Source organism: Sphingopyxis sp. QXT-31 (genome assembly GCF_001984035.1).
Lineage (GTDB): Bacteria > Pseudomonadota > Alphaproteobacteria > Sphingomonadales > Sphingomonadaceae > Sphingopyxis.
The window spans coordinates 668435-724799 of the sequence record NZ_CP019449.1; the positions used below are offsets into that span (position 1 = coordinate 668435).

51 protein-coding genes and 2 pseudogenes (2 of these 53 cut by a window edge) are annotated in these 56365 nt (G+C 64.4%); 21 read left to right on the top strand and 32 right to left on the bottom strand.

All coding sequences use genetic code 11. The annotated features are described in order from the left end of the window. From BWQ93_RS03365 to BWQ93_RS03395, 7 genes are all read right to left on the bottom strand, one after another. Positions 1-322: the beginning of a phytanoyl-CoA dioxygenase family protein gene (locus tag BWQ93_RS03365; RefSeq protein ID WP_077029281.1), read on the bottom strand. It extends 551 nt beyond the left edge of the window; the window shows 322 of its 873 coding nt (coding positions 1-322); it begins with the start codon at positions 320-322; the stop codon falls past the left edge of the window. Continuing rightward, positions 319-1137 (bottom strand): phytanoyl-CoA dioxygenase family protein, encoded by an 819-nt coding sequence (locus tag BWQ93_RS03370; protein ID WP_077029282.1) that lies wholly within the window; start codon positions 1135-1137, stop codon positions 319-321. The genes BWQ93_RS03365 and BWQ93_RS03370 overlap by 4 nt, the downstream gene beginning before the upstream one ends. Further along, positions 1134-1937 (bottom strand): phytanoyl-CoA dioxygenase family protein, encoded by an 804-nt coding sequence (locus BWQ93_RS03375; RefSeq protein WP_077029283.1) that lies wholly within the window; start codon positions 1935-1937, stop codon positions 1134-1136. Before BWQ93_RS03375 ends, BWQ93_RS03370 begins: the two co-directional genes overlap by 4 nt. A gap of 79 nt (positions 1938-2016) precedes the next feature. Further along, positions 2017-3393 (bottom strand): MFS transporter, encoded by a 1377-nt coding sequence (locus BWQ93_RS03380; RefSeq protein WP_077029284.1) that lies wholly within the window; start codon positions 3391-3393, stop codon positions 2017-2019. Beyond that, positions 3390-4937: a carboxylesterase/lipase family protein gene (locus BWQ93_RS03385; protein ID WP_232314723.1), complete on the bottom strand. Its 1548-nt coding sequence runs from the start codon at positions 4935-4937 to the stop codon at positions 3390-3392. The genes BWQ93_RS03380 and BWQ93_RS03385 overlap by 4 nt, the downstream gene beginning before the upstream one ends. After that, positions 4934-5827, bottom strand: coding sequence for a hypothetical protein (locus BWQ93_RS21055; RefSeq protein WP_077029286.1), 894 nt, complete (start codon positions 5825-5827; stop codon positions 4934-4936). Before BWQ93_RS21055 ends, BWQ93_RS03385 begins: the two co-directional genes overlap by 4 nt. A gap of 18 nt (positions 5828-5845) precedes the next feature. Next, complete coding sequence (locus BWQ93_RS03395) at positions 5846-8266, bottom strand: TonB-dependent receptor (RefSeq protein WP_077029287.1); 2421 nt, start codon at positions 8264-8266, stop codon at positions 5846-5848. Between BWQ93_RS03395 and BWQ93_RS03400 the strand changes: the two genes are divergently transcribed. The 4 genes and pseudogenes from BWQ93_RS03400 (at position 8178) to BWQ93_RS03415 (ending at position 14116) form a co-directional block, all read left to right on the top strand. After that, positions 8178-9152 carry a phytanoyl-CoA dioxygenase family protein gene (locus BWQ93_RS03400; RefSeq protein WP_083721113.1) on the top strand — a complete coding sequence of 325 codons (975 nt, stop codon included), beginning with the start codon at positions 8178-8180 and terminating at the stop codon, positions 9150-9152. The two genes, BWQ93_RS03395 and BWQ93_RS03400, sit on opposite strands and share 89 nt — an antisense overlap. Then, positions 9149-10351, top strand: coding sequence for a glycoside hydrolase family 1 protein (locus BWQ93_RS03405; protein WP_077029289.1), 1203 nt, complete (start codon positions 9149-9151; stop codon positions 10349-10351). Before BWQ93_RS03400 ends, BWQ93_RS03405 begins: the two co-directional genes overlap by 4 nt. Before the next feature lie 140 nt (positions 10352-10491). Then, positions 10492-11122 (top strand): annotated as a pseudogene (locus BWQ93_RS03410) (tyrosine-type recombinase/integrase). Positions 11123-11371: 249 nt separating this feature from the next. Then, positions 11372-14116: an ATP-binding protein gene (locus BWQ93_RS03415; protein WP_077029290.1), complete on the top strand. Its 2745-nt coding sequence runs from the start codon at positions 11372-11374 to the stop codon at positions 14114-14116. A gap of 32 nt (positions 14117-14148) precedes the next feature. Here the strand turns inward: BWQ93_RS03415 and BWQ93_RS03420 are convergent, their stop codons facing one another. The 7 genes from BWQ93_RS03420 to BWQ93_RS03450 all read right to left on the bottom strand — a co-directional run bounded on the left by BWQ93_RS03420 (position 14149) and on the right by BWQ93_RS03450 (position 20445). After that, positions 14149-16080, bottom strand: a complete 1932-nt coding sequence (locus BWQ93_RS03420) for an amidohydrolase (protein WP_077029291.1) — start codon at positions 16078-16080, stop codon at positions 14149-14151. Next, positions 16077-16325, bottom strand: coding sequence for a XapX domain-containing protein (locus BWQ93_RS03425; RefSeq protein WP_077032179.1), 249 nt, complete (start codon positions 16323-16325; stop codon positions 16077-16079). Before BWQ93_RS03425 ends, BWQ93_RS03420 begins: the two co-directional genes overlap by 4 nt. 111 nt (positions 16326-16436) lie before the next feature. Next, entirely contained in the window at positions 16437-16892 is a 456-nt protein-coding gene (locus BWQ93_RS03430; protein ID WP_335694463.1) for a pyridoxamine 5'-phosphate oxidase family protein, read from the bottom strand. A gap of 211 nt (positions 16893-17103) precedes the next feature. After that, positions 17104-17781: an isochorismatase family protein gene (locus BWQ93_RS03435; RefSeq protein ID WP_077029292.1), complete on the bottom strand. Its 678-nt coding sequence runs from the start codon at positions 17779-17781 to the stop codon at positions 17104-17106. Between the two features lie 3 nt (positions 17782-17784). Next, a complete protein-coding gene (locus BWQ93_RS21060) occupies positions 17785-18678 on the bottom strand; it encodes an alpha/beta fold hydrolase (RefSeq protein WP_077029293.1) in 894 nt (297 codons plus the stop codon). Positions 18679-18690: 12 nt separating this feature from the next. Then, on the bottom strand, positions 18691-19422 hold the full coding sequence (locus tag BWQ93_RS21065; protein ID WP_077029294.1) for an alpha/beta fold hydrolase: 732 nt from the start codon (positions 19420-19422) through the stop codon (positions 18691-18693). 51 nt (positions 19423-19473) lie between these two features. Further along, positions 19474-20445, bottom strand: a complete 972-nt coding sequence (locus BWQ93_RS03450; protein WP_077029295.1) for an alpha/beta fold hydrolase — start codon at positions 20443-20445, stop codon at positions 19474-19476. A 700-nt stretch (positions 20446-21145) separates the two neighbouring features. Here BWQ93_RS03450 and BWQ93_RS03455 point away from each other — a divergent pair. From BWQ93_RS03455 to BWQ93_RS03485, 7 genes are read left to right on the top strand one after another with little or no spacing between them, the layout of a single operon-like run. Next, entirely contained in the window at positions 21146-21910 is a 765-nt protein-coding gene (locus BWQ93_RS03455; RefSeq protein ID WP_077029296.1) for an SDR family NAD(P)-dependent oxidoreductase, read from the top strand. Positions 21911-21920: 10 nt separating this feature from the next. Then, a complete protein-coding gene (locus BWQ93_RS03460; protein WP_077029297.1) occupies positions 21921-22568 on the top strand; it encodes a glutathione S-transferase family protein in 648 nt (215 codons plus the stop codon). Continuing rightward, positions 22565-23545, top strand: a complete 981-nt coding sequence (locus tag BWQ93_RS03465) for a thiamine pyrophosphate-dependent dehydrogenase E1 component subunit alpha (protein WP_077029298.1) — start codon at positions 22565-22567, stop codon at positions 23543-23545. Before BWQ93_RS03460 ends, BWQ93_RS03465 begins: the two co-directional genes overlap by 4 nt. Further along, entirely contained in the window at positions 23542-24534 is a 993-nt protein-coding gene (locus tag BWQ93_RS03470; protein ID WP_077029299.1) for an alpha-ketoacid dehydrogenase subunit beta, read from the top strand. Before BWQ93_RS03465 ends, BWQ93_RS03470 begins: the two co-directional genes overlap by 4 nt. Positions 24535-24537: 3 nt before the next feature. After that, positions 24538-24768 (top strand): biotin/lipoyl-containing protein, encoded by a 231-nt coding sequence (locus BWQ93_RS03475; RefSeq protein WP_058814902.1) that lies wholly within the window; start codon positions 24538-24540, stop codon positions 24766-24768. Beyond that, positions 24765-25178: a nuclear transport factor 2 family protein gene (locus BWQ93_RS03480; protein WP_077029300.1), complete on the top strand. Its 414-nt coding sequence runs from the start codon at positions 24765-24767 to the stop codon at positions 25176-25178. The genes BWQ93_RS03475 and BWQ93_RS03480 overlap by 4 nt, the downstream gene beginning before the upstream one ends. Then, positions 25175-26077: an SDR family oxidoreductase gene (locus BWQ93_RS03485; RefSeq protein ID WP_077029301.1), complete on the top strand. Its 903-nt coding sequence runs from the start codon at positions 25175-25177 to the stop codon at positions 26075-26077. The genes BWQ93_RS03480 and BWQ93_RS03485 overlap by 4 nt, the downstream gene beginning before the upstream one ends. Here the strand turns inward: BWQ93_RS03485 and BWQ93_RS03490 are convergent. The 3 genes from BWQ93_RS03490 to BWQ93_RS03500 are packed head-to-tail and all read right to left on the bottom strand — an operon-like array spanning position 26074 to position 29545. Then, a complete protein-coding gene (locus tag BWQ93_RS03490; protein ID WP_077029302.1) occupies positions 26074-26871 on the bottom strand; it encodes a sugar phosphate isomerase/epimerase family protein in 798 nt (265 codons plus the stop codon). The two genes, BWQ93_RS03485 and BWQ93_RS03490, sit on opposite strands and share 4 nt — an antisense overlap. Further along, the gene (locus BWQ93_RS03495) at positions 26871-28298 is read right to left on the bottom strand and encodes an aromatic ring-hydroxylating oxygenase subunit alpha (RefSeq protein WP_077029303.1); all 1428 of its coding nucleotides are present in this window, start codon (positions 28296-28298) and stop codon (positions 26871-26873) included. Before BWQ93_RS03495 ends, BWQ93_RS03490 begins: the two co-directional genes overlap by 1 nt. A gap of 17 nt (positions 28299-28315) precedes the next feature. After that, a complete protein-coding gene (locus BWQ93_RS03500) occupies positions 28316-29545 on the bottom strand; it encodes an aromatic ring-hydroxylating oxygenase subunit alpha (protein WP_077029304.1) in 1230 nt (409 codons plus the stop codon). A 98-nt stretch (positions 29546-29643) separates the two neighbouring features. Between BWQ93_RS03500 and BWQ93_RS03505 the strand changes: the two genes are divergently transcribed. Continuing rightward, positions 29644-30180: a VOC family protein gene (locus BWQ93_RS03505; protein ID WP_077029305.1), complete on the top strand. Its 537-nt coding sequence runs from the start codon at positions 29644-29646 to the stop codon at positions 30178-30180. 124 nt (positions 30181-30304) lie between these two features. Here the strand turns inward: BWQ93_RS03505 and BWQ93_RS03510 are convergent, their stop codons facing one another. The 9 genes from BWQ93_RS03510 to BWQ93_RS03550 all read right to left on the bottom strand — a co-directional run bounded on the left by BWQ93_RS03510 (position 30305) and on the right by BWQ93_RS03550 (position 40224). Further along, the gene (locus BWQ93_RS03510) at positions 30305-31075 is read right to left on the bottom strand and encodes a helix-turn-helix transcriptional regulator (protein WP_077029306.1); all 771 of its coding nucleotides are present in this window, start codon (positions 31073-31075) and stop codon (positions 30305-30307) included. 92 nt (positions 31076-31167) lie between these two features. Continuing rightward, positions 31168-32376 (bottom strand): acyl-CoA dehydrogenase family protein, encoded by a 1209-nt coding sequence (locus tag BWQ93_RS03515; protein ID WP_077029307.1) that lies wholly within the window; start codon positions 32374-32376, stop codon positions 31168-31170. 7 nt (positions 32377-32383) lie between these two features. Continuing rightward, the gene (locus BWQ93_RS03520; protein ID WP_077029308.1) at positions 32384-33532 is read right to left on the bottom strand and encodes a thiolase family protein; all 1149 of its coding nucleotides are present in this window, start codon (positions 33530-33532) and stop codon (positions 32384-32386) included. Beyond that, positions 33529-33921 carry a Zn-ribbon domain-containing OB-fold protein gene (locus BWQ93_RS03525; protein ID WP_077032180.1) on the bottom strand — a complete coding sequence of 131 codons (393 nt, stop codon included), beginning with the start codon at positions 33919-33921 and terminating at the stop codon, positions 33529-33531. Before BWQ93_RS03525 ends, BWQ93_RS03520 begins: the two co-directional genes overlap by 4 nt. Further along, entirely contained in the window at positions 33918-34979 is a 1062-nt protein-coding gene (locus BWQ93_RS03530) for an acyl-CoA dehydrogenase family protein (protein ID WP_077029309.1), read from the bottom strand. The genes BWQ93_RS03525 and BWQ93_RS03530 overlap by 4 nt, the downstream gene beginning before the upstream one ends. After that, entirely contained in the window at positions 34976-36223 is a 1248-nt protein-coding gene (locus tag BWQ93_RS03535; protein WP_077029310.1) for a cytochrome P450, read from the bottom strand. Before BWQ93_RS03535 ends, BWQ93_RS03530 begins: the two co-directional genes overlap by 4 nt. A gap of 75 nt (positions 36224-36298) precedes the next feature. Then, positions 36299-37075 carry a ThuA domain-containing protein gene (locus BWQ93_RS03540; protein ID WP_077029311.1) on the bottom strand — a complete coding sequence of 259 codons (777 nt, stop codon included), beginning with the start codon at positions 37073-37075 and terminating at the stop codon, positions 36299-36301. After that, positions 37072-38088 carry an NADP-dependent oxidoreductase gene (locus BWQ93_RS03545; RefSeq protein WP_077029312.1) on the bottom strand — a complete coding sequence of 339 codons (1017 nt, stop codon included), beginning with the start codon at positions 38086-38088 and terminating at the stop codon, positions 37072-37074. Before BWQ93_RS03545 ends, BWQ93_RS03540 begins: the two co-directional genes overlap by 4 nt. 9 nt (positions 38089-38097) lie before the next feature. After that, positions 38098-40224, bottom strand: a complete 2127-nt coding sequence (locus BWQ93_RS03550; RefSeq protein WP_232314726.1) for a molybdopterin-containing oxidoreductase family protein — start codon at positions 40222-40224, stop codon at positions 38098-38100. A 116-nt stretch (positions 40225-40340) separates the two neighbouring features. On the opposite strand from BWQ93_RS03550, the gene BWQ93_RS03555 reads away from it, so the two are divergent. Further along, positions 40341-41339 (top strand): NADP-dependent oxidoreductase, encoded by a 999-nt coding sequence (locus BWQ93_RS03555; protein ID WP_077029314.1) that lies wholly within the window; start codon positions 40341-40343, stop codon positions 41337-41339. Positions 41340-41350: 11 nt separating this feature from the next. Continuing rightward, a complete protein-coding gene (locus tag BWQ93_RS03560) occupies positions 41351-42160 on the top strand; it encodes an SDR family NAD(P)-dependent oxidoreductase (protein ID WP_077032181.1) in 810 nt (269 codons plus the stop codon). 141 nt (positions 42161-42301) lie between these two features. Here the strand turns inward: BWQ93_RS03560 and BWQ93_RS03565 are convergent, their stop codons facing one another. The 5 genes from BWQ93_RS03565 to BWQ93_RS03585 all read right to left on the bottom strand — a co-directional run bounded on the left by BWQ93_RS03565 (position 42302) and on the right by BWQ93_RS03585 (position 49443). Beyond that, on the bottom strand, positions 42302-43882 hold the full coding sequence (locus BWQ93_RS03565; protein WP_077029315.1) for a fatty acid--CoA ligase: 1581 nt from the start codon (positions 43880-43882) through the stop codon (positions 42302-42304). Positions 43883-43895: 13 nt separating this feature from the next. Beyond that, the gene (locus BWQ93_RS03570; protein WP_077029316.1) at positions 43896-45353 is read right to left on the bottom strand and encodes a carotenoid oxygenase family protein; all 1458 of its coding nucleotides are present in this window, start codon (positions 45351-45353) and stop codon (positions 43896-43898) included. 118 nt (positions 45354-45471) lie between these two features. Then, a complete protein-coding gene (locus BWQ93_RS03575) occupies positions 45472-47844 on the bottom strand; it encodes a TonB-dependent receptor (RefSeq protein ID WP_077029317.1) in 2373 nt (790 codons plus the stop codon). Between the two features lie 139 nt (positions 47845-47983). Further along, entirely contained in the window at positions 47984-48697 is a 714-nt protein-coding gene (locus BWQ93_RS03580) for an SDR family NAD(P)-dependent oxidoreductase (RefSeq protein ID WP_077029318.1), read from the bottom strand. Beyond that, positions 48697-49443 carry a glucose 1-dehydrogenase gene (locus BWQ93_RS03585; protein ID WP_077029319.1) on the bottom strand — a complete coding sequence of 249 codons (747 nt, stop codon included), beginning with the start codon at positions 49441-49443 and terminating at the stop codon, positions 48697-48699. Before BWQ93_RS03585 ends, BWQ93_RS03580 begins: the two co-directional genes overlap by 1 nt. A 122-nt stretch (positions 49444-49565) precedes the next feature. Between BWQ93_RS03585 and BWQ93_RS03590 the strand changes: the two genes are divergently transcribed. Next, positions 49566-51203, top strand: coding sequence for a GMC family oxidoreductase (locus BWQ93_RS03590; protein WP_077029320.1), 1638 nt, complete (start codon positions 49566-49568; stop codon positions 51201-51203). A gap of 263 nt (positions 51204-51466) precedes the next feature. On the opposite strand, the gene BWQ93_RS03595 is transcribed toward BWQ93_RS03590, so the two are convergent. After that, a complete protein-coding gene (locus BWQ93_RS03595) occupies positions 51467-52234 on the bottom strand; it encodes a ThuA domain-containing protein (RefSeq protein WP_077029321.1) in 768 nt (255 codons plus the stop codon). Positions 52235-52359: 125 nt separating this feature from the next. Here BWQ93_RS03595 and BWQ93_RS03600 point away from each other — a divergent pair, with 125 nt between their 5' ends. The 6 genes and pseudogenes from BWQ93_RS03600 to BWQ93_RS03625 form a co-directional block, all read left to right on the top strand. Continuing rightward, positions 52360-53142 (top strand): SDR family NAD(P)-dependent oxidoreductase, encoded by a 783-nt coding sequence (locus BWQ93_RS03600; protein WP_077029322.1) that lies wholly within the window; start codon positions 52360-52362, stop codon positions 53140-53142. A 25-nt stretch (positions 53143-53167) separates the two neighbouring features. Beyond that, a complete protein-coding gene (locus BWQ93_RS03605) occupies positions 53168-54271 on the top strand; it encodes an NADH:flavin oxidoreductase/NADH oxidase (RefSeq protein WP_077029323.1) in 1104 nt (367 codons plus the stop codon). 270 nt (positions 54272-54541) lie between these two features. After that, positions 54542-55054: pseudogene (locus BWQ93_RS03610) on the top strand (CHASE3 domain-containing protein); the annotation flags it as partial. Positions 55055-55170: 116 nt separating this feature from the next. Then, the gene (locus BWQ93_RS03615; protein ID WP_077029325.1) at positions 55171-55755 is read left to right on the top strand and encodes a helix-turn-helix domain-containing protein; all 585 of its coding nucleotides are present in this window, start codon (positions 55171-55173) and stop codon (positions 55753-55755) included. Positions 55756-55790: 35 nt separating this feature from the next. Then, a complete protein-coding gene (locus tag BWQ93_RS03620; RefSeq protein WP_077029326.1) occupies positions 55791-56162 on the top strand; it encodes a hypothetical protein in 372 nt (123 codons plus the stop codon). A 45-nt stretch (positions 56163-56207) separates the two neighbouring features. Beyond that, positions 56208-56365, top strand: the 5' portion of a protein-coding gene (locus BWQ93_RS03625; protein WP_156878126.1) for a hypothetical protein. 280 nt of this gene lie beyond the right edge of the window; the window shows 158 of its 438 coding nt (coding positions 1-158); the start codon lies at positions 56208-56210; the stop codon falls past the right edge of the window.

A 56365-nucleotide genomic window follows, 5' to 3' on the forward strand; every position in this document is an offset into this window, starting at 1 on the left:
CCTTGTAGAGCGCCTGATCGTGCCACAGCCGCACCCGCTTCGCGCCGAGCAGCGCCGCGGTGACTTCGCCGACCGCTGGGTGGAAGGTGAGGGGGCGGACGCTGGGGAAATCCTCCCAGATATATTGGCACTGGAGGAAGCTCTGTTCATAGGGCGACTTCTCGTCGAGCGTGCGCGTGTCGTCCGCCTTGCGCGTCGCAACCGCTTCGTCGACCGCGGCGGCGTAGACGGCGAGATCGTCCGGCGGGATCACGCCGGGAACGTGGACAAAGCCGTCTCGCTGGAACGCCTCGGCGTAGTTTGCAAGCTGCGCGGGGGTCACGGCCGCTTCCCATCGGTCAGGATCGGGAACTGGCGGTCGGGGTCGGTCTGCGGCACGCGCTCGCCCTCCTTCGTCCACGCCTCGGCGCCATCGGGGGCATATTGCAGGATATAGGCCTTGCGCACCGTCCCTTCTTTCAGGTTCGGGCCGGTGCGATGGGGGGCGAGCGAGGAGAAAATGATGATGTCGCCGCGCTTTGCAGGCGCCGGCACAGCATTCTCGGCGTCCTCCAGACATTTGAGGCCGATCGGCGTCACCCAATGATCGAGTGTGCCGAGCTTGTGCAGTCCTGGCGCGATCCACGGGCAGCCATTTTCGACATCGACGTCGACGAGCGGAATCCAGAAGGTCAGATATTGCTGCGGCTCGATGAAGGTGTAGCCATTGTCCTGGTGCCAGGGAAATTCCTGCGGCTTGCCCGACTTTTTGTACACCGACTGGTCCCAATAGAGCCGCACGTCCGGCCCGATCAGGTCATGGCACACCTCGGCGATCACTTCGTGCGCGGCGAAGGATTTCAGGATCGGCGAGTGCTTGACGATATGGCCGGTGAAGGTGATCGCGTCAGCGGACGAAATGCCTTCGCGGCCTTCCTCCTTGGCGCGGATGGCAAGCTCATGCTGATGCTCGAGCGGATCGATCGCAGCCTCGACTGTATCGAGCTCGGCCTCGGTGAAGGCACCGCGCAGGATGAAATAGCCCTGTTCGTCGAACTGCCGCTTCTGCTCGGGCGAAACGCGGCGCAGGCCCGTGTCGGGCGCGTCGGTCCAGGTAAAATCCTTGTTCTGCGGGTGGATGCGATAGGGAGCGTTCATGCTGCTTCGGCCTCTTGACGGCGGATCGGGATCCAGCGGTTGACGGGGGCTAGCGAGGCGGCGGCCTCGTCGTTCACGGGCAGGGTGCCGGCGCGGCCATAATGATAGACCATCGCGGCGCGGCGCTCATCGGCGACATTGTCGGTCGACATGTGCATCAGGAAACTGTGAAAGAAGAGCACGTCGCCGGGCTCCATCAGCGCGGGTTCGCGCGCGCTGTCGTCTTCGCTGACGATTTCGGTATAGGCGCGGTTCGCGGCGGGGCGGCGATCGGGGACATGGTCGTGGATCGGGCCCTTATGCGACCCCGGCAGCACCCAAAGGCAACCGTTTTCGAGTGTCGCGCGGCTGAGCGCCAGCCAGACGCCGACCTGCGGCTGGCGGTCGAAACGGAAATAATAGCTGTCCTGATGCCAGGGCTGGCCGATGACGCCGGGGTTCTTGAAGATGAACTGGCTCTGGAAACAATCGATATCGGGGCCGAGCAATCCTTCGACGATGTCGGCGATGGCGTCGCTCTCGGCGATCTGCCGCGTCATGCCTTCGGTGTGACAGTTGAAAACCTTGGCGATCCGGTCTTCGGGGTTCACCGCGCTCGGGCTCGGCTCCTTTTCCGGAAAAATCGCATAGTCGGGGCCAGCCTGATAGATGGTCTCGCCCGGATGATCCTCGGGCGGATGTGCGCGAATGCGCGCAATTACCTCATCCTCGACCGCTTTCGCCTTCGCCGGATCGACAAGGCCACGGATCACGAAAAAACCCTGCTCGTTCCAGGCTTTCAGCCGTGCTTCGGCATTCATGACTCTCTCCTCTGGAGTCGCTATAATATATCGAATTATATCAAGAAAGCAATTTTAGATCTATTTTTGACAATGTGCTTCATTCGGCTGCGGCGGGTGCGGCACTTCCCGCGGCGCGTCTGTGCGCCAATTCCTCGACGATCGCTTCGTGCGTGCCTTTGCGGATCGGATAGAAGAGCATCGCCAAGCCGCCGAGGACGAAGCCAAGACCGGGAAGCCAGATCATGATGTCCTTGATCCCGGCAATCGTTTCCGGCGTCTGCGGCGCATTGGCGACATAGCCGACGCGTTCGAGCAGCCAGCCGAAAAGTCCCGCCCCGACGCCCAGCGCGACCTTGAGGAAGAACTGGAACAGTCCGAAGATAAAGCTTTCGGTGCGTTGACCTGTCTTCAACTCGCCATATTCGACCGTGTCGGGCAGCATCGACCAGAAGGTGAGCGCGAGCCCAAGCGTTCCGATACTCCACACAATAAGCCAGATCGTCGTCACCAGCGGCGTGTCGAAGTCGAAAGTCGCGAAGATCGCGAGCAACCCCATGCCGACTGCGGTACCCGCAAACCAGGCGTTGCGCTTGCCGATAAATTTTGTGACCCAGACCCACATCGGGATGGCAATCAGCCCCGATATCGACATGCCGATAAGCGCCGTCCGCGACGCAGGCTCGTCCTCCAGGACATATTTGAAATAATAGAGCACCGATTTGCCGAGGGCGACCGAGCAGACGAAGGCGGCAACGGTCGCGGCAATCAGTGCCCAGAAGGCGTTGTTGGGTGCTAGCGCGCGCCAATAGCCGCGCAGATCGAGCTTCGTTTCGTCCGCCTGGATTTCGGGTGGCTCTTTGGTGATGCGAAAGACGATCGGATAGATCGCCGTCGCAACCACGGCAAAAGCCGCTGCTGCCCAGGTGAACCCTGCTGTGGTTCCGCTGCCGCCGAAGCGTGTGACGAGCGGGAAAGTGAAATAGATGATCGTCAGCGCGGCGAGCATGCCGAAGATCATCCGCCAGCCCGCGATCGTCGAGCGCTCGTCGCTGCTGTCGGTGAGCCTTGCGTTCAGCGACGTATAGGGGATGGTGACGATCGTATAAGCGGTGCGGAAAACGACGTGCGTAAACAGCATCCATAGCACCAGCGCGGTTCCTTCGAAGAAGGGCGGGCGCCAATAGAGCAGTACGAAGGACAGGCCGAGCGGTATGCAGCCAAAGAGGATATAGGGACGATAGCGTCCCCAGCGACTGCGCGTGCGGTCGGCGATAGACCCCATGAACGGATCCTGCAGCGCGTCGATGATAGAGGCGACCATATAGATCAGCCCCGCCGTCCCCGCCGGGATGCCAACCGCGTCTGTGTAGAAGAACAGCAGGAAGATCGAAACGCTCTGCCAGTAAATATTGCTCGCATAGTCGCCGAGAGTGAAACCGATCTTCTTTGCGGTGCTCAGCCGGTGCTGGGTCATGGCGTGGTCTTCTCCTTGGCACGGCGCATCGTGGCGGCGCGTTCGACGGCGTCGAGGCGACCGGCATCACGTTTCTGTTCGATCGTTGCCGACCCCTCCCGGAACAGCAGCAGATTGTCGAAGCGGCCGAGCTGCGGCCAGTCGGGCAGGCCGCGACCGTTCGGATGACCGTGCTTCGCGAAATTCGTCCAGTAATCGCCCATTAGTTTGGACGCGGCGCGGTCCGAAGCGCCAGCGGCCGCGGGCAGGTTGCCGAACAGATAGGCGAGTTCGGAAGTGTGGGCGGCGCCCTTGCGTTTAGCGCGATCGGATTCGGCGACATGGTCGAACACGTAGAGCCAGGCGGGCGCGCCGTGCGCCTGCATCATCCGCGCAAAGCCGCGCGCGGCCTCGGTGAAGTAATAATGGTCGACCAGTTTCGCGGGTAGAGGATCGCCATAAACCTTGGTCAGTTCGGCGAGAGCCGCGGCATCATTCTGGCTTTTGAGATAGTCGATCATCACCGGCGCGAAGGTTTCCTCGCTGAGTTCGGCGCCGGTGGTGCCGATCAGAAAGGGGATTTTCGGCACCGCACCCGCGACGAAACGCTCGACCGGATCGGCGAGCACGCTCTTGCCGTCGATCACCGGGCCGGTGAAGCGGTCGGCCTGCAAATCCCAGAAGGCAAGCTGGCCCTGCACGGCGTCGGCGGACAGCGCGCGCAGCGCCGCCGCGTCGGGATTGGCTAACCCCGCCTTGGCCGCGAAGGCAATGCTGGCTTTCTCGGCCGAGATGCGCGCGGGGCGGTCGGTCGACAGCTGGGCATAGGGCTCACGATTGGCGCCCGACATCACAATCGCTTTGTGAAAGAGCCCGTGCGCCAGCGGTGACGCCATCAGGAAATCGACCGCCGCGCCGCCCGCGGATTCGCCGAAGATGGTGACATTGCCGGGGTCACCGCCGAAGGCATCGGCATTGGCGCGCACCCATTGCAGCGCCGCAATCATGTCCAGGAAGGCGAAGTTCGCATCCGGCTTGCCGCCCGCCTTGGCGGACAGCGCCGGATGCGCGAAGAAGCCGAAGCGGCCGAGCCGATAGTTGAAATTGACGACCACGACCCCGCGGCGCGCAAGGTTCGCGCCGTCGATCGTCGGCGATGCCGCCGATCCCGCGACGAACGCACCGCCATGGATATAGACCATGACCGGCAGTTTGCGCGCCTTGGCGGGACGCCAGACGTTGAGGAATAGGCAATCCTCGCTCATCGGCTGGGTCGATGGCGTCGCGTCGCCATCGAAGCGGACCTGCGGGCAGTCGGCGCCGAATGCGGTCGCGGGGCGAACGCCGGGCCATGCGGCCGCTGGGGCGGGCGGGCGCCATCGCTGTTCCCCAACCGGTGCTGCGACATAAGGGATGCCCGCAAAGCCTTCGACGCCGTCCTTGGCGCGGCCTTCGAGCGCCCCGGCGGGCAGGGTGACGACGACCGGCTCTCCGTCGATCGAGCGGGCAAGGGCAGGTTGCGACACCAGAGCAGTCAACATCAAAGCCAGCGCCGCGCGCATCATGCGGCGCAAAGCGCGGCTTCGGCCTCGGCGAAACATTGCCGCGCGACGTCGATCAGAAAGGCGGATTCGGTCCAGCGGTCGCTCTCCTCGCGCCATTCGCCATCGGGCCCCCGCACCATTTTCGGATAGAAGGCGCGCGCGGGCAACAGCTCGGGATGCACCGCGAAATAGTCGCCCGGTTTGGCGTCGCGCAGGAAGCCCGCGAAGCTCGCGGTCCATATACGGCGGTAATAATCGAGGTGGCGCGCCTCGGCCGGGTCGCTCGCGGTAATCTGGCCAAAGGCGTTCGACGACACGCGCAGGTGCATGAACCGCGTGCGTTCGAACACCGGGCGCATCGCGTCGAACTTCATCTCCATGTCGCCATAGGTCAACTCGTGGCCGATATACCAATGGCCGAAATCGCCGTTGAAGCGCAGCTCGGGCAGGTCGGCGATCAGGTCAAGCGTGCGGCGGATATCCTGCGTCATCGTCGCGCGGTGCGTTTCGAGATAGATCGGGTGGTCGAGCTCGGCCGAAATCGTCAACAGCGCCTCGGCAAGCCGCCGCATTTCGGCATTGTCCTCCAGCCCGGTGCCGAGCTGGACGGTCGAGCAGTCGCAGCCCGCGTCGCGCCACTTCGTGGCTTGGGTACGCATCTGATCGATATCGTCGAAAATCCGCATCATCCCGGTTGGGATCAACCCGGCTTCGATCGCCGCCTGGGGTTCCAATGTCTGGATCGCCTCGTAACCTGCGGCCTTGAGCGCGGCATAGATCGCCGTGCGGTCGCCGCGCGGGCCGACGGACCAGTCGGGCAGCTCGGCCGGCGTCAGAAAGCTGATACCGGCGAGCAGCCGCGGCGGCGAAGTGCCGCCGTCGGTCGTGTTGTCGGGGCTGAAATGAGTCATCGACTGCGCCGTCGGCCTTCAGAAGCTCGCGTCGAGCGTTAGCCCCCACACGCGATAGGAATCGATCGTGAGGAACTGGACGAACGCGCCGCCGACGGGCGCCGGACCGCCGGGAGTGGCCGGCGTGAAAGCGCCGTTGAAGCCCGCGAAACCGTCGAAGGTGGTGGTGATCGGATAGCGCTTGTCGAGGCAGTTACGGCAAAAGGCGGCGACGCCGAAGCGGCCTTCGCTGAAGCGCAATCCACCGCGCAATCCCAGCAGATAGCGCGACGGCGAGGTCGGGTTGCCGGGGCTGGAGCCGTAATTATACTTGTCCGAATAATCGAGATCGAACTGAGCGAAACCCTCGATAGTCTTGGTAATCTCGTGCTTATACTCGCCCGCAAAGGTCGCCTTCCAGCGCGGCGCGAAGGGCAGTTGCCGCAGCGCGGGACAGACGCCGCTCGGGTCGGTGGTGCAGGGCACCCGGAAGTCCTTGCCGTAGCTCGCCTCGTTGTAGATGATGCCGCCCGACAGGCTGAAATTGGGCGTCAGATTGCCGTAAAAAGATGCCTCAATCCCCTTGGTCGTGGTGCTGTCGGCGTTGCCCTGGATGAAGTTGATGACCACTTGCGGAGGCACCGGGGGGACATAGATCGTCGTCTGATAGCCGTCGAACTTGCTGTAGAAGGCACTGATGTTGAAGGCGAAGCGATTGAACAGGCGCGTCTTGATTCCGAGGTCGATCGAGTCGACATATTCGGGATCCACCTTGAGCGGCTGCTGCGCGAGGCTGGGGGTGTAAGTGACCGATTCGTTGAGGAACGGGCCTTTATAGCCACGCGCGTAGCGCGCGAAGAGCATCGTATCGGGGCTCAGCTCATAGGTTAGGCCGGCGGTCCCGCTGAAGCCGGTTTTCTCGACCCGGGCCGGTTCGGTGAGGCTGGTCCCCGCAGGACAGGGAAGCTGAGCTGCGCCGAGTTCTGCGAACGGCAGGCCGCCCGCGAGCGTGCAGCTGTTGACGGGCAGAACCGAGAAGAAGCCGGTGTCGCCGGTATAGATATAGGGACCGCCGACGGTGACCGAACGATCGAAGGAATTGAAACTATAGTCTTCCAGATCGTTGTGGGTCACCCGCCCGCCGATGAAGAGCTTGAGCGCGGGCGTCACCCGCCAATCCACCTGTCCAAACGCCGCATAATCGCGCTGGTCGATTATGAAGGTCGGATTGCGGCGGAACTCCAGTCCGCCGAGATTGAAGCCGAGCGTGCCGCTTTGATCGATCACGTCGAGCGTGTCGGTTCGCGCGTAATAGACGCCGGCAACGAAGCTCACCGCATTGTCCGTCGATGAGGCAATGCGCAGTTCCTGGCTCCAGGTTTTGGAGGTATAGGGCACCAGATTCCGGTCGAGCAGGTTTGCGGGCACGGTATCGGCAAATTCGCCGGCGAGGTCGGCGTCGATACCGAATTCGCCTTTGCGGGTCTTGCGCAGCGCGGTGATCGACGTGAGCGTCAACCCTTCGGCGAGTTCCCAGTCGATCGCGAGCGATCCGCCATAGTTTTCGCGGCCATAGGTATCGCCCTCGTCGACGCCCGCGACGCGCAGGCTGTCGCCACACGTCTTGTTGTTGCGGGGGCTGGCGACGATGCCGCAGGCCGCTAGCGTGGCCTCCAGCGCCGAACCCCTCGGCGCTTCGACCTGGACGCCGACGCCCGCGAAGTCGGCCGATCCATTGACGCCGTTGCTCGCCAGACGCTGATAATCGGCGGATAGATCAATGGTCAGCCGGTCGTTCGGCTGCCACCGGAACCGGGCGCGCACGCCGTCGTCGGTGTTGCGGTCCCATTCGTCATAGAACTCGTTGTAAACGACCTTCCCGGTACGGGTGTGGCGATAGCTAATACGCAGCGCCGCCGTGTCGCCCAGCGGCAGGTTCGCAATCGCATAGCCGTGGATATAATCGCGATTGCCTATGTTGAAATGGCCGATGACCTCGGTCTGACCCAGCTTGGGCGCCTTGGTCGTGACGTTGATCAGGCCCGCATTGGAATTTTTGCCGAACAATGTGCCCTGCGGCCCCGACAGAACTTCGACGGTTTCGACATCATAGAGCGCGTTGGTCAGTCCGCGGCCAAGCACCACGCCGTCCATCACGACCGATACCGATTGCTCGGCGGATCGTCCGAACCCGCGCGTTCCGATGCCGCGGACCTGGAACACTCCCTGATCGGTCGCGGTCAGCGCCGGCACCGCCCGGACAAGGTCGGTGGTGGTGGTGATATTCTGGATATCGAGCTGGTCCTGCGTCGCCACCGACACTGTGATCGGCACGTCCTGAACATCCTCTGCGCGCCGCTGCGCCGTGACGATGATGATGGACTTGTCGCTATCGCTGACTTCGGCTTGGCCCTGCGCGGCGACCGAAACCGGCGCCAGCGCGAGCAGCCCGAACGGCATCGCTACCGTGCATGCGAGATTTCTCCGCACCTTCCCCATTTCTGCTCTCCCAACAAATTTATCGTTATTTTTAATTGATGATAAATTCGATCTAATCTTGCATTTTGTCAATGGTTCAATTTATTCTATCTCGAGAGCCTGGGCATGGCGCCGCGGCATCGGGATCGAGGAAATGATGCAGCCGATCGACGTCGAGCGCTTCCGGCGCGATGGATTTCTGGCGATCCCACAGCTTGTCGGCGCCGCAACGGTTGCGGCGCTGGCGGACATTTATGATGCGATGCTGCGCGGCGAAATCGACTGCAGCGCGACCGACAATCCGCTGGGCATGACCACGCGGCAGATCATGCTTCCTTCCGCCTATCATCCCATCTTTCGCGACAATCCGGCGCTTGATGCGGCGCGGGACATTGCGCGGGACCTTCTTGGTGTCGCTGATCCCAAACCGGTGTTCGACATGTTGATATACAAAGAGCCAGGCCAGCTTGCGACGACCCCCTGGCATCAGGATTACAGCTATGCGCAGATGCCGCTAACCCCCGCCGGGACGCTCGTTCCGTCGGACGAATATGTGCAGTTCTGGGTCGCGCTCGACGATGTTGACGAGGAGAATGGCTGCATGCATTTCGTTCCCGGCGCCCATGATGCGCCGCTGCTCGATCATTATATCGCGGGCGGCGATGCCGATTACAGCCAGCGGCTGCTGGCGATCCGCGATCCGGAGGCGGCGCTCGATCTTACGAAGGCGGTGGCATGTCCGCTGAAGGCGGGCGGAGCCACGGTCCATAATTACGGAACACCCCATTTTACGTCGGGCAACCGGACGACGGCGCGGCCGCGCCGCGCCTATATCTTCAACTTCTCAACCCGTGATCGCGGCGCATGAGCCGCCTGCCGCCGCACTTTCTGTGGGGCGCTGCAACCGCCGCGCATCAGGTCGAGGGCAATAATGTCCATTCGGATTGCTGGGCCCTAGAACATGCTCGGCCGTCGCTTTTCGTTGAACCGTCGGGCGACGCCGCTGATCATTATCATCGTTACGCCGAGGATATCGGCATCGCCGCCGACCTTGGCTTCAATGCGTATCGCTTTTCGGTCGAATGGGCGCGGATTGAGCCCGAGCCGGGATTCGTGTCGCAGGCTGCGCTCGATCATTATCGGCGTGTTGTCGACGCCTGCCACGCACTCGGGATTGCGCCGGCGGTGACGCTGCATCATTTCACCCAGCCGCGCTGGATGGCGGCGCGCGGCGGGCTGACCTCGAACGAGTTTCCGGAACGCTTCGCCGAGCAGGCGGCGCGGGTGGTCGGCGCGCTCGACGGTCTTGCGCTCGTGTGCACGATCAACGAACTCAATCTGCCGGCGATCGCCGCACCCTATTTCCGCGCCCGCGCCAGCGCCGAGCAACGTGCGGCGGCCGAGCGCGCGCTCGGCGCGCCGCTCGATGCCTTTTTCCTGCACAGTCCCGAAGACGCGATCTTCGGCAACGGCCTGGCCGCGCATCGCGCCGCGCGGACGGCCATCCGCGCCGAACGTCCGGGCCTCGCGGTCGGGATGACGCTGGCCTTGTCCGAAGAACATGCCGACCCCGGGGGCGAAGCCTATCGGGACGCGCGGCGCGAGACCTATTATGCACCCTTTCTCGACGCCGCCGAGGCAGATGATTTCGTCGGTGTCCAGACCTATTCGCGCATGACCAGCCGGGCCGATGGCAGCGTTGGGGTGGCCCAGGGCGGAATAGCAACGACGATGGGTTGGGAGGACAGGCCCGAGGCTATCGGAGCGGTGTGCGAATGGATCGCGAGCCGCTGGGCGGTCCCGATCGTCGTCACGGAAAATGGCTATGTCGGCGAAGATGACGAGCGCCGCGCCGCATTCATCGCGAGCGCCCTTGCCGGCGTCCGCCGCGCCATGAATGGCGGCGCCGACGTGCGCGGCTATTTCTATTGGTCGCTGCTCGACAATTTCGAATGGATGCTCGGCTACGGCCAGCGCTTCGGTCTCGTCGCCGTCGAAGGTTCGGGAAAGAAACGGCGGATCAAGTCATCAGCGCGAGCTTTCGCCGACCTCAGCTCGATTTATTGACGGCAAGATCTGGCCTAAGCAGATCGCTCTCACTGGACCTTTTTATTTCGCTGATGATGGACCATTCGGTCCGGCGACGACCGCCTACCTGCGCACTCGATCGTTCATTGGAAGGCCATCGTGGCCACAGGAGAACGATCATGGGAAGGTCTGAATTCGACTATTCGTCGCCACGCCCCGCCTGGAATGCCGGCAGAAAGGTTGGGACAAAGCGTCCGTTGAAACCTCGACAGATATGGGCCATACGGTTTCATCTGGATCCGGGAGCATCGGCTTCGAGACCGGGCGCTGTTTGATCTTGCGATCGACAGCAAACTGCGGGGCTGCGATCTGGTGAAGATCAAGATCGGTGACCTGGTGACGGGTGGAGAGTTGCGAACGCGGGCAATCGTAATTCAGCAGAAGACGGGCCGACCAGTTCAATTCGAAATCATGTCGGACGCTCGCGGGAGCCTCTTGGCTTGGCTCGATCGTCGTGGCGGATCGATTGAGGACTATGCGTTTCCCAGCCGTATCGACCACTCTGCCCATATGAGCACGCGGCAATATGCGCGGCTTGTTGACGAGTGGGTCACCGCAGTTGGCCTTCGAAGTGAAGACTATGGAACACATTCGCTCCGAAGAACGAAGGCGTCGATTATCTACAAGGCGACCGGTAATTTGCGCGCCGTACAAATTCTTCTGGGGCACACCAAAATCGAAAACACGGTGCGGTACCTCGGCGTTGATGTGGAAGACGCGCTGACTTTGGCGGGAGGCGTCGAAGTCTAACCATCAGATCTCGGTATCCTTGGGAGCGAGCGCTCTGGCTCATCTTGGAACGTCCGCTCTCCTTGTTTGGTCGCCAGAAGCCGCCTGTCTGCAATCGGCCAGTTGCGCAAGCCACTGGATAGCATTTGGCACGGAAATCCCATTCATCCTCTTCCGGTGTGTTTGGGCGTCGGGTTTTGCGTCAGCACCGGCTTGTAATAGTCTGTTCGGCGCTTATCGTGCGCCGATTATCAGAGATCGAGGGGCGAAGTGTCGAGCAGAGATAGCCTTGGCTCTGACCAAGACGCATTCGTTTTTGGCGATTTCCGGTTGCTTCCGGGGCGACAGGCGTTGCTCCACAAAGGCCAACCCGTCTACCTCGGTGGACGAGCCTTCGATATTTTGACCCTGCTCGTAGCTCGGCCGGGTGAAGTCGTAAGCAAGAGCGAGCTCTTCGAGCATGTGTGGCCCGGCTACATCGTTCACGATCATAATCTGAAGGTCAACGTCGGCAGCCTCCGGCGTCATCTCGCTCAAGCCGATCCATCTACCGAATATATCGCGACCATCGCCGGACGCGGCTACAAGTTCGTCGCTGCCGTAGCTCGCGAAGGCGCAGCGCCGCGCGAAGTGCTTGTGACTGGTTCGCGACAATCTTCGGGCGGAGCTCGGTATAGCGGTCCGCCCAAAGTGCAAACCCTGCTGGGCCGTGATGACGCGATCGAGCAGATTTCGGCACAATTGCAGCAACCTGGTTATCTCACGATTGTCGGACCGGGTGGGGCCGGCAAGACGTCCCTCGCGGTCACCGTGGCTCGCCAAAGCGTAGAGGCCGATCGCGCGATTGCTTTTGTCGATCTTTCGACCGTCACCGATCCACGCTTCGCTGTCCCCGCCATTGCGTCGGCTCTCGGCGTATCGCTCGGCCTCGAAGACCCGATCGCTGGGGTCGTCGATCTGCTGCGCCAGCAAAGGCCGATACTGATCGTCGACAATTGCGAGCATGTTATGGCGACGGCGGCGACGATCGTTGAACGGGTTTCGGCGGAACTTCCCGACGCGCGCATCATCGCGACCAGCCGCGAACCGCTGCGGACCAGAAGCGAACGGATTCACTTCCTTTCAGGCCTCGCCTATCCCGTCGATGGAGGCTTGATCGGAGCCGAGGAAGCGCTGAAATTTCCTGCCGTCCAACTCTTTCTCTCCAAGGCGGAGAACGACGACCCCGCGTCGATCAGCGACGAGCATGCGCGCGATATCGTCGCGATCTGCACGCGCCTGGAAGGCTTGGCGCTGGCGATCGAACTGGCGGCGAGTACGGCCCGTGTTCTGGCCCCTTCCGCCTTGGCGCAGTTCTTCGAGGACGGCTTCGATGCCATGACCAGAGGGCCGAGGGACGCACCGTTGCGGCACCAGACGCTGGAAGCAACCCTCGACTGGAGCTATTGTTTGCTGCCCGATCACGAAGCGGTTCTGTTGGGGCTCCTGTCATTGTTTTCGGGCAAATTTTGCGCTGCCGATGCCGAGGCGCTTTACCCGGCTGGCGATCTGGATCCGCTGACCGGCCGCGATGCCCTCTCGCAGCTCGTTGCCAAATCGCTCGTAACCGCCGAACTTGAAGGTGGAGTGGTCCAATATCGGCTGGCCGAAAGTACCAAGACCTATGCCGCACGCCGTCTTTTCGGCGCCCCGCATCGAGAGGATGCGCGGCGACGGTTTGCGCTTCACGTGAAAGACAAGATGCTCGTGGCCGAGCGCGAATGGGCGTCGCAATCTTCGCGGGTGTGGCTGCAAAAATATCGTGGGCAGATCGACGATGTGCGCGCGGTCATCAGCTGGGCCTTTGATCCGTCCGGGGACGCGGCGCTCGGTGTCGAGTTGGTCGTCGCGGCATTGCCGCTTTGGCAGGAGCTTTCAGCTTTCAAGGAGCTGCTTGCCGCCGTCGAACAAGCCGATGCGGCCATCGCAGCGGTTCCCGGGCTCTCGCCGCTTTCCCGGGCGGAACTGTCCACCGCTCGGGCGTGGGCCATGACGCTTGCGCGCGCGATGCATCCGCAAGCGGGAACTGCCTGGCGCAAAAGCATTCAGGATGCCGAACGGACGGAGGACCGGGAATTTCAATTGCAGACGGTATGCGGACAGGCTGTCTATCTGACTTATTCGGGACGCCCACTCACGGCGCTGCGCAGCATGAAATCCTTTGCTGCAACCACGGGTATCGATTGGGATAGTGCCCCCGACGGCAAGCGATTTCTTGCGCACGCAGAGGTTTATGCCGGCCATTTCGACTCTGCCTCGGTTCGTCTGGAGGAGCTCACAACGCGATGGGGCGATCTGGATGAGGTAAAACGATTATCGCGCTTCCAGGTTGAGTTGCCGATTGCGATAGGCTTGTCGCATGGCTTTTTGCTTTGGCTTCAAGGCCAGTCCGATCGTGCCTCTGCGGTCGCGACGTGTGCTGTCGACCGCGCGGTCGATCTCGATCACATGATTTCTCTGGGCAATTCGATCTGCCTCGCCGCGCTCCCGATTGCCTATTTGAACGGCGACCTTGAGCGCGCTTCCTGCCTCCAACATCAGCTTGCCGATGTCAGCAGGCGAGAAGGTATCGGGATTTACGAAGCGACCAGCCGCTTTTTCGCCGGCGCCATTCAGGTGGCGAACGGTGCGGAGGCTGGATTTGCATTGATGGAACAGAGCATCTCCGATCTGACGCGGCAAAGGTGGCACACCCGGACTGCCTTTTACCGAAGCCTGCTCGCGGAAGCCTGGTCCCAAGCCGGCGATAGTGCGCGCGCGATAAGCTGCCTGCGGGCGGCTATGATCGAGCGCGATCTGCGCGAAGAGCGCTGGTGTCATCCTGAGCTCTTCCGCGTCGCGGGCGTCATCGCGGCCCGCAGCGGGGATGTCGACAGGGCGGCTCGCTATTTCCAGCAATCGCTGGCGCGAGCGGGATCCTTGGGTGGCGGCGCAGCGATCCGGCGAACCCAAGAATGTCAGGCTGTCTTCCTGTGATCCGGAACGCGCGGCTCTGAGATCAGGCGCGTTCAGACCGCCCAGCAGCCGCAGCCGAAGGCTCCCCAGAAGCTCTGGACGTCGGCGGCCGGCACGTTGGCGCCGAGAGCCGCGGCATGGTCGTGGCCATGGACGTTGCAGGCGCTGGCACAGCCGCAGGCGGCCGCCATCTTCTGCGCGCTCTCGGGCCGGCGATAATGGCCGCCGAAGGTCGCGACGGGCGACCAGTCGGGCATCGGCTTGGGCAGGGCGGGTGCGAGGGGGCCATAATCGCCCTCGCCATATACGACCTTGCCGCCGAGGATGGTCAGCACTGCGCGCAGATGCACGATCTCGCTTTCGGCGACGCCGAAATAATCGTCCGAGAGCAGCGCGACGTCGGCGAGCTGACCGGCCTTGATCTGGCCCTTCTTGCCCACCTCGTTCGAGAACCATGTGTTCTTTTCGGTCCAGAGGCGCAGCGCGGTTTCGCGGTCGAGCCGGTTGCGAACGGGATAGAGCGTTGTGCCGCCGAGCGTCTTGCCGGTGACGAGCCACGAGAGCGAGACCCACGGATTATAGCTCGCGACGCGCGTCGCGTCGGTCCCGGCGCCGACCGGGATGCCGGCCTCCATCATCCGCTTGATCGGCGGGGTCGCCTCTGCCGCCTTGGCGCCATAGCGTTCGATGAAATATTCGCCTTGGAACATCATTCGGTGCTGGAGTGCGATGCCGCCGCCGAGTGCTGCAATGCGATCGATATTGCGCTCGCTGATCGTCTCGGCATGGTCGAAGAACCAGTTGAGACCCTGAAGCGGGATGTCCCTGTTGACCTTTTCGAACACGTCGAGCGCGCGGCCGATCGTCTGGTCATAGGTCGCGTGGAGGCGCCACGGCCATTTACGTTCGGCGAGCAGGCGCACCACGGGCTCGAGGTCGCTTTCCATGTTCGCCGGCATGTCGGGCCGCTCGACGCGGAAATCCTCGAAATCCGCGGCCGAATAGACGAGCATCTCGCCCGCGCCATTGTGACGGTAGGTATCGTCGCCATCGCCAGGCTTTACTTGGCTAGACCAGGTCGCAAAATCCTTGAGCTCTTCTTTCGGCTTTTGCGTGAAGAGATTGTACGCGATGCGCAGCGTCATCTCGCCGTCCTTGTGCAGCTTTTCGATAATCTGGTAATCGTCGGGATAATTCTGGAAGCCGCCGCCCGCGTCGATCACGCTGGTGACGCCGAGCGAATTGAGCTCGCGCATGAAATGCTTCGTCGAATTGACCTGATAGTCCTCGGGCAGCTTCGGCCCCTTGGCCAGCGTCGCATAGAGGATCGTCGCGTTGGGCTGCGCGAGCAGCAGGCCCGTCGGGTTGCCGGCGGCGTCGCGGACGATTTCGCCGCCTGGCGGGTTCGGCGTGTCCTTGGTGTAGCCCACCGCTCGCAGCGCGGCGGCATTGAGGAGCGCGCGGTCATAGAGGTGCAGGATGAAGACTGGCGTCTCGGGCGCCGCGACGTTGATTTCGTCGAGCGTCGGCAGGCGCTTTTCGGCGAACTGATGCTCGGTGAAGCCGCCGACGACGCGTACCCATTGCGGCGACGGGGTGTTCGCCGCCTGGCGCTTCAGCATTGCCATCGCGTCGGCAAGGCTCGGCACGCCGTCCCAGCGCAGCTCCATGTTATAGTTCAGCCCGCCGCGGATGACGTGGATGTGGCTGTCGATCAGGCCCGGGATCAGGCGGCGGCCTTTGGCATCGATCACGGTCGCATCGGGACCGGCCGCGGCGCGAGCTGCCTGCTCGCTGCCGACACTCAGGAATTTGCCGCCGCCGATCGCGACCGCCTGCGCCTCGGGATTGGCCTTGTCGAGCGTGGTCACCTTGGCGTTGACGATGATCAGGTCCTTGGGGCTCATGGCGAAGCTTTCCGATGCAGAGAGAAGGGCGGTGGTGGCGGCGCCGGCGAGCGCCTGGCGGCGGGAGATCGGGTTCATGCGTCGCGCTCCTTAGCGGTCGGCGGCGTCCCCAATATCTGCGGGGCGCAATCCTGGTGGAAATATCGAACCAGTTCGGGCCTGTCGGCAAGCCTCTTGGCGAGAGGGACGATCTGCTCGCCGAGCAGGATTCCCGCGAGGCCGACGAGGGCGACGATCGGCGGGGCGGGAGAACGGACGCCGAGGACGCTGTAGACAAGGCCGGCGAGCAGTCCGGCGCCCAGCGAGATCAGGTAGATTTTCATGGCTTGATGCTCCTCAAGAGTCGCCGAGTAGCTCGGCAAAGCAAACGCTGGCGAGGGATTACGGCTGCGCTGAAGGTCTCGGCCTCTTGACTGGCGCTCTTCAATCGCTGGTCAGCACCCATAGCCTCTCGCGCAGCTCCGCGTTTTGCTGTTCCAGTGCGCCGATCCGGTCGTGAAGCGGCTGGACCGCAACAGCGACCTCCGGTTCGGAAAAGCGGGGAGTGATGGCTGGGAGCAGTTCCAGTCATAGGCTTCCAATGTGATGCGGAAGACCCGCTCGGGCACTGCGCGGTAGGACGCATCGCTCAGTCGGCCGGTTAGCTCATGATCCGCATCGAGCGCGGGCTTCTCAGCTTGGCCGTAAATTTTCAGACGCGCCCGATTGCGGTAATCGACGAGTATCAGGCATATCCGGTTGTTCGCCGTCAAATTACCGGTGCTGATATACTGCCGATTGCCTCGATAATCGAGAAAGGCGAGCGTGCGCTCATCGACCAGTTTCAGAAAACCGGCGGGGCCGCCGCGATGCTGGACATAGGGCCAGCCCGTCTCTGAAACCGAAGCCATGTAGAAGCTGTCCCGCTCAGCGATGAACGCCGCCTCCCGCGGCGTGAAGCGGTCGAACTCCCGGTGCCCCTTGAAGTCGGTCCAGAGTCTGTCCGCCCCATTTCGGCTTGCGCCCTGCGAACCGCTGGCGTCAGCGCGATATCCATGAAACCATAAGCCATATCGTGTCTCGCTGCCTTGCCCCGATCACAGGGCGCATTTCCGGATGGGATTAGCTCGCTTCTCTTACTGCCTGCTGCGCGCGCGCATAGCTCTCGGCGACCGCCGCATAGTTGGGCGCAACGAGGCCGTAGAGCTTGCCGAGCTCGGCCGCTTCGGGACGCGCCCAAGTGCGGTGCAGCTCCGAGAGCAGCGCATTGGTCGACGTCGGCTTGACCCCGCCCTGCACGAAGCGGGCAAGCGAAATTCGGGACACCATTTCGCTCGGATCGCCCGATGCATCGAGTACGGCATAGACGTCGTAGCCGGCGGCCCGAGCATCGAGAGCGGGGAACATCACGCAGACGCTCGTCCATACGCCCGCCATGATCAACGTCTTGCGTCCGGTCGAGCGGACCTCGGCAACGAAGTCATCATTGTCCCAAGCATTCACTTCGCCCTTGCGGGGAACATAAACGGCGTGCGGCGCATGTTCGTGGATTTCTGGCATCAGCGGACCGTTGGTCCCTGCGGGTTCAGAAGCGGTCGTGATGACCGGGATTTCGAGTAGCGCGGCGAGCTTGGCGATCATCTCGACATTCCGGCGCAGGTCGGCGACCGGGATGTCCTTGACGGTCTGTAACAGCCCCGACTGGTGATCGAGAAGCAGGATCAGCGCGTCGGACGGGTCGATCAATGTGGCGCCACCGCCTGAGGGCAGGACGCTCGATTTGGATTTGCTATTGTACATGGTTCATTCTCCTTCTTGAGTTGCAGTCAACGGGGCGAGGGTTCGCGAGAGAAAATCGCGCAGGATTGGGACGATTTCGTCCGCCTTCTCCTCAAGGGCGAAATGCCCGGTGTCGAAAAAGTGGAGTTCCGCCTCGGGAAGGTCGCGCAAATAGGCGTGCGCGCCGTCTGTCATGAAGATCGGATCATTTCTGCCCCAAAGGATCAGCGTCGGGGGACGATGTGCGCGAAAATATTGGTGAAATGCGGGATAGAGCGCGACATTGGTTTGATAGTCCCGGATGATGTCGAGCTGAATTTCGGTCGCGCCCGGTCGGTCGAGAAAATGCTGGTCGGTCAGCCAAGCCGCAGGATCGATCCGCTCCGGTTCCGAAGCGCCCGTGAGATATTGAACGCGCGTGCCATTGAGCGTCAAAAAGGGCCGCATCGCATCGCGGTTTGCCTGTGGATCGGCCCAATAAGCGCGAGTGGGGGCCCAGAAATCGCCCATGCCCTCTTCATAGGCATTGCCGTTCTGGACGATCAGGGCCGTGATGCGATCGGGATTGGCGACCGCCAGGCGAAAGCCGGTCGGCGCGCCATAATCCATGACATAGAGCGCGAAGCGCTCGATGCCGAGCTGGTCGAGAAAGCTCGCGACGATTTTCGAGAAGTTTTCAAAGCTGTAGTCGAAAGCTTCTGTCGGGGGCATCTCCGACAGGCCAAATCCGGGAAGGTCGGGCGCGATCACATGGAAGCGGTCGGCCAGTGCCGGAATGAGGTTCCGGTACATATGCGACGAGCTCGGGAAACCGTGAAGCAGGACGACCACCGGCGCGCCGCACTCGCCCGCCTCGCGGTAGAATATGTCCAGCCCAGCGACTTTGGCGGTGCGATGACAGGTGAGGGGGTACGTCATGGGGCCGTCTTCCTACGCCGCAGCGGCGGCAGTGGCCGCCGCGACGATAAAGGCGGCGACCTCGCGTGGATGCGACAGCATCACGGCATGGCTGCTGTCGATTTCCGAAAGCGTGGCGCCGGCGCGTCCGCCCATGCGTCGCTGTGCGCTCGGCGGCACCATCTTGTCAGCCGACGCGACCAGATAGAAGCTGGGCTTTGTCTTCCACGCCGCATTGGTGAGCCGTGCGGTTGCCGCGCCGAGCCCCCACGGCAATTGTGCGGCCGCCATGAAGCCCGTGGTCGCGGCATCGACGTCCGCAGCGAAGGCCGCGCCAAATCGGGCCGGATCGACGATGAGGTAACCGTCTTCGGTGGGGACGACGGGTGCCTTGGCCTCCCCAGGTTCGCCGGCGGCTTCGTTGAGCTCGGCCACCGATTCTCCGACATCGGGAACAAATGCCCCAATGTAGGCAAGTCCTTTGACCTTGCGATCGACACCGGCTTCGGAGATGACCGCTCCGCCGTAGCTGTGGCCGACCAGTAAAACCGATTGTCCAGCGTCCGAAATAAGCCGCTTCGTCGTCGCGACGTCGCCCTCGAGCGAGATCGTCGGGTGCTGGGCTACGAGTACTTCAAATCCGCGACCAACGAGGTCGTCATGAACCTGTCGCCATCCCGAGGCATCCACAAAGGCGCCGTGTACAAGGACGATCGAAAGGGTTGGCGCGCCAGCTTCGTGGGCGCCTGTGGCGGTAATGGTCATCTCATTTCCTTTCGGGGTGGTGCCGCGGGGCGAGGCCCCGCGGATGTCACGTCACTTGCAAATCTTGCGGTCGAGAAAGTCGCGAATGAGCGGCGCCATCACGTCGAGTCGGTCCTCCAGCGCGAAGTGGCCGCTGTCGAGGATATGCATCTCGGCGTCGGGCAGATCGCGCAGATAGGGGTGCGCGCCGGCTTCGGGAAAGATGACATCGTTTTTGCCCCAGACGATCAGCGTCGGCGGCTTTCGTTCGCGGAAGAAGGCCTGGAATTGCGGATAGAGCGGGACGTTGCTGCCGTAATCGCCGAGAAGATCGAGCTGGATGTCCTTGTTACCCGGCCGATCGAGCAGTGCCTGATCGTGAACCCAATTGTCCGGGCTGATCCGCGCGATGTCGCCCATACCGTCGGTGTACTGAAATTTGGTCGTCTCGAGCGTGAGGAGACCGGCGAGGGCTTCTCGGCGCTCTGGCGTCCTCTCGGCCCAGTAGGCCTTGATCGGATCCCAGAAGGCCGCGAGCCCCTCGGTATAGGCATTGCCGTTCTGGACGATCAGACTGTCGACCCGCTCCGGATGCTTGAGCGCGAGCCGGTATCCGATCGGGGCGCCATAATCCATGACGTACATGCTGTAGCGTGTTGCGCCGACCTGTTCGGTGAGCTTGTCGACGACGACGGTGAGGTTCGCGAAGGTGTAGGCGAATTTCTCGTGGTCGGGCGCGTCGCTCTGGCCGTAGCCCGGATAGTCCGGCGCGATGACGCGGTAGCGGTCGGCGAGCAGCGGAATGAGATTGCGGTACATGTGCGACGAAGTCGGGAAGCCGTGAAGCAGCAGGATGACAGGGGCGTCCTTTGGACCGGCTTCGCGATAGAATACCTTCACGCCGTCTATCTTTGCGCTCTTGTAGTGAATGACGGGTACCGCCTTCGCCGCAGACACGGGTTTTAGGGGCGTACATGCCGCATCGGCGGCGACCGGACTGATCGCGATGATCGCGGCCATGGCGGTAACGAGATGTGTCTTCATGATCCTTGCCTTTCGAATGGGGTGCAGATCGGTCAGCACCTTGCGAAAAGCGGGCTATCATCGGCCAGGACATCCACCGGGATAAATAAGGGTAAAAAGTTGAACACTCGGCTTTACCAGTCGCCGTCGGAGGATGGATCCTTTTTACAGCGGTCCCGGTTTGGGCGCGGGCAAATCGCAAGGGAGGCTATGCACATCTGTCCGCTTTCGCCGGTTCGACTTCCAAAAGCTGCCGGTCTGCAATCGGCCAATCGCAGCCAATCGCCAAGGAAGGTGCAGCGCGCGGTGATAGGAGGACGTTCATCGAAGCCGTCGCCACTCGCGGCGCGCAGGGGGCATTTTTGGGGGCATGTCTAAGAGGTTTATTGTCATATTATATATATCAAATATTTACCCATTAATTTCGGTTCCCGCTACCGCTCCAATTTCTCATCCCATGATATTCGTATTCGTCTGGATATGGTCCGGAAACTTAACGGGTGCGGTCTGATCATCCGCGCATTCCATACCGCGACCGGGGCGAACGGGCCGACCGCGATCCTCCCGCCATTACTACGTTTCCGTATGAACGATATCAGGTGGACCTTGGCGAGGCGCGATCGGATCTATCACCCAGATGTCGGTCGCTCCCATTTTTGCTGATGTCCCGGCGCCACCGGGCAAGATAGTCTCCTTCTCAAAATGACATGAGGAGGATGCGATGGATCTGGGTCTGGCCGGCAAGAAGGTGATCATCAACGGCGGCGCGCACGGGCTGGGGCTCGCCTCGCTCAAGATTTTCGCCGCCGAGGGCGCCGACGTCGCTTTCTTCTCGCGCGATGCCGACAAGGTCGCGGCCGCGGTGGCGGCGATCGATGCGGCGGGGCCTGGCAAGGTCTTTGGCGAACAGTTCGACATGACGGGCAACCCCGACGGCTATCGCGCCTGGCTCGAAAAGGCCCGCGATGCGCTCGGCGGCTGCGACATCTTCATCCACACCGCGAGCTCGTCGGGGCAGGGCGCGACCGGCGACTGGCAGCGCGGTCTCGACATGGACATCATGGGCGCGGTCCACGGCGTCGAGGTGCTGACCGAGGCGCTGGCGGCGTCGGGGTCGGGGTCGATCATCTTCATGTCGTCGACCGCGGCGGTCGAGACCTTCATCGTGCCGCAGGCGTTCAATGCGCTGAAGGCGGCGCTGATCACCTATGGATCGCAGCTGAGCCAGGCACTCGCGGCGCAGAATATCCGCGTCAACATCGTCTCGCCCGGCGCGATCTATTATCCCGGCGGCAATTGGGAGGTCATCAAGTCGGCCGTGCCGCCGCTCTACGAAGCCACGCTCGCGCAGATGCCGATGGGGCGTTTCGGCGAGCCCGAGGAAGTGGCGAAGGCGATCGTCTTCATGGCGTCGCCGGCCTGTCCGTACATGACCGGCGCGCATCTCGTCGTCGACGGCGGCTTCACCAAGCGCGTCCAGTTCTAGGCCCCGCGCGATGAAACTCTATCAGTCGCTCGGCCCCAATCCGCGCGTGGTGCTGATGTACCTCGCCGAGACCGGGGTCGCGGTCGATTGCCAGTTCGTCGACATCATGGCGGCCGAGAATCGTCAGCCCGAATTTTGCGCCAAAAGCCCGCTCGGGCACACACCGCTGCTCGAACTGGACGACGGTAGCTGCATCGCCGAAAGCATCGCGATCTGCGAATATCTCGATGAGACGCAGACCGCGCACGCCTTGTTCGGTGCGAGCGCGGAGGAACGGGCGCAAACGCGGATGCTGGTGCGGATCGTCGACCAGCTCGTCGTCGTGCCGATGACCGCGGGTTTTCGCGGCGCCGAGGGGCTGCCGATGTTCCAAAGCCGGCTGCTCTGCCTGCCCGATGCCGCCGCCGACCTGAAGCGGCTCGCCGCCGACGGGCTGGCGAAGGTCGATGGGATCGTCGGTGTGGGACCGTGGCTTGCGGGCGATCGCTTCAGCCTGGCCGACATCCTCCTCTTTTGCTTCGTCGAGTTCGGCGCGATGGTCGGCCAGCCGGCCGATCTCGCGCTCGCCAATCTGGCCGCCTGGCGGACACGCGTCGCCGCGCGACCCAGCGCTGCCGCCAGCGCCAACCCTCAACTGGGCATCGGAGAGCCTGCATGACTAAAGCGACGATCGACCGCGACAAGCTGCGCGACATCTACACCCGCACGATGCGCGTCGCGCGCGCCGACGAGAAGTTCCGCTCGCTGCTGATGACCGGCAAGCTCGCGGTCATCTATTACACCGTGCGCGGGCAGGAGCTGGTGTCGGCGGCGGCGATGGCGGCGCTCGAGCCGAGCGACTATCTGGTCACCACCTATCGCGGCCAGCACGACCAGATCGCCAAGGGCGTACCGCTCAATCCGCTGTTCGCGGAGATTGCGGGCAAGGTCGGCGGTACTTGCCGCGGCAAGGGCGGGTCGATGCACATCACACATCCCGAAACCGGGGTGATGGTGACCACCGGCGTCGTCGGATCGGGGCTGCCGATCGCCAACGGCCTCGCGCTCGCGTCGCAGAACCGCGGCGACGGCAAGGTGACGATGGTCTGCTTCGGCGACGGCGCGACCAATATCGGCGCCTTCCACGAGGCGATGAACATGGCGCAGCTGTGGAAGCTGCCTGTGATCTTCCTCTGCCAGAACAACCGCTATGGCGAGCACACCGCCTTTGCCGATCACACCAAGGTCGATTCGATCGTCACCCGCGCCAAGGCCTATGGAATGGCCGGCGTGCATGTCGACGGCAACGACGCCATCGCGATGTACAACACCACCAAGGCCGCGGTCGATCGCGCCCGCGCGGGCGAGGGGCCGACGCTGGTCGAGGCGATGTGCTACCGGATGCTCGGGCATTTCTTCGGCGCCGATTTCTCCTACATGCCGAAGGAGCATCTGGCCGAGATGGCGGCGGAGGATCCGCTGCCGCGGCTCCGCCAGCTGATGCTCGACCATCAGTTTACCGAGGCGGAGCTCGACGCAATCGTCGCCGACCTCGATGCCCAGATGGACGCTGCTGCCGAATTCGCCGCGAATAGTCCGCTGCCGGGGCCGGAGGAAATCCGCAAGGATGTCTTCGAAGAGGAGATCGCGGCATGAGCGCGCAGATCACGATGACGCAGGCGATCAACCGCGCGATCGACGAGGCGATGGCCGAAGATGAAGGCGTGATCTTGCTGGGCGAGGATGTTGCCGCGAAGCAGGGCGGCGGGGTATTCAAAATCTCGGCGGGGTTGACCGAAAAATATGGCGAGCACCGCGTCCGCGCGACGCCGATTTCGGAGCAGGCGATCGTCGGCGCGTGCGTCGGCGCCGCGCTCGCGGGCTTCCGCCCTATTGCCGAGATCATGCTGATGAACTTCGTGACCGTCGCGATGGACCAGATCGTCAACCACGCCGCGAAGCTCCGCTTCATGTCGGGCGGGCAGACCAACGTACCGCTGGTGATCCGTACCACGACCGGGGTCGGGGTCGGCTTCGGCGGCCAGCATAGCGACATGCTCGAGGCCTGGTTCGCGCATGTCGCGGGGCTGAAGATCGTCACCCCGTCGAACGCCGCCGACGCGCAGGGGCTGATGCGCGCGGCGATCGCGTGCAACGACCCGGTGATCTTCATCGAGAATATCCTCTGCTACGGCCTGAAATCCGACGATCCGGGCCCGGGTCATTTCGTGCCGCTGGGCAAGGCGGCGATCGCGCGCGAAGGCAGTGACTGTTCGATCGTCACCTATGGCCGCACCGTGCTCGACGCGCTTGAAATCGCGGGCAAGCTTGCCGACGAGGGGATTTCGGTCGAGGTCATCGATCTCCGCACCATCGCGCCTTACGACGAGGCGACGGTCACGGCATCGGTCGAAAAGACCGGCCGCGCGGTCGTGCTGCACGAGGCGGTGAAGCAGTACGGCACCGGTGCCGAAATCGCCTCGCGGCTAAACGAAAAGCTGTTCGGCAAGCTCAAAGCCCCGGTGACGCGCATCGGCGGTGCCTTCTCGGCAGTGCCGATGGCGAATGCGCTCGAACAGGCGTGGATCCCGAACAAGGATGCGATCGCCGATGCAGTGCGCACAGCAGTCAACTGGAAGGGCTGAGCCATGGCGGAAGAGCTGCGTATTCCCAAGGTCGGCATGTCGGCGACCGAAATGACGCTCAACGAATGGATGTTCGGCGACGGCGAGCGCGTCGAGGTCGGCGACATCATCTATACGGTCGAGACCGACAAGACGACGGTCGAGGTCGAGGCGCAGGTCGCCGGGATCATCCGTCCGATCGGGGTGGAGGGCGAAGTCTATCCGGTCGGCGCGCTCGTCGGCACGATCGAATGACTCCGCTCGAAGCCAGCAAGGCGATGTATGCGGCGGTCGCCAAGGGCGACTGGGACGAAGTCGCGACCTTCATGGCCGACGATCTCGTCATCTATGAACCCATGTCGCTGCCTTATGGCGGCGAATGGCGCGGGCGTGACGCGCTGCAAAAGCTGTATGCGCATGTCATGGGGTTTTGGGAGGATCCCGTCGTCCAGTGGCAGGAACTGGTCGGCGGCGAGAAATATGCCGTCGCTCTGCTCCATTTCACTGTGACCGCAAAATCGAGCGGCAAACGTTTCGAGACGCATATCGCCGAGGTCACCGAGTTCGACGACGCGGGCAAGATGGCGTCGATGCGCATCCATTATTTCGACACCGCCCACATGGTCGAGCAATTGAAGGCTGCGGGCGTTCCGGGCGCGGCATGAAGAAAATAATCGTCCTCGGCGCGCCCGCCGACCAAGGTATCCCGCTGCTGACGGCACTGAAGGCGCGCGGCCTGGAACCCGCCGCCGGGGTGCGGAGGCCGGGCGCGATGGCGGCGACGGTGCACCCCGATGTGCCCGAGGTCGCGGCCGACCTTTACGACGTCGCCAGCCTGACCGCCGCGTTCGAGGGGCAGGATGCGCTCGCCATGCACCTGCCGTTCGAATTCGACCGCGAGCGCGCGGCGACGATGGGACGCAACATCGCGGCAGCGGCGAGCGCGGCGGGGCTGCAGAAGATCGTCTTTAACACGAGCTGCTTCGTCGCCGACCACGAGTTGGGCCTGTCGGCGCACGACGGGCGGCGCGATATCGAGCGTGCGATCCACGAGAGCGGCGTGCCCTATGTGATCATCGAACCGATGGTGTTCATGGACAATATCACCCGCATCTGGTCGCGCCCGGCGATCGTGAACAGCGGGGTCTTCGCTTATCCGGCCGCCGAGACGCTGAAGATCAGCTGGGTCTGCCTGGAAGATGTCGCGGCCTATATGGTCTCGGCGCTGTTGCACGAAGATCTGATCGCCGACCGGATCGCGGTGGGCGGACCCGAAGCGCTGGTGGGCGACGAGGTCGCCGAGCGATTGTCCGTTGCGGCGGGACGTCCGGTGCGCTTCCAGAGCCTGTCGCCCGACGAATTTGCCGCGCGGATGAGCGAGTTGGTCACCGGATCGCGCGAGGTGCAGCCCGCGAGCATCTATGACGGGATGGCCAAATTCTATCGCTGGTACAACGACCAGCCGGTCTCGCCCGTCGCGCTCGACGCGGTGCCGGCGGCGCGGTTGCTGGGGGTGACGCCGACGCCGTTTGCGGAGTGGGCGGTGCGGCAGGACTGGGGCTAAGCCGCGAACCAGCGCCGCGTCGCGGCGAGCAGCGCGCGCGCGCGGTCAGCGGGGTCGGGATGGCCGTCGCGCAAGGCAGCGCTACGCAGTTCGACGCTGAGCGGCGTGACCGACGGTAACTGCGCAAGCAGCTCGTCCAGCGGCAGTTCGCCCTCGCCCGGCATCAGGCGAAGGTCGAGCGCCTCGCGGATGATTTCCGGGATGTCGCTCGGCGGCGGGCCGTGTGCCGGCGCATCGCAGAATTGCGCGTAGGGAAAGCGCCGCGGATCGACCGATCCGAGGTCGGCGGGCGCGCCGCCGGTGCGCGCAAGATGCAGCGGGTCGATCAGCAGGCCGAGATTGTCGCAATCGGCAGCATCGAGCAGGGCGAGCGCGCTCGCGATGTTCCCGACCGTGGTGAAAGCTGCAAATTCCAGACAGGCGCGCAGGCCCGCCGCGGCGGCATGATTGCCGAGCCGGTGCAGCTTGTCCGCGGCGCGGGCCGCGTCATCTTCCGAACTGACGATCAGGACGTTGCGCGCGCCGATCGCCGCGCCCGCGTCGATCGCGGCGAAATGCGAGGCGTCGTCGGGACCGGGCTTCAGCCAGATCACCTCGATATCGAGGATCGCAAGCCCGGCGTCGGCGGCGCGGTCGCGCACCGCGATCGTCGTCGCGGGCGTCCAGCTTTCGGGATCGTACCAGATGCCGGTCGCCGGCCAGCCGCCCGCGATCGCGGCCGCGACCGTTTGTTCGGGCGAAAATTCGGGCATGACGCCCGCCGCAAGCGATAGCAGCGGGGCGGTGCGCGCCATCAGGCGGGCAACTCGCCGTCGATATATTTCCCCAGCGTGCGGTGGAAATGCCGGATCCGGCTTTCCTGATAATGGCCGAGCTCGATCACCCCGTTGGGCGACGATTTCATCCCCTCCTGCACATAGGGGAGATTCTCCATATCCTGGTCGAACACCCCCGCGAGCGCGGCGCCGATCAGGTGGCTCGCGCTGGAAAAGGGCTGGTCGTCGGGGATCAGGTGCATCGGTGCCGACCTGGGCGGTTTTTCGCCCTTGGGCGTGCGCATCAGGATGCGGACCTCCATCAGGCTGTGGTCGACGTCGCCCCAGGGCCGCCAGCGGTAGACGATGTTGGGGGTCAGCCCGCCCCACGGCGCCCAGTTGGGGAAGACATTATAGGTGAAATTGTCGAGCATCTCGCTGTCGGTCGCGCCCGAATAATCATGCCCGTTCATCGCCGAAAAGGCGGCGCGGTTGGCCTCGGCGAGCACTTTGCGCGCGAGCATCGGATCGTCGGCATCGAAACCCATGAGGTCGTCGGCGGACGCGGTGCTGCGCCGCGCGCGGCTGTCGCCGCCGCCGATGAACTCCTCGAGCGATTTCAGGACATAGAATTGATCCTTGCCCTTGATATGCGGCGACATCGCGCCCGCCGGCGTGATCGCGCGGTTGAGGAAGTCGCCATAGAGGTCGTAGCGCGTGTTCGCGTCGGCGGTGAAGCCCAGGATCTGCGGGTGGGTGACGATGCTGTGCCAGGCCTCCATGAACGCTTCGGCGACCGCCTTCCAGTTCGCCGGAATGACGCGGCCGACCCAGGCGCCGGTGTGGCATTCGTCCAGCCGCCAATTGTCATAATGCTCGATGCCGGGGCCGACCCAGTCGCGGAAGCCGGGCAGATCGTGATTCTCGGTGACGAGGATGAAGCCCTGCCAACTCTCGACCTTCAGCTCGGGCAGGCTCATGTCTTTGGCTTCGAGATGCTTGAAGTCCCACGCGCAGGGGGCTTCCTTGAAGCGGCCGTCGTGGTGCCAGGAAAATCCGTGGAAGGGGCAGCGCAGGTTCACCGCGGGGCCGCTCTCGGTGCGCAGCTTGCGGCCGCGGTGTAGGCAGACATTGTAGAAGGCTTTGACCGATCCGTCCTTCTGACGGACGAGCAATATGCTCTTTTCGTTGATGTCATAGACGACGGTGTCGCCGGGGTTCGGCATATCCTCTTCGCGCGCGGCGAACTGCCAGATGTTCGGCCACATCTTCTCGCGCTCGAGCTTCGCCCAATCCTCGCTGACATAACGCTCGATCGCGATCGGCTCGTCGCCGAGTTCCTGATTGGATTCAGCGAACAGATAGTCGGGGACGCGCCGGGTGTCGGCGTTGAGCATGTCGGTGTAGCTGGTACCCGGGCAGCGATCGTCGCGATTCTGGTCCTGGGGCGGGGAGAGGTCGTTCATCGATTGCTCCGGAAGGGTCAGGCGATCTGGTCGAGCGGCATCTTGCACGCCGCGGCGATCGAGCGGTGGACGCCGTGCAGCGCCGGCTCGTTTGCGCCGAGCACGACGTGGAAGTCGGCGGGGGCGGTGACGAGGTTCGCGTAGCCGTTGCTGGCGACGCGATAATCTTCGGTCTGCACGACGGTGGCGGTCATGTCATAGGCCATCTCGCACATCTTGCGATGCTCCTCGCCCTCGACGCCGAACGGCGCGTAGACTGCGAACTGGCAGAACATCTTGCCCGCGCCGTCGGGGAACAGCCGGAAGACCTGCGTGAAATAGACCCCCGGCGTCACCGCGCCGAAGAAGACGACGGTGTTGGGGAACAGGAAATGCACCCCGCCATAGTCGGTCTCGGGCCATTCGCTTTCGTCCTTGCCGACCAGTTCGCCGATCGACAGGTCGGGAAAGCTGACGCGGTGATGGCGGCCCATCGGCTCATAGACGTTGCGGTCGCTGTAATGCGTGCCGCCGATCGTCGAAGCGTGGAGCATCTTGAAATGATAGCTCTCGCCATAGGTGTCGAGCGCGAATTTCCAGTTGGAATCGGCGGTCAGGATGCCCTTCTTGACCGGCTCGGCGCGGTGCAATTCGAGCTGCGCGAGCACCGGGCCGAAGTCGCCGAGATGCGCGGCGGCATCGATCGGCGCGCCGTCCGGATTGGCGCGCACGAAGATCAGGCCGAGATGCTCGGCGCAGGGCAGTTCGATCAGGTTGCGCGCGCCGATCTCGCAATTGGCGAACCCTTCCTTGCCGGGCTGGCCGACGAGCTGGCCGGCTGGGTCGAAGGTCCAGGCGTGAAACGGACAGACGAGGCGCGGGCGCGGCCCGCTCCACGGCTCCTTTTCCTCGACCAGCTTGGCGCCGCGGTGGGTACACATGTTGAGAAAGGCGCGTGCGACCCCGTCCTTGCCGCGCGCGACGAGGATAGACGGGCCGACCGAGTCGAACACCAGCGTATCGCCGGTCTTCGGAATGTCGCCGGACAGGCCGGCGACGATCGGCTCGTTGCGGAAGATATGCTCCATCTCGGCGGCGTTGCGCTTTTCGCTCATATAGACGGACTTGTGCAGCGGCAGCGGCCCCTCGGCGCGGTCGGTGCGGTTCTCGGCAACGATGGCGACCAGCTTGCGCAATCCGGTGCGTGCGTTGCGCTTGCGGACCGTGAACCAGTCCTGCGGTGCGATCTTCGGATCGGACTCGGCCATGGCATTCCCTCACATTTTGCCCAGTATGACTCCGGGTCGCGAAGGGCTTATCGCACAAAGCCCGGCGCTTGTGCGCTATCGCTTTTGAGGGGAGAGACATGGCCGCACCCGCAACGCTCGCATCGATCGGCGACATCATGCAGCTCGCTTTTGTGCCGTCCGATTTCGACGCTGCGGTGAAGCACTGGACCGAAGTGATGGGCGCGGGCCCCTTCTTCCTGCTGCCGAACGTATCGCTCCCCGGTGGGCGCTATCGCGGCGAGGCGAGCGATCCGGTTTTCACCATGGCGCTCGGCTATTGGGGCGATATGCAGATCGAGCTGATCCGGCCGGAGAATGACGCGAAGTCGCTCTATCGCGACGAATATGCGGTGGGCGAGGGGCTGCACCATGTGTGCCTGCTGGTGGACTCGATCGCCGAGGCGCGGGCACGCTGCGCCGAGGTCGGCGCGGAGATCATCTTCGAAGCGCCCGTCGGCGATACCGGCGGCGTGATCTATGCCGATCCGGGCACCGGGCCGGGGACCTTGGTCGAGCTGCTCGAACCGCAGGCGGGCACGCGCGAGCTGTTCGCGATGATGCGCGACGCGGCGAAGGACTGGGACGGGAGCGCGCCGCTTCGGTCGCTGGGGTAATTCGATCGCGCTCGCCCAACTCCGTTCGCCCTGAGCTTGTCGAAGGGCCGTTCTTTCTTTTGGCAGTGCAGAAGAGAAGGACGGTGCTTCGACAAGCTCAGCACGAACGGAATATAGGATAGCTCTAACTATTCGCCCCCAGATACCCCAGCTGCCCGGCCTTGAAGATCGTCTGCGCGCGGTTGACCGAGTTTAGTTTCTCGCCCGCGCGATGCACATGATAGCGCACGGTCGCGTGGCTCAGCGAGATGATCATGCCGATCTCGCGGTCGGTCTTGCCGATCGCGGCCCAGCGCAGGCATTCGACTTCGCGCTTCGACAGTTCGCAGTCCGACGGGATCCGCCGCTTGGTGCGCATCGCCGAGGCATAGCCCGCGATGAAGCGCCGCGTCGCCGCGCCCAGGATATGCCCGATTGCCGCGAACTGATCACTGAGGTCGGCGATCTCATGATCCACCGGATGATAGCTGTTCGCCGAAATCTGGCCGAAGGGCAGATGGACCGGCACCACGATCGCCGCCTGATAGCGCTGGTTCGCGGCGAAGTAGCGCGAGAGGTCGATATCGTTGAGATAGGGATTGGGCACCGCAGTGCGGAACCCCTCGCCGTTGCACCAGAAGGCCTCGCTCTCGTAGCGGCACGAGCGCGGCAGCGGCGAGTGGAGCGCTAGCCTGTGATCCTCCCACCAGCGCTCGCCGTCGCCGAGCCAGCCGAACAGGTCGGCGGCGAGCACCGTGCCGTCGGCATCGACCATCGTTTCCTTGGATGCGATATCGTCGCAGAGCGCGGCGCGGAGGCCGTGGGCGGCGGCGAAATCGCGCAGCGCGACGGCCGCGTCGTGGATATCCTCCACGCAGCGGACCGTGACCGCTTCGACGAGCGCCCTGGTGTTCATTGGCGGTGCAAGCCCGTCGTCCGGCAGCCTGGCTGCTCTCTCTCCCACAGGCGGGACTATTTCACACTGGTCGGCAAGTCGCAATGCATGTGTCATAGGCGTAGCACCGTCTTTGCTATGATGTTTTTCTGGACTTCGCTCGAACCGCCGAAGACGGTCCAGGCACGGCTGTTGAGATAGCGCGCGGCCGCGACCTGCGCATCCTCGTCGCCGATCGGCGGCGGCGCTTCGTTGCCGTAGAGCGGGCGAACGGTCGGCAATTGCAGGCCGTCATAGCCGTGCAGGTCCATCGCGAGCCCGTCGATGCGCTGGTGGATTTCGGAGGAGAGCAATTTGACGAGCGAGGTTTGCGGTCCCGCCGGACGGCCCTTGGCGATGTCGGCCAATATGCGCAACTCGGTGGTTTCGAGCGCTTCGGCCTCGAGCCGCAGCCGCGCGATGCGCGTCGCGATCAGGATGTCGCCGCCGAGCGACCCGTTGTGCCCGCTCGGTGCGACGCCCGCGAGTTCTTCCAGATGGTCGATCGCGCGGATCAGCCGCGGCGCGTGGAACGATCCGCCGCGCTCGTTCTCGAGCAGATATTTGGCGATCGTCCAGCCTTGGCCTTCTTCGCCGATGCGGTTGTCGACCGCGGTGCGCGCACCGTCGAGGAACACTTGGTTGACCTCGTGATCGCCCGCCATGGTGATGATCGGGCTGACGGTTACCCCGGGCTGGTCCATCGGGATGAGCAGGAAACTGATCCCCGCCTGCTTGCGGACTTCGCCGTCGGTGCGGACGAGGCAGAAGATCCAGTTCGCATGGTGCGCGTGCGTGGTCCAGATCTTCGAGCCGTCGACGATATATTCGTCGCCCTCGCGGCGGGCGCGGGTGCGGAGCGAGGCGAGGTCGGAGCCGCTTTGCGGTTCCGAATAGCCCTGACACCAATAATCGGTGCCGGCGCGGATCGCGGGCAGGAAGCGGTCCTTCTGTTCCTGCGTGCCGAAGGCGCAGATGACCGGGCCGACGAGGCGCAGCCCGAGCACCGAAAGCGCCGGGGCGCCCGCGATCGCGCATTCCTTTTCGAAGATATAGCGCTGCATCGGCGTCCAGCCGGTACCCCCGCAATCCTCGGGCCAGTGATAGGCGACCCAGCCTTTGTCGTTCAGGATGCGGTGCCAGACGAGACCGATGTCGGGCTCGACGAAGACACCGGGGGTGCGCCGTGCGCCATCGCGCACATAATCCGGCAGCGACGTGCGCAGAAAGTCGCGGACCTCCTCGCGAAAATCCTGTTCGTCCTTGGTAAGATCCAGATCCATATGATTTCTAGCGTTCGAGGATCGCCACCGCCGACAGGCCGGGCGCTCCATAGACATGGGAATAGCCCACTTTGGGGCCGTTCGGTACCTGCCGCTCGCCGCCGCGACCGCGCAATTGCACCGTGTTTTCATAGACCTGCCGCAGGCCCGAGGCGCCGATCGGTTCGCCGCAGGCAAGGCAGCCACCGTCGGTGTTGACCGGCATCCTGCCGCCGATCTCGCTCCAGCCCTCGGCAAGCCATTGTTCCTGCTCGCCGTCGGCGCAGAAGCCGTTTTCGGCCATATGCATGATCTCGGCGCCGCTTTCGGTGTCCTGCAATTGCGCGACCGAGACATCTTCGGGGCCGATGCCCGCCATTTCGAACGCGGCCTTGCTGGCGATCTGCGTGGGTTTGCCGCCGCCATTAACGCTGATCGACGGCGCAAAGACCTCGAACGAGCCTTCGGGGCGGGTGCGGAAGGCGACGCTGGCGATGCGGACGGCGTTGGCGCCGAGTTCGCGCACCTTCCTGCCGCTGGCGAGCACCAGCGCGACCGCGCCTTCGGCGGGCGAGCAGAACATATATTTGGTCAGCGGATCATTGACCATCGGCGCGTTCAGGATCGTGTCGAGATCGACCGGCGAGCGCCGCCAGGCGTGATCGCAGAGGGTGCCGTTGCGAAAAGCCTTTTCGGCGACTAGGCCCAGCGTGCGGCGGCTGATGCCGTGGAGCGCCATATAGCGCTGGATCTTGAGCGCAAAGAATTGCGTCGTCAGCATCATGCCGGTTTCGCCATACCATAAGGGCAGGCCGTAATCGGACGGCTTGGCGTTGAAGGCGCCGCGCGGATGCTTGTCGAAACCGACCGCAAGCGCAATATCGCACGCGCCCGCCGCGATCGCGTTACGCGCGGCGGTCAGCGCGCTGCCCCCCGTGGCGCAGCCGTTCGCGACGTTGATGAAGGGGACGCTGGTCAGTCCGAGTTCGTTGACCATGATGTCGGCCGAGCCAGCCGCCGCCGACCCGCCATAAGCAAATTCGACATCGCCCCATTCGATCCCGGCGTCGCCCAGGGCTTCACGCACCGCATAAACGCCCTGATCGCGTCCCGAACGGCCGTCGGTGCGGCCGAAGGGGTGGATGCCAGCGCCGATGATATAGACGTCGTCACTCATGGCTGGCGCTCCGGACGAAAGGCATAGGTCGAGCGGCTGGCGTCGAAAGGCACCACCGCAAACTCCATCGGCATCCCGATGGCCAAGTCGGCTACGTCCGCATCGACGATGCGCGTCTCGACGATCACTTCGCCGGGCAGTTCGACATAGCCGATCAAAAAGGGCTGGAAGGGCTGCGGGCCGCTATAGGGCTCCTTGGGTTCGAAACCCTGTGTCGTCCATGACCAGAGCGTGCCCTTGCGCGACAGTGGGACGGGTTCGACCAGCGCGGCGGCGTCGCCATCGGGGACCGGAAAGACGATCTCGCCACTGGCGCGCCGCCCGCCAATCAGCCGGGGTTCGGCCTCGTCGGTCCACAGGCCGGGGGCGATGGGGGCGAGCGCGCTCACGCCGCCCTCGCAAAGCTGCGCAGGCAATGATCCTGGTCGCCGAAAAACCTGTCGAGCAGCATCACTCGCTTCAGCGCATGGCCGATCGCCAGTTCGTCGGTCTGGCCCATGCCGCCGTGCATCTGTACCGCCTCCAGCCCTATTTTCGTCGCCGCTTCGCCGACGAAGGCCTTGGCGCCCGCGGCGATCCGCGGCCAGTTCTTGTCGTCGGTGGTCGGGTCGAGCATCGCGGTACGCAGCATCATCGAGCGCGCCTGTTCCAGCGCGGCATAGCATTCGACGAGGCGGTGCTGGAGCGCCTGGAAGCTGCCGATCGCGGCGCCGAACTGCTGGCGTTCGCCAACATAGGCGAGCGTATCGTCGAACATCGTCTGTGCGAGCCCCACCATTTCGGCGGCGGCGAGCATGCGGACGTCGCCGATCACGCGCTGGAATCTGGCGTCGGGCAGGTCGAGGATGTCGGCCGGAGTGCGGTGCAGGTCTACCGTGGCGGCGTTCGAGCCGTCGATGACCGGATAATCCTGTCGCACGACGCCCGCTGCGCCGTTCGCGATTTTGGCGAGCTTGTTGCCGGCGACGGTGACGAGCAGCGTATCGGCGAGCGGCGCGCCGAGGACGAAGGTTTTGGCTCCGGCCACATGATCGCCCTCGGTCTTGGTACCGACCGCTTCGGTCTCATAGCGGCGTGCGGGTTCGGCGAAGGCGACCGCGGCGAACTGCGCGCCGGTGGCCAGATCGGCGACCAGTGCCGTATCTCCCGCAGCGGCGGCGAGCCGGATCGGCAGCACGCCGTTTTCGAGCCAAGGATCGATCGCGATGCCCTTGCCGAGCGCTTCGGCCACGAGCGCAACGTCGACCATCGTCCCGCCGATGCCGCCCATCGCTTCGGGCGCGGCGAGCGCAAGCAGGCCGAGGTCGGCAATCTCCTGCCAGCGCGCGCGCGAATAGCCGCCCTCGGCTTTGCGCATCGCATGCCGCGCGGCGATGTCGATCGGGCCGAGAAAGCGGCCGATCGTGTCGCGCGTCAGCTGCTGGTCTTCGTCGAGGTCGAAATTCATGTCCGGCGCTCGAAGGTGATCGGCAGGGTGGTGAGGCCGCGCAGCAGCATGTTCGGCGGCCAGCTCGGTACGTGCCCGTCGGCGACGCGGAAGTTGGTCAGGCGCTTCAGCAACTCCGAATAGGCGACCGCCATTTCCTTGCGGCTCAGCATATTGCCGACGCACATATGGATGCCCTTGCCGAAGGCGAGATGGCTGCGCGCATTGGTCCGTTCGATGTCGAAGCGGTCGGGGTCGGGATATTTGGCGGGGTCGCGGTTCGCGGCGGCGTAGCGCAGTTGCACCATCGCGCCCTTGGGGATGGCGACGCCGCCCAGTTCGGCGTCTTTCAACACAATGCGCCACATACCCGCGGTCGGGCTTTCGGTGCGCAGCACTTCCTCGACGAGGTTGAGGATCGCGCGCTCGTTTCCCTCGTCGATCGCGGCGACGGCCTTGGCCATCTGGTCGGGGTTCTCGATCAGCTGAAGCAGCCCGCCCGCGAGCGCCGAGGTCGTCGTCTCGTTCCCCGCGACCATCAACTGCTGCATGATCGACAGGATTTCGGCATCCCCGAGTGGGCGCTCGCCATCGACCTCGGCATAGACGAGGTCGGAGAGCAGGTCGTCGGTGCGGTTCGCCCGGCGCTCGTCGATCTTCGCTTTCACGAAATGCTGGAATTCGACGACCTCGCGCGCGCATTCGAGTTCGCGCTCCTTGGGGATCATCCGTCCGAGCCGGTCGACGAAGGCGTCGGACCAGCGCTTGACCTTGTCCAGATCGTCCTTGGTCATGCCGATCTGGCTGGCGATCATCGCGACGGGCAGGGGGATGCCGAAATCGCGGACAAAATCGGCCTCGCCCTTTTCGGCCATGCGGTCGATCAACCCGGCGACGACCCCGCGCATATCCTCTTCGATCGCGGCGACGCGCTTCATCGAGAAAGCGAGGTTCACGAGCTTGCGGAACCGCGTGTGCGTCGGCGGATCGGCGGTCAGTAGCGTATCGACCTGCGGCCAGCCCTCGGCGAGAATCGCCGACACGTCGCCATCCTCGGCCATCGCGCCCGACAGCGTGCCCTGGAAATTGTTCGAGAAGGTCTCGACGTCGCCGGTCGCCTGCGAACACAGCTCATAGGAGAGGACGAGGAACATGCCGGGCGACAATTGCACGACGGGGCTCTTGGGCATCCATGCGCGGTAATAGTCGAACGGGTCCGCGATGACCTGCGGCTCGAAAAAACTGCCTGCGGCGATATCGTTCACGCGCCTCTTCCCTCGATCTTCTCTTTATACGCGCAACTATAGGCAGACGCTCTCCCGGCGCGATGCACAATTTCGTTAGGCGGCCGCGACATGGGAAAGCGCGTTGGAAAGGAATATGCGGAGGTTCGGATCGGCATAGGCCACAGGTCCGTCGCCGGGCTGGAGATAGACGAGGCGGCCGGCGCCGACGGGCTTTTCCCACGCGATGAGGTCGCTTTCGGGGCGGTGCTCCCAGCCGTCGTTGCTGAACATGCGTCCGGAGACGGCCTGCGCCGCCGAGTAGAAATTGTCGCGGACGAAGGCGTGATCGGCGCGGAGCAGCGGCTTGGCGGCACCCCATGTCGGTGCCAGATACAGCTCGTCGCAGAGCGGGAAGCGTGGCGGCAGGCCCGCGGTCACCGGGTGATCGGGTTCGAGCACGACGGCATCGTAGCGCACCTCGTGCCGATAGCCCGAGTCGAGATGCGCTTCGCCATGCGCCTCGCCGGGATCGTAGAGGAAGCGCCCGCCGATCATCTCGGCCCATTCGGGCCATTCGGCCCAGCCGGCGATCGCATGATGCATCGCGACCGCGCCGCCGCCGCGCCCGAAATAGTCGGTGATCGCGCGGCGGTATGTAACGGAGGGCGGCCGGGTTGCGGTCTTGCCATCGCCGAAGCTGTAGCCCGGCATATCGTAGAAGAGGATCGCGTCGGCGTCCCTCGCCGCGCCGCCGGCGATCGCGGTTTCGGCCTCGGGGTGGATCAGATGCGTGATCGTCCAGCCGTCGAAACTTGCGAGCAACTCGGCAAAGGGTTCGGCTTCATACGGATGGCCGCCCGACAGGACGAGAAGGCGGCGCGGTCCGGTCATGCGATCTTGAGGATCATCTTGCCCTGATTGCTCCCGGCGAAAAGCCGCATGAAAGCGTCGAAGCTGTTCTCGATCCCCTCGTCGACATGCTCGTCGGCGATCAGCCGACCCTGCTGGAGCCATGCAGCCATTTCGGCGGCGCCCTCGGCGAAGCGCGGAATATAATCGGCCACCAGCAGCCCGCGGATCGAGGCCCGGTGGACGATCAGCTGCCAGATGTTGCGCGCGCCGACTTTTTCGACGCTATTATACTCGCTGATCAACCCGCAAAGGCCGATCCGCGCGCCGTGGCGCAAATTGTTGAGCCCCGCGTCGAGAATGTCGCCGCCGACATTTTCGAAGATGATGTCGACTCCGTCGGGCGCTTCGGCGCGGATCGCGTCGGTGAGCGCCTGCACATCCTTGCCGCGATAGTCGATCGCCGCGTCGAAGCCGTAGCGGTCGATCAGCTTCGCGCATTTCTCCGGCCCTCCGGCGATGCCGATGACCTTGCTCGCGCCTTTTATCTTCGCGATCTGCCCGACCAGCGAGCCGACCGCGCCCGCCGCGCCGGTGACGAGGACGACGTCGCCGGGCTTGGGTTCGCAGACGTCGATATACCCGAAATAGGCCGTCATCCCGACCGCGCCGAGCACCGAGAGATAGTTGGTCACCGACGGCACGAGGCTGGCGTCGATCGGCTGGGTGAAGCCGCCGACCGTGCCGACCGAATAATCCTCGATCGCGTTGAGGCCCATCACCCATTGGCCGGGCGCAAAGCCTTCCGCCCTGCTCGCCTCGACGATCCCGACGGTCGACGCGCGCACCGGATCGCCGAGAGGGATCGGCGGCATATAGCTTGGCGCATCGTCCATCCAGCCGCGGATCGCGGGGTCGAGCGAGGCGTAATGGTTGCGGATCAGGAATTCGCCGTCGGCGAGCCCGGGGGTGGGCTGGGTGACGAGCGAGAAATCTTCCGGCGCGGGTTCGCCGTTCGGACGGCGGACGAGCAGGAAGCGGCGGTTGTCGGGCATGGGAATTCCTCAAGCGGGGACGATGGAAACCGGGATCGCGCTTTGCAGCGACTGGCCGGTGATGGGGTCGTAGGCGACGCTCTCGCTGACGAGGCGGTTGGTCGATGCACCATGCTCATGGACGCCGTCGGGGCCGATGTCGGGCCCGCCGAACGCGTGCGCCATCGACACGACGCCGGGGCGCATATTCTCGGCCGCGCGCGCGACCGCGACGACTTCGCCGACCGCCGAGCGGATGCGGACGGTGTCGCCGTCGGCGCAGGGGATCAGCGCGAGATCGTCGGGGTGGAGGAAGGCGGGGTTAGTGGTGCGCTTGGCGCGCAGCGCGGGGAGGTTCTGCCCGGTCGAGTTGAAGCGGTGCCGGCTGCGCCGCGACACCATGCGCCAGGGAAAGTCCGGCGTCGGCTGGGCTGCATCGGCATAGGCGATGAGCTGGTCGGGCATTGCGCCAGCCGTCAGGTCGAAGCGCCCCGGCGCCTCGGGATCGCCCGCCTCGACGACCGGGTGGAGGTCGGCGTAGATCACCGCCTTGCCGTCGACCGTGTCGCTGCGCACCTTGCTCGGCGCGACCGAGCAGCCCGCGACCATCAGGTCGAGGAAGGCCTCTTTCGTGGGCCGCTCATCCATCGGGCAGGCACCGCCCGCGAGCGGCATGCCGGTGCCGATACGGTGTGCGAGTTCCCAGAGCATCTCCCACTCCTCGAGCAGCCCTTCGGGCGCTTCGATCATCGCCTCTGTATAGCGGGCGTAGGGGATTTCATACCACCATTCGGAGAGGTTGCTGATGTCCTCGCGTTCGAGGCACATCTTGGGTGCGAGGATATAGTCGGCGCGTTTCGCGGTGGCTGAGTCGGCATTGACGTCGATCGAGACGAGCAGGTCGAGCCCGTCGATCGCGCGCGTCATCTTGTCCTGGTCGGGGAAGGCGACCACCGGATTGCCGCCGATCACGATCAGCGCGCGCACTTGGCCTTCGCCCGGCGTCAGCATCTCGTCGGCCAGGACGTTGCACGGCATTTCCATGCCGAGGTGGGTGAGGCCGCGGATGCGCGAGGTGGGGAAGCCCTCGCCATAGAGAGCTATCGGCGGCGCGACCTGCGCGCGGCGCGGGGTGACGGGGGTGAAGACGCGCGGGATCGAGCTTTTCTCGCCCTCGCGGCAGAAGCGCCCGCAGATGATGTTGAGCGACGAGACGAGATATTGGGTGAGCGTACCGTTGCCCGCCATTTCGGGCCCGGTGCCGGTCGAGACGACGCCCTTGGTGCCGCCCGCGAACATGCGCGCCGCGGCGACGAGCTGGCTTTCCTCGACCCCGGCGCGCGCAGCGGCGACCGCGGGGGTAAAATCGGCGACGGCACGGGTAAGGTCGTCGAGGCCGTCGACATATTGCTGGACGAAGCCCTTGTCATACAGGCCTTCGGACAGGATGACATGGATGATGCCGGCGAGCATTGCCGGGTCTTCGCCTGGGCGCACCGGCAGGTGAATGTGCGCGAGCGCCGCCACGTCGCTCTCGCGCGGGTCGGCGACGATCAGCTTCAGCCCGCCGTCGAGCGCATCGCGCAGGCGGCGCGAGGGTGAAAAGGGCGGCAGGCCGCCCGGCGGGCCATAGTGCGAGACGATCGGGTTGTTGCCGATGAAGAAGGCGACGTCGGCCTCGGAGAAGCTGTGCATCCCGCCCATCCAGTTGCCGTAGCGCATCGTCGTATAGACTTTCGCGGGCTGGTCGAGCGTCACCGATGTGTAGATGTTGCGCGTCCCCAGCCCCTGCGCAAAGGCCGTCGCGCTGCCCACCCCGGCGCTGTTCTGGAACGAATAGGTCCCGGCGTAGATGGCGACGGCATGCGGGCCGTGCTCGGCGATGATCGCCGACAGCTTCGCGCCGATCTCGTCGAGCGCGCCGTCGGTCGCAATGTCCGCGAACGCGCCATCGGCGCGCTTCTGCGACACCGTCAGTCGCTGCGGCCCGTGATGCGCCTCGGCGAGCTGGCGGCCCTTGATACACGTATAACCGCCGAATACCGGATCGTCGGGATCGCCCTGCACCTTGGTCACGCGGCCGTCGTCGATGGTGACCAGCATCGCACAATTGGCATGGCAGAAGCGGCAGAAACTGCGGCGGACCTCAGGCATCATATCTCTCCCTGATCGCACCCTACGCCGCCGTCGCTGGCAAGCGACTGGCACTTTTGGCGGTGGCTGGCGGCAGAGCGCGGGCGCAGTTTCGATGCAAAGAAACGGGGAGAGTATCGATGCCGACATCGCGCCAATGGCTGCTGAACGGACACCCGCGCGGGCGCGGGATCGAGGATGGCGATTTCCAGCTGGTCGAGACCGATATCGGCGCCCCCGGCGACGGGGAACTGCTGCTGAAGACGCTCTATCTGGGGTTCGATCCGGCGCAAAAGGGCTGGATGGAAAATATCGCCGATTATGTCGCGCCGATGGCGATCGGCGACGTGATGCGCGGCAGCGGGATCAGCGAAGTTGTCGAAAGCCATCATCCGGGTTTCGCACCGGGCGATCTTGTCATGGGATCGACGGGCTGGACCGAATGGCATGTGTCGAATGGCGAAGGGCTGGTGAAGATAGAGACGCAGTTGCCCCCGACTGCGATGCTCTCGGTACTCGGGACAACGGGGGTCACCGCCTATTGCGGGCTGTTCAAGGTCGGCCGACCGGTCGCGGGCGATACCGTGCTGGTATCGGGCGCGGCGGGAGCAACGGGGTCGGTCGTCGGCCAGCTCGCCAAGATTGCGGGATGCCGCGCGGTCGGCATCGCGGGGGGCGAGGACAAGTGCCGCTGGCTGGTCGAGGAAGCGGGCTACGATGCCGCGATCGATTACAAGGCGGGCAACGTCCGTAAACAGATCAAGGAGCATTGTCTTGGAGGAGTCAACGTGATCTTCGACAATGTCGGCGGGGCGATCCTCAACGACATGCTCGGCGAGATCGCGACCGGCGCGCGCGTCGCGGTGTGCGGAGGTATCAGCCGCTACGAGATGGGGACTTTGCCAGCCGGGCCGCAGAATTATTTCAACCTCATCTTCCGCCGCGGTTCGATGGCTGGTTTCATCGTGCTCGATTGGGCGAGCGAATTTCCCGAAATCCGCAAGCGGCTGGAGGGCTTCGTCCTCGATGGCCGGCTTCACTATCGCGAGGATGTGCAGCAGGGGTTCGAGAATGCGCCCGATACGCTCAAACGCCTGTTCAGCGGTCAGAACCGCGGCAAGCAACTTTTGAAACTTTGAAGGAGGTCGACATGGGCAGGCTGGCAGGGAAGCGCGCCGTCATCATCGGCGCAGCATCGGCGGGCAATATGGCGCAGGTGACCGCGCGGCTGTTCGCGCGCGAGGGCGCGACGGTGATGGTCGCGGGACGCAGGCAGGAACCGCTCGATGCGCTGGCGGCCGAGATCGGCGGCCATGCCGCGCTCTGCGATATCACCGACAAGGCTTCGGTCTTCGCGCTCGCCGGCGCGGCGAAGGCGAAGATGGGCGGTGTCGATGTCGCGTTGAACGCCAGCGGCTGGGGGCTGCTCAAGCCCTTGCTCGAGGTGACAGAGGAGGAACTCGCGAGCATCGTCGCGCTGCAATTCACCGGCGTGCATCATTTCCTCCAGGCTTTCATCGGCGCGATGCTGGCAAACGATCCGACCGGCGGCTCGATCATCCAGATTTCCTCGGCGACGACGCGCGCGCCGATCGGCAACCATGCCGCCTATATCGGCACCAAGGCAGGGTCGGAGGCGCTGATCCGCTGCGTCGCCAACGATTTCGGGGCCGCGGGGATCCGGGCGAACATCGTGTCGCCGGCGTTCACGGAGTCGCCGATGACCGAGGGTGCGTTCGCGACGCCGGGATTGGTCGACGCCTTCCTGCCGCGCTACCCGCTCGGGCGGCTCAATACCTCGCAGGACGTCGCGAACGCATGCCTGTGGCTGGCCAGCGACGAGGCGTTCGTGACCGGCGAGAATTTGCAGCCCAATGGCGGGCTAGCGCTGCGCGGCAATCCGCAAGAGGGCGATATTGCGGCGGCGGTTGGCGCCGCGATGGCGAAGTTGCAAGCCTGAAGATCCTCCCCGTCGCGTAGCGATGGGGAGGGGGACCGCTCGCGCGGCGAGTGGTGGAGGGGCGGCAACGGTAGCGCAATAGCCCCTCCGTCAGCGCTTCGCGTTGCCACCTCCCCATGGCTTCGCCACGGAGAGGAGCGATCAACCAATCTGCCGCTCGCGCCCTTCCCAATAGGGCGCCCGCAACTCGCGGCGCAGGATTTTGCCCGACGGATTGCGCGGCAGTGCGGGGATGAAGTCGACCGACTTGGGGCATTTATAGCCCGCGATCCGTGTCCGAGCCCAACCGATGATGTCGGCAGCATCGGCGCTCGCGCCGTCGCGCAGCACGACGCACGCCTTCACCGCCTCGCCCCTTTTCTCGTCCGGCACGCCGACCACCGCGACGTCGGCCACGGCTGGATGACCATAGATCGCATTCTCGACCTCGGCCGGATAGACATTCTCGCCGCCCGAGATGATCATGTCCTTCACCCGGTCGTGGAGGTAGAAATAGCCGTCCTCGTCGGTGTAGCCGGCGTCGCCGGTGCGCAGCCAGCCTTCGCCGTCGATCGTCTCCGCGGTTGCCTCGGGCCGCCCCCAATATTCACGCATATTCGCCTGCGCGCGGATCGCGATCTCGCCGATGTCGCGCGGGGGCAGGGGATTGCCGTCGGTATCGATGACGCGCATCTCGACCCCGCGCAATGGCTTGCCGACCGAGCGCATCCGCTCGTTGCCCGCGGGGTCGTGGTCCTCGGGCGGCAGCGCGGCGATCGTGCCCGACGTCTCGGTCATCCCGTACATCTGAACGAAGCCGCACTGGAACACATCGATGCACTGGCGCAGCAGGTCGAGCGGGATCGGCGAGGCGCCATAGGCGATGTGGCGGAGGCGCGAGAAATCGACTTCGCGTGCGCGGGGCTGATTGACGATGATCTGCATTGCCGCGGGGACCATGAAGATTTTCGAGATGCCATAGGTTCCGATCAGGTCGAGCACGCCGCCGGGATCGAATTCGCGCGTGATCACGCCGGTCGCGCCGTTGGTCATCACGGTGATGCCGTATCCGGTGCCGCCGATATGGAAACAGGGCATCGCGACCAGGCCAACGTCATCCTCGTCCCACCGCTCCCAGTCGGCCTGCAGCGCGGGATCGCGGTCGAGCTGCGAGCGCAGCACCGATCCGTTGGTCAGCACCGCGCCCTTGGGTTTGCCGGTGGTGCCCGAGGTGTACATCTGGATCACCGCATCGGTCTCGCCGCGCGAGATGTCGGGGTCGACGGTCGGGAAGCTGTCGCGCCAACTCCGGTAGTCGGGGAAGCCGCTGGCCGGTCCCTCGGTCGCGACGACATGCTCGACGCCCGGAAAGGCGTCGCGGTTTGCGGCGACCAGCTCCGTAAACTCCGGCCCGACGAACAGGATGCGGGCGCCGCAATTGTCGATGATCCACGCGATTTCGGGCACCGCGAGGCGCCAGTTGACCGGCGTCATGACGCCGCCGGCTTTGGCGACCGCGACCAGCAGCTCAAAATAGAGATCGCTGTTCTTGCCGAGATAGGCGACGCGGTCGTCGGGCTTCAAACTCAATGCGATCAACGCATTGGCGGCGCGATTGCTGTTCGCATCGAAGTCGGCGTAGGTCGTTGCGCGGCCTTCGAAATGATAGAGAATCTGGTCGGGCCGCTCGCGCGCGTTCCGCCGCGCGACGTCGGCGACGCGTTCAAATGCTGTGACCTTCACCGGTATTCTCTCCCTATGCTGCGCCGAGCGCTTGTCGATAGAGCATGGAGTCCGCCGCATAGAAATTGCAATGGAACCCCGATGGGACGCGGAACGGCACCTGCACCAATGCGACCGGCCCCGCGGCGATGTCGAGCGCGTCGAAGATCGCGAGCTCGCTCGTTGCTGCACCCGCGCGGTGGACCAACGTCATCGCATAACCGTCTCCTTCGCCCGCGGCACCGACCTTCGGCGCGAAGATCAGTTCGCCGCACGAGGCGCCGTTGCCGAAGTGATAGACATCCTCCTTGCCGCTCACGGTGTCGAAGCGGAGCACGCCGTCCATCCCCTCGGCGCGGCCGTCGCGGCTATTGAGATTGATATTGGCGAAGCTGTGGCGCGAGGCGCGGGTCATGAAGCGGTCGTCGGGGCGCGGGAACTGGATGTCGCGGTCGTTGAGCGTCTCCTCCTTGATCCAGGTTCCGTTGCCGTTGGTGCCGGGGTCGATGGTCCAGCGGCGGAGGCTCTGCTGGGTATCGCCATGGGTCTTTTTCGCGCCCGTCTCGTCGGGGAAGAGCGCGGTGCCGTTCGCGGCGGCGACGTCGGCGATGATCTCGCCATCCGCTTCCCAGACGTTGAGTTCGTGGAACATGTGGCGCGGTTCATAGTCGAACCAGCGAAGGTCGCTCGCACTGCCCTCGCGCGGCATCACCCCGAATTTGGTCGGGCGGCCATTAACCCAGGCGGTCATCGGTCCACCCTTCATGAAACGGCCGAGATCGGCGTCGATCGGGATCACCGGGAAAACGACCCAATTTTCGGTCAGGAAGAAGGTGTGCATCAAGGCGTTGTGCGGCATGTCGATGATCTCGGCCTTGCGCACGCTGCCATCGGCGGCGATCACGTCGTACCGCAACTGCGGCGCGCCCATCGGGCCGTTGATCGCCATGCCGATGTTGACCAGTTCGCCCGTATGATGGTCGATCTTGGGATGCGCGGAGAAGGTCGTGGTGATCGTCCCGCCATAATGTTCCTCGCCCAAAGTCTCGAGCGTGCGCGGGTCGAGTGCGACCGCGGGGGCGCCCTCCATCAGCGCGAGCAATTTGCCGCCATGGACGATGATATTGGTGTTGGCGGTGTTGTAGCGCTTGCCCTGCACTGACGGATCGGCGGTCATCGGGTTGCCGAACAGCCCGAACAGGCGCTTGCCCGCTGCCTTCTCCAGCTCGAACTTTTCGGTCCGCACCCAGCGGTTGAGCATCGAGGCACGGCCGTCCGCGATGTGGAAAGCATAGACCATGCCGTCGCCGTCGAACCAGTGATACTCGCCCTCGCGCGTCGGATAGAGCGGCTCGGGGCCGTTGCGATAGAAGACACCGACGAGGTCGGCGGGGATTTCGCCTTCGACGATCAGGTCGGGCGCGGTCCCTTCGAAGCGCACCGGCTGGTGATGGCCCGACAGATAGGGGTGGTCGAAAAAGGCCTGCGTCATCCTCGTCCCTCTTTTCGCTCGATAGTGCATCAAACAAGGGGCGGTGCAACGCGCCGCCCCCTGTTCGCTTGGGCTCCCCCTTTTGCGATCCCGCCGTGCCCGTGGCGGGAAGGTTCGATCAGAATTTGAAGCCGAGCTCGACCCCGTAAGTCCGCGGCTCGATCGCACCCGAGAATGTGAAGAGGCCCGCCACCGGCAGCGTGCTGCCGATGTCGCGGACATTGGTCAGATTGCGGCCGAAGACGGCAACGCTGATTTCGCCGCTGCCCGTGAGGAAAGTGTAGGACATTTGCCCAGACAGATTCTCGCGATCCTTGGTGAAGCAGCGGAAATCATTGGTTACGGCACCAAGCACGATCGGCCGGTTTGCGACGATGCAAGTGGCCGTCTTGCTCTGAAAGCGGAGCAGCACATTGGCGTCGAAGCGGCCCGAGCCAATTTCCTTCGAATAATTGACCCCGGTCGAAATCTGATATTTTGGCGCGCGGCGCAAGGTGAGCGTCGATACGTCGTCCCCGATATTGTCGCCGTTGAGATCTTTCAGGAAGGTGCCGTATTTCGCATCGATATAGCTCGCCGACGCCGTGAAATTCAGCGCGTCGGAGGGCTGGATGATCAGCTCCATTTCGGCGCCGGTGATCTTCGCCGAGGCGGCGTTTCCGACGACCGTTTCCTGGGGCTGGGCCGATCCGGGGGGCGAAGGCTGAACGACCTCCTCCTGCTTGTTGTTATATTTTGTGTGGAACAGGGCGATGTTCGTGCGCAAGGTGCGGTCCAGCCAGTCGGCTTTCAGGCCGACCTCGAATGCATCGACAGTTTCCGGGAAATAAGGACCAAGCGATGTGGGCGAAGCCGCTCGTCCGTTGAACCCGCCCGAGCGGAAGCCCGTCGAATAGGATCCATAGACGATCTTGTTGTCGCCGATTTCATAGGTGGCGTTGGCGCGCCAGGTGAACTTGCCGAAGGACGCCTCGCCCGAACAATTGTTCGCCGGACCGAAGGTCGGAAGCCCGGCAAGCGGCCCCGGCCCGAAGACCCCCGTCACCCGAACGCACGACCGTCCGTCGAATGTCGGCTGGCTCAATTCGACGAGCCCGACGACCTGCCCATAATTGTTGAAAGTTTCTTTTTTGTCGCGGGTGTATCGGCCGCCGACCGAGAATTTGAACTTGTCGGTCAGCGTGAATTGCGCGTCGGCAAACCCGGCATAGGACGTCGCCTTGTTGTCGGTGTAGGCGCGCAGCGTCGCTCCCGTGGGGCTCTGCGAGGGCACGGGCCCCAGCCGAGTGAACTGGTCCAGCTGGTAATTGCTGTTGTAATAATATCCGCCGACCAGCAGGTTGACCGCGTCGCTCAGTTCGGCGACGACGCGCAGTTCCTGGCTGAATTGTTCGAATTTCTGGATACGCCGGGTAGCGAAGAAATCCGCCGAACTGCCATCAAAATCTTGCGCCACATTCTCGTCGTTGGTGCGATAGCCGGTGACCGAATAGAGCGTCAGATTGTCGCCGAGCGACCAGGTGATGTTGCCGGTCAGCGCGTCGGTGTCGTTGGTGACGTCATGCGGCGCCAATTGATAGGTGACGTCCATGCCGCGATCGGGAAGGCTGAACCGGTTGCACTCGGCGACCGGCGAAAATCCCGGCGCGCCCGCGGCCAGGCAGATCAGGTCCAGGCTCGAGGAGGTCGGTATCGACACCGTCTCGCCGCGTTCGCGGCTATGTTCGTAAGTGATCTCGGCAGAGAAATCGCTGCTCGGCTCGATCAGCGCGGTAACGCCGCCGCTCAGGGTCTCATATTTGCCGTCGCGCCCGCCCCTGATGGCGTTGCGGACAAAGCCGTCGGTCTTGTCGTAATAGCCGAAGGCCTTGAGCGCGATGAAGTCGCCCAGCTTGCCGCTGTTCACGACCAAACGCGCGCTCTTGGTATCGAACCGTGCGTAGGAGAAGCGGCCCTTCGCCCCGAAGTCGTCGGTCGGCTTGCTGCGCTTCACCTCGATCACGCCGCCGATCGTGTTGCGGCCGAACAGCGTTCCCTGCGGACCGCGCAGGACCTGCAGGCTTTCGAGGTCGAAACTGTCGAGCAGCTGGCCGGTGTTCGTCCCGATGAAGACGCCATCGACGACGACGCCGACGGTCGGGTCGAAACTTTTCTCGATATCTTCGAACGAAATGCCGCGGATGGAAATCGCCGCAGCGCTCGGTCCTGCGGAAACGCTGTCGATGACCAGACTGGGAACGCGCCCCGCGACATCGCGAATGTCCTGGACCATGCCGGTGTCCAACGCCTCTGCGTCGAGCGCGGTGATCGCGACGGGAACCGACTGCGCACTTTCCTCGCGCTTCTGCGCGGTGACGACGATTTCGCGGATCGCTCCGCCGCTCTCGTCCTGAACAGGCGCTTCCTGCGCGAACGCCGGGGTGGCGATGGCCAGGGCGATTAGCGACACCGTGGTATACACGGCAGGCAGCATTCGGGCGTGCGTGATCATCGTCGGTCCTCCCTCTCGCGCCGTCGCATAGCTTCGCCGGTCGCGTTGGACGGAAGGTCTGCTTAATGCCGCTTTTGAACAATCATCAAAAATATCAGGCGTGCCGTAACGGCCGCAAAGCCGCTAAATCTGGGCGATATTATTGACGCTGGGTCGCGCCGCCGTCGACGAACAGGCCGTGGCCTGACATGAAACGCGCGTCGTCGGAGGCGAGGAAGGCGGCGACGTCGGCGATGTCCTCGGGCTGGCCGAGACGCCCGAGCGCGGCCTTGTCGATCCAGCGCTGTTTGAATTCGGGCATCGCCGAAAAGGCGGGCGCGGTCATCGGCGTGTCGATCGCGCCAGGCTGGATGCAATTGACCGTGATGCCATAAGCCCCGACCTCGGTCGCGACCGATTTGGCCATGCCCAGCACCGCATGTTTGGACGCGCTATAGGCCGCCATGCCCGCCTCGCCGAAGCTCGACATCACCGATCCGATCAGGATGATCCGGCCGTGGGGCGAGCTTTTGAGCAGCGGCAACGCGTCGCGCATCAGGCGGAAGACCGCGGTGACGTTGACCGCCATCATCTGGTCGAAAAATTCATCGTCGTGCCCGTCGAGCATCTGCATGCCGGTGATGCCCGCGCAGGCGACGACGATATCGAGCCGGCCCAACCGGCGGGCGGCCTCGTCGACCAGCCCCGCGTTGACACCCGCTTCGGTGACGTCGGCGACGATATCGACGTCGCCCGCACGGTCGGTGGTCAGCACGCGCGCGCCGTCGGCGGTCAGCCGCCGCGCCGTCGCAAGCCCGATCCCCGATCCCGCTCCGGTGACGAGCGCGGCGCGGCCGTCGAGGCGGCCCGCCATCAGAGCGAACTGCCGCCGTCGACGCGGAACTCGGCGCCGGTGGCAAAGGCGGACTCGTCCGATGCGAGGTAGAGGACGATCGCCGAAATTTCCTCGGGCTTGCCGAGCCGCCCGACGGGGTGCGTCGCGACCCAGCCATCGTACAGCGCCTGCGGATCATCGACCTGCGCCATCACCTTGTCGAGGATCGGCGTGTGGATTGCGCCCGGATGCACCGAATTGCAGCGGATGCCGTAACCCTTGCGCGCATAATGGAGCGCGGCCGACTTGGTGAGGTGCGTCACCGCGGCCTTGGCGGCGTTGTAGGCGGCCAGGTCGCCCTGCGCGCGCACGCCGCACATCGACGACATGTTGATCACCGACCCGCCATGCTCCTTCATCTTCGGGATCACATGCTTGCAGCCTAGAAAGACCCCGTCGACATCGACCGAAAATTCGTGACGGAAGGCTTCGAGCGTCAGGTCCTCGATCGAGCCGTGCGTCGTGATCCCGGCATTGTTGACGAGGATGTCGATCCGATCGCAGTTGCCGAGCGCGGTGAGCCAGTCGGCCTCTTCCGACACGTCGAGCTTGACGAAACGCTGGCCGAGTTCGGCGGCGAGCGCCTCGCCCGCGGCGGTGTCGATGTCGGCAATGACGACGCTTGCGCCCTCCGCGACGAAGCGGCGGACGATGTCGAGCCCCAGCCCCGATGCGCCGCCGGTGACGAACGCGATCTTGCCCGCGATGCGGCCTTGCCCTGCCATCCTGTCCTCCATCTTTTGCGCTGGCACTATCATGCTGCGAACGGGGCGAGGGGACTATTTATTGCGCTAGGTGCGGCGGGCCGCCGGTCGGTTCCACATCGGGGCCGGGACAGGAGAGCGCCATGGCGGAGAGCTGGGACTATATCGTCGTCGGGGCTGGATCGGCGGGATGCGTCGTCGCCGAGCAGCTGAGCGCCGACCCGCAAATCCGCGTGCTGCTGCTCGAGGCGGGCGGCGACAACGCCAGCCGCTGGGTCGCAATCCCCAAGGGGGTGGCGAAGCTCGTCACCAATCCCGACCATATCTGGGCCTATGGCGTGTCGCAGCCGCGCGGCGACGGCGGCGCGCCGGGCGAGGTGTGGATCCGCGGCAAGGGGCTCGGCGGGTCGTCGGCGGTCAATGGCATGATCTGGAGCCGCGGCGAGCCCGCCGATTACGACGAATGGGAAAAGCTCGGCGGCACCGGCTGGGATGGCGCGGCGATGACGGAGGCGTTCCGCAGCCTCGAGGATCATGGCCTCGGCGCCAGCGCGATGCGCGGGGCGGGCGGGCCGGTCGGCATCGCGCCCAAGATTCACAGCTATCCGCTGGCCGAGACGATCGTGCAGGCCGGGGTCGAGATGGGGTTGAAACCCGTCGACGACCTCAACGGCACGACGCTCGACCGCGTCGGCTTTTATTCGCACAATGTCCGCCGTGGGCGGCGCGAGAGCGCGGCGACGACCTTCCTCGCGCGGGCGAAGAAGCGGCCGAACCTGCATGTCGTCACGCACGCGATGGCCGAGCGGCTGGTCGTCGAGAATGGCGTCGTGACCGGGGTCGAGGCGAAGGTCGCGGGCCAGCCGCGGCGCTTCGACTGCCACGGCGAGGTGATCGTGTCGGGCGGGACGCTGGAGAGCCCGTTGCTGCTCCAGCGCTCGGGCATCGGTCCTGCCGATATGCTGCGCGCCGCGGGGGTCAAGCCGCTCATCGACGCCCCCGACGTCGGCGGGCGGCTGCGCGAGCATCTGGGCTTTTCGATGCCGCACCGGCTGGCACGCGATGTCGGCAGCAACCGCAGCTTCTTCGGCGTCGGGCTGATGCGCGCGATGGCGCAATATATGCTGACGCGCGGCGGCATCATGGCGACCGGGCCGTTCGAGGTCGGTGCCTTCCTGAACCTCACCAGCCGCGACATGCGCCCAGATCTGCAGCTCTACCTCGGCGGCTACACCTTCGCGCTCGGCGACGACAAGCATCCGGTGCCGCTCAGCAGTATCGATCGCAAGCCGGGCATGACCATTTATGGGCAGCTCCTCCGGCTGACGAGCGAGGGGAGCATCGCGATCACCGGCCCCGGCAGCGATGCAGCCGCCGACATCAAGCCCAACTGGCTCTCGACGCGCGAGGACGAGCGCAGCGCGATCGCCGCGGTGCATGCGATGCGCCGCTATATGGCGCAGCCCGCGCTCGTCGGCCTTGTCGAGCGCGAACTGCTTCCCGGCGCGGCGGTGCAGAGCGACGCCGAAATCCTCGCCGCCTTCCGCCGCCTCGCCACCTGCGGCCTGCACGGCGTGGGGACATGCCGGATGGGCAGCGACAATCGCGCGGTCACCGATGCGCGGCTGCGCGTCAACGGCGTCGGCGGGCTGCGCGTCGTCGATTGCTCGGTGATGCCGTCGCCGGTGACGGGCAACACCAACGCGCCCGCGATGGCGCTGGCGTTGCGCGCGGCCGGACTGATCCGCGAGGATCGGCGACGGCTGCGCGCGGTGGCGTGAAGCATCTGGTGATGGCGATTCCGGGGCGGGGGACTGCCGTTGCCCTGTCCAAAGTTCAGGAAAGTTCAGCCCTGTGCGCTCCCCCAGCAGGACCTCGGCAACCGCGCATGTCGACCGAGTAAAAGCGCTGGAATCGATGCTTGCATAGCTAGATAATGTAGGAAAGCCTTTTTGAATACGACGGCTTTTTTGGAGTGGGCTGCGCTTGCATCTGGACCCCGGCTTTCGTCAGGGAGCGGAAACTAACGCCAGAAACCAGATGCTTATGCTAAAACGCTCTTGCGCTCTTTTAGCCAGCCGATCCCGCGGCGGAGCAGGTCGTAGAAGACCGGCAGGTCCCACGCGCAGCGGTCGACCGTCGGCCACCAGTCCATCATCGGCTGCAGGTCGTAATGCCCGCGGCAATGGCCGAGCGTCAGGTACAGCACTGCCCCCGCGCCGTGCCGCTTGATGTAGAAGACCGGGTAGGTGCCCGGCGCGTCCGCGGCTTCGACGAAGCCGGTGCCGGGGCCGGTGCATTCGGTGTCGAGCAGTATATGCAGGTCGCCGTGCGTTTCGAGGTGATACAGCTCGTCGGTCGTCTCGAACGGCTCGATGCCCTTGGTGAGTTGGTGGTCGGGGTCGGCGACGCGCACCGTATAGGGCTCGATCGCCGGATGGCTGATGAACTGCGAGCCGAGCAGGTTCATCATCAGCGGCGCCCAGCGCGGCGCGTCCCACAGACCGGTGTCGAGCAGGCGGAGGATCGAATTCGTCCCGTGGAGCGCGTACCAGCGCCCGCCCTTCGCTAGCCAGCGCTTGAGTGCCTCCTGCGCGGGCAGCGACGGGGTAACGTCGCAGGTATAGGTGATCAGGATATCGGCCGCCTCGATCGCCGCGATATTGTCGTAATTTTCGAACACCCGCGTCCGCACGCGCTGGTCCTCGGCGAGCAGTTTGAGCAGCTCGAGCCGCGCGAAATCCATGTCGTGCCAGACACCGCCGCAGATCAGCACGCAATCGATGCGGGGCGGATGTTCGCTGTCGCTCATCGCCGGTTCTCTCCTCCTGTTATGGCGCCATCATGCGGGTGCGGTGCGCTGCCGTCACCTTGCTGTATTGATAGGTTCCCGAAGACCATGAAACTGGCAAGAGGGACGGCGAGAGGAGAGGCGCGATGCAGCAGAGGCTGGGCGGCAGGGTTGCTCTGGTCACCGGCGGGACCAGCGGGATTGGCGCTGCGGCGGTCGCGCGATTGACGCGCGAAGGCGCGAAAGTGGTCTTCACCGGCTCCAACACCGAGGCCGCCGCGAGGGTCGAGGCCGACACCGGCGCCGTCTTCCGCGCCCACCGCGTCGAGGACGCATCCGCCTGGCCCGCGCTGATGGCGGAGATCGACGCCGAATATGGCCGGCTCGACATCGCCTTCGCCAATGCCGGGACCGAAGCGGGCGATGCGAGCGTCGAGGATATCGGCATCGACGCCTGGAACCATATCGTGGGGGTCAATCAGACCGGTGTGATGCTCACCGTCCAGCATGCGATTCGCGCGATGGCGAAGAATCCCGGCGGTGCTGCGGGGTCCATCGTCGTCAATTCTTCGATGAACGCGCATCGTGCGATGGGCAATTATGCCGCTTATTCGGTGACCAAAGCGGCGGTCGTCGCGCTGGTCAAGTCGGCGGCGATCCACTGCGCGGGCAAGGGCTATGCGATCCGCGTCAATGCCGTGCTTCCGGGGGTGGTCGAGACCGACATGATCCGCGGCGTCATCGACCGCGCGCCCGATCCCGACGCCGCCCGCGCCGCGTTCGAGGGCATGGCGCCGATGAAGCGCATGGCGCAGCTTGCCGAAGTCGCCGCCCTCGTCGCTTTCCTCGCCTCCGACGAGGCGGCGTTCATCTCGGGCGCCGACTATGTCATCGACGGCGCGACCACCGCCGGTATGATGGGCGTCTGACGGCCCCTATTCTGCTGGAGCGACTGTGACCGAACCCAAGCTGTTCACGCCGATGACCGTCGGCGGCCTCGCCCTTCGCAACCGCATCGTGATTGCCCCGATGTGCCAATATTCGGCGGTCGACGGCTGCATGACCGACTGGCATCTGATCCATCTCGGCAATCTGGCGCTATCCGGCGCAGCCTTGCTGACGATCGAGGCGACCGCGGTGTTGCCCGAGGGGCGGATCAGCTATGCCGACGTGGGCCTGTGGGACGATGCGACCGAAGCCGCGATGGCGCGCACGCTGGCGAGCGTCCGCCGCTGGTCGGATATGCCGATCGCGATCCAGCTTGGGCATGCGGGCCGCAAGGCCTCGACCGAGGTGCCGTGGAAAGGCGGGGCGCAGCTGGCGCCCGGCGGTCCGAACGGCTGGCAGACCGAGGGACCGTCGGCATTACCTTTCGCCGAAGGCGACGTTCCGCCGGCCGAGCTCGACCGCGACGGCATGGCGCGCATCCGCGACGCCTTTGCCGCATCGGCGATCCGTGCCGCGCGGCTCGGCATCGATGCGGTGCAGATCCACGCTGCGCACGGCTATCTGCTGCACCAGTTTCTCTCGCCGCTGTCGAACCGCCGCACCGACGATTATGGCGGCAGTCTCGAGAACCGGATGCGCTTTCCGATCGAGGTTTTCGATGCGGTGCGCGGGGCCTTTCCCGCCGATCGCCCCGTCACCGTCCGCGTGTCGGGTACCGACTGGGTCGATGGCGGCTGGACGATCGAGGAGACCGTCCGGTTCGGACAGGAACTCGAAGCGCGCGGCTGTTCGGCAATCCATGTGTCGAGCGGCGGGCTCGATCCGCGCCAGCAAATTCCGGTCGGACCCGGCTATCAGGTGCCCCTCGCGCGCGCGGTGATGCAGGCCGTGCCGATGCCGGTCGTCGCAGTGGGCATGATCACCGATTACGACCAGGCCGAGGCGATTATCGCCTCGGGCGACGCCGATATGGTCGCGCTGGCGCGCGGCATATTGTTCGATCCTCGCTGGCCTTGGCACGCCGCCGCGCACCTCGGTGCCAAAGTGTCCGCGCCGCCGCAATATCTGCGCTCGCAGCCGCGCGATTACCCCGATCTCTTTACAATATAGAGATTTGCTGCCGGCGATCGAGAGCGTTGATTAAGCATTCCTTTTTCGTGCCAGATGGGACCCTGTCTGTTACTCTACGCGTGCGGAGGCGGCGCCCCGGTAATGAGGACTGCAGCGGTGCGGATAGCGACATGGTGGCGAGTGGCGGCGAAAAACTGGGTGCTGGTGGGCACCTGCGCCGGGGTGCTCGTCATCCTGTCGATCCTGTCGCTGGGGACCGACCGCGGGTTCGCGGAGAATGCTCGGCTGCGCTAGCAGGTCGTCGATTCCTATGACGCGCGTGCCGCGCTGCAGGGGGTGCTGGCGCGGCATCAGGATATCGAGCTCGGCCAGCGTGGCATCGTGATCACCGGCGATCCGGCGTTCCTGGCGCCCTATCGCAGCGCCGAATCGCGCATCGACGCCAATTTCGAACTGTTCCAGAAGCTGGCGGGCGGCGAGGGGCAGGATCGGCTGATCGCCGAGCTGCGCGCGACCTCGACCGAAAAGCGCCGCTTCGTCGAACGCACGATCGACCTGGTCGAAGCCGGGCGGCGCGACGAAGCGATCGCGCTGATCGCCAGCGGCGAGGGCAAGAGGTCGATGGATCGCCTCCGCCTGCTCATCGGCGAAATCTCGGAGGCCGAGCGCAAGACGCTCGCCGAGCGCACCGCGGTCGCCGACGGTTCGCGCACCGCGCTCCGCCAGCGCAGCTTTGCGCTTCAGGCCGGGCTGATCCTGCTCTTGATCATCTCCGCGGTGCTGATCGCGCGCAGCCAGTGGGCGCGCAACCACGCCCTGTAATTGGTCGAAAATGCGCTACGGAAGCGACGCAAATAGGGTTACCGAAGCATGACGCTGCATGGTAACGGGCAATCTGGTCGCGCAAAGCTTCCCGATAAAGGGGCAAGTCGTTTGGAATGAAACAGGATTCGCATCCCGAAAGCGATGCCAGGCGGTTGATCGATAGCCTCGGCGAGGGCGAGATCGAATGTCTGCGCCTGGTGGGCAAGGGCCTTGGGTCGAAGGCGATCGCGCGCGAGCTCGGTCTGTCGCCGCACACCGTCGATGCCCGGCTGAAGGCGACCTGCCGCAAGCTCGGCACCAATTCGCGCTTTGTCGCGGCCAAGATGCTGGCCGACAACCCGCCTTCATCTCCCGAAAAGCCACCGGATTCGACCGATACCAATTTGGTATATGAAAATGTGAGCCTTCCCAACGGGCCGGTTGCCGCCGACAAGGGGGCATCGGCGGGGGAAGGCGACGGCCCCGGCGATCTCGATCACGCCATGCCTCGAGAGACCGGGTCGATAGCCGATTCCGGGAGCGGGGGGGCTTGGCTCGAGCCGGATCATCCGATCGCCAAATTCTTCGGGGGCGAAAACAGGCTTTCGGTCTGGCAACGGCTGCTGGTCACCCTTGCCATCGCGATGGGATCGGTCATCGCGTTCGGCGTGCTCGTCAACGGGCTCGTCGGAATCTCGAGGCTCATTTCGTCTCCCTGAACGGCCGCGATCGGGCGGTCTGGGGGAGTGGGAACATGCTCAAGGAACGCATCGCCGCCGCCAACGAGGTCGCGGACAAGCTGCACCAATATGAAAAAGCGATCGACGAGGCGATCGCGCGTGCCGGGGAACTGGTCAGCATCTTGCCGCAGGCGCAGGCATCGGCCAAGCTGTCGTCCGTGATGGGCGATACGAGCTTCAACCTGTTGCACGCTTCGGTGACCGGACTGTTCGAAGGGCGCGCACGCGTCGTCGCGCTGCACCACGAACTGACCAGCGTGAAGGACAGGATGGGGCTGCGCAACCGTATCGTCGGTGTCGGCGACCTCGGAAAGACATTGCCGCCGGCGGGGACCCTCGTCGAAGCGGATCCGATCCTCGCCGTCGACAGGACAGCGACGGCCTGAGGGCATCCCCCCAGGTCGTGATCACAACATGTCTATTGAGAGGACGTGACCATGATCTGGGGGGTGCTTTACCTGGTGGCGCTGGTCACGGTGCTGGTCATCGTGCTGCGCATCGGGGACGGCGAGAGCCGCTTCGCGATCGTGGTGCTCGCGGTCGCGTCGGTGATGACCGCGGTTGCGCTCTATCTGTCGCGCACCCGGTT

What these genes read in the sequence shown, in the direction of transcription:
- BWQ93_RS03620 (WP_077029326.1), top strand. Translation starts at nt 55,791, where the DNA reads ATGCTCAAGGAACGCATCGCCGCCGCCAACGAGGTCGCGGACAAGCTG.
- BWQ93_RS03380 (WP_077029284.1), bottom strand. Translation starts at nt 3,393, where the DNA reads ATGACCCAGCACCGGCTGAGCACCGCAAAGAAGATCGGTTTCACTCTC.
- BWQ93_RS21055 (WP_077029286.1), bottom strand. Translation starts at nt 5,827, where the DNA reads ATGACTCATTTCAGCCCCGACAACACGACCGACGGCGGCACTTCGCCG.
- BWQ93_RS03450 (WP_077029295.1), bottom strand. Translation starts at nt 20,445, where the DNA reads ATGAAGACACATCTCGTTACCGCCATGGCCGCGATCATCGCGATCAGT.
- BWQ93_RS03475 (WP_058814902.1), top strand. Translation starts at nt 24,538, where the DNA reads ATGGCGGAAGAGCTGCGTATTCCCAAGGTCGGCATGTCGGCGACCGAA.
- BWQ93_RS03530 (WP_077029309.1), bottom strand. Translation starts at nt 34,979, where the DNA reads ATGAATTTCGACCTCGACGAAGACCAGCAGCTGACGCGCGACACGATC.
- BWQ93_RS03465 (WP_077029298.1), top strand. Translation starts at nt 22,565, where the DNA reads ATGACTAAAGCGACGATCGACCGCGACAAGCTGCGCGACATCTACACC.
- BWQ93_RS03570 (WP_077029316.1), bottom strand. Translation starts at nt 45,353, where the DNA reads ATGACGCAGGCCTTTTTCGACCACCCCTATCTGTCGGGCCATCACCAG.
- BWQ93_RS03560 (WP_077032181.1), top strand. Translation starts at nt 41,351, where the DNA reads ATGGGCAGGCTGGCAGGGAAGCGCGCCGTCATCATCGGCGCAGCATCG.
- BWQ93_RS03495 (WP_077029303.1), bottom strand. Translation starts at nt 28,298, where the DNA reads ATGAACGACCTCTCCCCGCCCCAGGACCAGAATCGCGACGATCGCTGC.
- BWQ93_RS21065 (WP_077029294.1), bottom strand. Translation starts at nt 19,422, where the DNA reads ATGACCATTACCGCCACAGGCGCCCACGAAGCTGGCGCGCCAACCCTT.
- BWQ93_RS03470 (WP_077029299.1), top strand. Translation starts at nt 23,542, where the DNA reads ATGAGCGCGCAGATCACGATGACGCAGGCGATCAACCGCGCGATCGAC.
- BWQ93_RS03460 (WP_077029297.1), top strand. Translation starts at nt 21,921, where the DNA reads ATGAAACTCTATCAGTCGCTCGGCCCCAATCCGCGCGTGGTGCTGATG.
- BWQ93_RS03580 (WP_077029318.1), bottom strand. Translation starts at nt 48,697, where the DNA reads ATGGCGGGCCGCCTCGACGGCCGCGCCGCGCTCGTCACCGGAGCGGGA.
- BWQ93_RS21060 (WP_077029293.1), bottom strand. Translation starts at nt 18,678, where the DNA reads ATGACGTACCCCCTCACCTGTCATCGCACCGCCAAAGTCGCTGGGCTG.
- BWQ93_RS03590 (WP_077029320.1), top strand. Translation starts at nt 49,566, where the DNA reads ATGGCGGAGAGCTGGGACTATATCGTCGTCGGGGCTGGATCGGCGGGA.
- BWQ93_RS03405 (WP_077029289.1), top strand. Translation starts at nt 9,149, where the DNA reads ATGAGCCGCCTGCCGCCGCACTTTCTGTGGGGCGCTGCAACCGCCGCG.
- BWQ93_RS03615 (WP_077029325.1), top strand. Translation starts at nt 55,171, where the DNA reads ATGAAACAGGATTCGCATCCCGAAAGCGATGCCAGGCGGTTGATCGAT.
- BWQ93_RS03425 (WP_077032179.1), bottom strand. Translation starts at nt 16,325, where the DNA reads ATGAAAATCTACCTGATCTCGCTGGGCGCCGGACTGCTCGCCGGCCTT.
- BWQ93_RS03515 (WP_077029307.1), bottom strand. Translation starts at nt 32,376, where the DNA reads ATGGATCTGGATCTTACCAAGGACGAACAGGATTTTCGCGAGGAGGTC.
- BWQ93_RS03395 (WP_077029287.1), bottom strand. Translation starts at nt 8,266, where the DNA reads ATGCCGTTCGGGCTGCTCGCGCTGGCGCCGGTTTCGGTCGCCGCGCAG.
- BWQ93_RS03555 (WP_077029314.1), top strand. Translation starts at nt 40,341, where the DNA reads ATGCCGACATCGCGCCAATGGCTGCTGAACGGACACCCGCGCGGGCGC.
- BWQ93_RS03370 (WP_077029282.1), bottom strand. Translation starts at nt 1,137, where the DNA reads ATGAACGCTCCCTATCGCATCCACCCGCAGAACAAGGATTTTACCTGG.
- BWQ93_RS03595 (WP_077029321.1), bottom strand. Translation starts at nt 52,234, where the DNA reads ATGAGCGACAGCGAACATCCGCCCCGCATCGATTGCGTGCTGATCTGC.
- BWQ93_RS03490 (WP_077029302.1), bottom strand. Translation starts at nt 26,871, where the DNA reads ATGGCGCGCACCGCCCCGCTGCTATCGCTTGCGGCGGGCGTCATGCCC.
- BWQ93_RS03575 (WP_077029317.1), bottom strand. Translation starts at nt 47,844, where the DNA reads ATGATCACGCACGCCCGAATGCTGCCTGCCGTGTATACCACGGTGTCG.
- BWQ93_RS03505 (WP_077029305.1), top strand. Translation starts at nt 29,644, where the DNA reads ATGGCCGCACCCGCAACGCTCGCATCGATCGGCGACATCATGCAGCTC.
- BWQ93_RS03455 (WP_077029296.1), top strand. Translation starts at nt 21,146, where the DNA reads ATGGATCTGGGTCTGGCCGGCAAGAAGGTGATCATCAACGGCGGCGCG.
- BWQ93_RS03550 (WP_232314726.1), bottom strand. Translation starts at nt 40,224, where the DNA reads ATGATGCCTGAGGTCCGCCGCAGTTTCTGCCGCTTCTGCCATGCCAAT.
- BWQ93_RS03375 (WP_077029283.1), bottom strand. Translation starts at nt 1,937, where the DNA reads ATGAATGCCGAAGCACGGCTGAAAGCCTGGAACGAGCAGGGTTTTTTC.
- BWQ93_RS03540 (WP_077029311.1), bottom strand. Translation starts at nt 37,075, where the DNA reads ATGACCGGACCGCGCCGCCTTCTCGTCCTGTCGGGCGGCCATCCGTAT.
- BWQ93_RS03545 (WP_077029312.1), bottom strand. Translation starts at nt 38,088, where the DNA reads ATGCCCGACAACCGCCGCTTCCTGCTCGTCCGCCGTCCGAACGGCGAA.
- BWQ93_RS03480 (WP_077029300.1), top strand. Translation starts at nt 24,765, where the DNA reads ATGACTCCGCTCGAAGCCAGCAAGGCGATGTATGCGGCGGTCGCCAAG.
- BWQ93_RS03500 (WP_077029304.1), bottom strand. Translation starts at nt 29,545, where the DNA reads ATGGCCGAGTCCGATCCGAAGATCGCACCGCAGGACTGGTTCACGGTC.
- BWQ93_RS03585 (WP_077029319.1), bottom strand. Translation starts at nt 49,443, where the DNA reads ATGGCAGGGCAAGGCCGCATCGCGGGCAAGATCGCGTTCGTCACCGGC.
- BWQ93_RS03435 (WP_077029292.1), bottom strand. Translation starts at nt 17,781, where the DNA reads ATGTACAATAGCAAATCCAAATCGAGCGTCCTGCCCTCAGGCGGTGGC.
- BWQ93_RS03520 (WP_077029308.1), bottom strand. Translation starts at nt 33,532, where the DNA reads ATGAGTGACGACGTCTATATCATCGGCGCTGGCATCCACCCCTTCGGC.
- BWQ93_RS03385 (WP_232314723.1), bottom strand. Translation starts at nt 4,937, where the DNA reads ATGATGCGCGCGGCGCTGGCTTTGATGTTGACTGCTCTGGTGTCGCAA.
- BWQ93_RS03400 (WP_083721113.1), top strand. Translation starts at nt 8,178, where the DNA reads ATGATGATGGACTTGTCGCTATCGCTGACTTCGGCTTGGCCCTGCGCG.
- BWQ93_RS03420 (WP_077029291.1), bottom strand. Translation starts at nt 16,080, where the DNA reads ATGAACCCGATCTCCCGCCGCCAGGCGCTCGCCGGCGCCGCCACCACC.
- BWQ93_RS03600 (WP_077029322.1), top strand. Translation starts at nt 52,360, where the DNA reads ATGCAGCAGAGGCTGGGCGGCAGGGTTGCTCTGGTCACCGGCGGGACC.
- BWQ93_RS03430 (WP_335694463.1), bottom strand. Translation starts at nt 16,892, where the DNA reads ATGGCTTCGGTTTCAGAGACGGGCTGGCCCTATGTCCAGCATCGCGGC.
- BWQ93_RS03485 (WP_077029301.1), top strand. Translation starts at nt 25,175, where the DNA reads ATGAAGAAAATAATCGTCCTCGGCGCGCCCGCCGACCAAGGTATCCCG.
- BWQ93_RS03510 (WP_077029306.1), bottom strand. Translation starts at nt 31,075, where the DNA reads ATGAACACCAGGGCGCTCGTCGAAGCGGTCACGGTCCGCTGCGTGGAG.